The organism is Streptomyces wedmorensis, from assembly GCF_000716445.1.
Taxonomy (GTDB): domain Bacteria; phylum Actinomycetota; class Actinomycetes; order Streptomycetales; family Streptomycetaceae; genus Streptomyces; species Streptomyces wedmorensis.
In genome coordinates this window covers 1-57,004 of sequence record NZ_JNWK01000076.1, presented here as the reverse complement: position 1 = coordinate 57,004, position 57,004 = coordinate 1, and the positions used below count along the sequence as shown (strand labels likewise).

Genomic DNA, 57,004 nt, shown 5'->3' with positions numbered 1-57,004 from the left:
AACTCGGCGTCAAGGCCGCCGTCGAGCGCGGCGACCTGGAGCGCGCCGCCCAGCTGGAGACGGCCTTCGACGCCAGGGTCGAGCAGCGCGCCACCGGCGGCGACGCGACCTCCACCGACACCGGTGCACGACCCCCCACGTCCGCAGGCGAGCCCACGCGGGGACCGGCCGCCATCCCCGACCTGCCCGAGCCCACCCCGGACCCGTCCGGCGCCCGGACACCGGACCCTGCCGGCGACGGCAGCGGGAGTACGGACCCGCTCCAGCCGGGCGGCGAAACGCTGACGCGGCAGGCCAAAACCCCCGACGCCGGCACCCAGGCCCCGCCGACCCCCGAGCAGCTCCTCGCCCGCCAGGCCGGACCGGATTCCGGCGACCCCCTGGACGCGGTGCTGGCCGGTGCCGCGGACGAGCGGGGGATGCTGCCCTCCCAGCTGGAGGAACGTCTCGACGCGAGCCCCACCGGGTGCGGGAGCTGTTCCAGGCGGTCGCCGACGCCCGCGACACGGGCCGCCTTGAGCAGGCGCGCGCCGCGCTGGAGGAGCTGGCGGCACTCACACGGGCCGCAGAGGAACACTCCCCGGCCGACCCCCGCCGAACTCAGACGGCAACTGGACGACGCGGTAACCGAGGCGTTCGAAGCACAGACGAACGCGATCGCTCACGACGCCGACGCCCGCCAGGTCACGGAGCTCTACAAGACCGTCACCGACGCACGCAACACCGGCCGCCTGGACGAGGCCACCACAGGTCTGGACACGCTCCGCGCCCTCGCACAGGCCGCCGAGCAGCAGTCGTTCGCCCGCTACACGGTACCCGAACCCACCGCGCAGACGCCGGACGCGTCGATCCAGGAGCAGACGCTGGAGACTCCAGCCTCGGAGCAGACGCAGAACACCGTGGCACCCCTTGTGCCCCCCGTGATGCCACTGACCCCAGGAGTCGTGCCGGGGACCGTGCAGAGCCCGGCCCCACAGAACGTCCAGTCTCCGCTGCCCACGACGACTGGGCCCGCCGCGACGACTGGGCCCGCCACGACGTCCACCCCCAGGACGGCGAGTCCACTGCCGTCCACCGTGCTGCCGACCGAGATTCTGCCCACCACCCTCCCCGCCCCCGATGCGCAGGACGCGCCGCAACAGGAGGCCACGGCGCAGCCCGTCTCCATCGCCCGGATCCTGGAGGGCGAGCCGGCCGCTACGGAGGAGGTCTTCGACGCGTCCGGGCCCCTGGCCACCGACCCGGCTGAAACCCAGTCGGCCGAGACCATCCATGACACCGCGCAGACCACGGTGACGGTGACGCCGCCCGCCCCGGTGGCCGCGGACATCGAGGGCTTCGCCAGGCGGTTGGAGAAGGCCCCCGCAGCGGTGGTCGATGCCCTGTGGAACGAGGCGGTCGCACGCGTCACCGCGGATCGGCCCGAGACCACCGCGGTCGTCGGACTGTCCCCCGCGGAGCTCCGTACCCAGGACCCCGCCCTCTTCGCACGCGTCCTGGACACGGCCCGTGACCTCAACCCCCTGGAGACGCCGGCCGACCGCGAGCGGGTCCTCGCGGAGTTCGGCACCGCGCCCGAGCTCCGCACCGCGGAGGAGGCCGACACCGCGTCCGATACCCGTACCGCGTCCGAGTTCTTCCCGCTCGTCGGCACACCCGAGAGTCTGCGCTCCCTCCAGGAGCTCTCCGACGTCGTGGACACCGAAGATCTGCGGATGTTCGAAGCGGGCCCCTTCCGTGACCTCGAACCGGCCCAGGTGCTCCACGCACGCCAGATCGTCACCGACGCCATCCACTTCCCGCCCGTGGTCGACGCGACGGGCGACGCCCGCCAGCAGGAACACCTCCAGGCATGGGCCACCGTCGCCGTGGCCCAGGTATTGGCGGGCGCGGGTCAGGGGATGACGACGGCCACGGCCACCCGCCGGGCCGCGGACGTGGCCGAGGAGATCCGCCGTGACCGCGGCCTCGAGCGGCCCAGAGGCCTGCGCGGCGGTACCCGCGAGGAGACGGAGCAGGCCTGGGAGACGGGCCAGAGCTCCAGCTCCACACAGGCGCAGGCCACCAGCCAGACGCAGAGGGACGATACGCTCACCCTCTCGCCGTTGGCACGCCAGGTGAACGCCATGGGCCTCATGGACCTGTTGCTGGCAGTGAACGGACTGTCACCGAATCTTCGCCAGGGGCTGAAAGCGCGGGCACGGCAGCTCATGCGGGAACACTTCCCGCCCGGCGTCGAACTGCCCTTCGACGCACCGCTGCCCCGGGCGGAGTTCCTGCAGGCCGAGGCGGCAATCGAGTACGCACTGTATGTGGGGGAGCGCGGACCCACTCCGGAGGCCACAGCCACCGAACTCGTCCAGCTCTATGCCGGCAGGCATCCCTCCGGCTACCGGACGGGGCGGCAGCCTCTGGAGACCCTTCCAAGCGGCGAGAGGGAGCTGAACCCCGCCCGGACGGAGCAGCAGCCTCTGGAGCCCCTTCCGAGCGGCGAGAGGAATCTGATTCCCGGCCCGCCGCCCATTCCGCTAGAGGACCTTCCCGAGCTTGCCCGGGAATCCGCCAAGGCCGAGAAGTCAGACGTCTGGGCGCTCATCGGACAGCTCTCGATGTGGGAGGCCAGACAACTGCGTTCCGAAGCTGAGGATTTGATGCTCAGGCACTTCCCCGAGTGGGTTCCGATGAACCTCCGGTCGCGGCCTCAATATCCTCGGGATATCGATCTCTTCGGCTACTGGGAACGCGTCCAGATCGCGCTGCTCCAAGGTCGGAGTACGCCGACGCCCGGTGTGGCCGCCGACGCGCTGGCTCAGCACTACGCCCGGGAAATCCACAAAGCATACGGCGAGGGCAAGTCGTGGACCCTTCGTCCGGAGCCCCGTGAACAACCGGCCGAACAGCAGACCGAGCCCCGGACGGAGCAGCAGGCCGAGCCCCGGACGGAACCGCGGATCGAACAGCGCACGGAGCAGCTGCCCCCGGCGGACGTGCAGGCAGCGGCGGCGGCGATCATCCAGCAGACGATCCTGCTGCCGAGGCCGGAGGCGCTGGCGGCCCTGGCGGCGCTGCCGCCCGCCCGGCTCGGCGAGATCCGATCTGCCGTGACCGAGCTGCTCGGCCGGTACTTCCCCGCGGGCTGGCAGGTGCAGCTGGACAGGGTGCCGGCGTTGACCGAATTCATGAGGGACGTCGAGGCGTGGCTCCAGTACGCGCTTGCCATGCAGGCGGAACGCGGGGCACCAGATATCGCGACCGAACTCCTGGCGGCCATCCTTGCCGAGGAGTTCGTCAACCGGTACGAGTCTCTCGCGCCCCTGGCCGAGAACCAGCAGCCGTCGACGCCGAGCGTGATCGCCGATCCGTCGGCGGCCGAGGAGATGGTCGTCGAGCCGACAGAGCCGGCGGTCTCGCGGGTTCCCGAGTCGGCCGCCGACCTGGAGGAGCAGCTGTACAGGGGTGCGTGGCTGTTCGGTGACGAGCGGGCGATGCAGGTGCACCAGACTCTGTTCGACGGATCGACGGATTACGTAAGGGACCTGGGGGCGTTCCGGGAACTCCGGCAAGAATTGACGGGACTGACCCAAGCGAACGCCGACGATGAGCTTCTGGGCTTCCTGGACGGCTTTGGGCTGAACCACCAGACGGCCCAGTTCTGGTCGAGCCTGCTGCAGGACCCGTATTGGGACGAGGCCGTAGCGCGGGCCGACGCCGCCCTCGACGAAGACCATCTCATGGACGACGAGTCGGTTGACGAGGGCGAGTCCGAGGAGGGATTCGAGCACTGGAGCATCGATGCCGCACGGAGCCTCTCGGTCCCCAATCCGCCCACACACCCGTACGTATCAGAATACGAACGACAGGTCTACTTCGGTGCCGAGGTGCCGGAGGATCTCCGGTACGCGGACGCCGGCCACGTGTACTTGCTCCAATACTCCGCGATGTACAACCGTGACATCCGGATCGGCTACGACCTCCTGAGTGCCTATAGGGGGAGCTCCTTCGAGCGCGGCGTTGCGGACCACGTCATCCAGGAAGAGCTGCTCGCCTTCGTCACAGCCCGGGGCATGCACCCGAGCATGGCCTCCTACTGGACCCAGCTGGCGAGGCAGCGGGACTTGATAGCAGACCTGCAACGGGAGTTCCCCGACGGTTGGGACCAGCGGCCGCCAGAGCCTCTTCCCCGGCTGGCAGACTACGGAGAGCTCCCGGCGTACGGTGACGTGCCGCAGGACCGGGAGCCGGAGCCGTACAGCGAGGGGACGCTCCACGCGGCGCAGTCCAGGCCGATCGCCTGGATCCAGGACCAGTTGCGCGCCCTGCCGCCCCAGGTGGAGTCCACCACGCGGGACATCGCCGACCAGATCATGCTGGCGTACAACCCCTACCCGCCGGAAGCGCTGAACGTTGACTCTCCGGCGGCCCAGCGGACGCTGGCCCGGCGGGAGGAGGAGCGCGCACGTGTGCAGTACGCCGTCATGGCGGCGGGTGCGGCCACAGCGTCCCGGAGCGCGGCGCAGTCGTCGGCCGGCGCGGCTGATCGACTGGACGCCTACCTCGACGACGCCAAGACCTTGGCGAGGCGATTCCACGAACTCCGTACCGATCTCGTGACGTCCGCCCCGGTGGACGGGGAACTGTCGCAGAGCGGCCTCCCGGAGGCGTGGATGCCGAGGACGGCGATCTCGGCACGGGACGAGCGCCTGGCTGTCGTCGAGGCGCTGTTCCAGCAGATGCCCGAGGGCGAGCGGCACGCCTGGGAGACCCAGGCGTCCGAGATCGTGAACACGTACAACTACGACCCGATGGAGATGACCGGCGACGGCACTCCGGTACAGCAGCGCCCGGGTCGGACGGAGGAACGACTGCGCGTCCAGTACGCGCTGTACCTCGACAGGGAGCTCGACTCCTTCCGTCAGCTGGCGGCGCAGGCGCTGGCACGCGCATACGGCCAGGAGCGCGGTCTGCAGCCGCGGGCGTACGCGTCGGGCGCCGGACGCGACGAGCAGCGGGTCGACGCGGAGCGGGCCGGCGAACAGTCCGTCTCCCTGCCGCGGACCTCCCCGCGGGACGTGGAGCCGGACGTGGCCCCGTCGTCACGTGAGGTCCGTGACCTGGAGAACATCCTCTACAGCCGGAGGCCGATGCCGGGCGACCCCGAGGGGATCCGCGCGAGGCACGAGCTTCTCACCGAACGGTCCGCGGTCTACCGGTCGGATCTCGCGGCCTTCGTGGACCTGCTCCCCGTCGTGGACGTGAACGGTCTCCGCGCCTACGTCACCGGCCGGGGGATGCACGCGAGCCTGGCGGACGTCTGGCTGGAGATCCTCCACGAAGAGGGCGAACTGCACCGCCAGGCCGGTCTGTTCGAGGCCGTATCCGGGAGCGTGCTGGACCGGTTCGTCCAGCGGTCCGCGCCGGTGACGGACGTGTCCGACGGCGAACTCGGCTCGCTGCTCGATTACTACGCCGATTCGGACGCCGAGGAAGCGATCAGGGACGGCGAGAGGGTCGGCGACCGCGAGACGACCGGCCACGACGAGTCGATCAAGGACGACCCGGTGCGGGCCGAGACACCCGCACCGATCGATCGTTCGTCACTCCAGCGCAGCGAAACCCATCTCTCCGTCAAGTCCACCATGAGCGCGTACGAGTTCTACGGCCGCAGCAGCCCCGACCCCTTGAGCCAGCGCATGGAGGAGCGCGACGCCGTGACGGATCCGGCGTCCGGGCCGGCGACGGTGTCGTCCCCCCTGGAGGTGTACCCGCGCAAGGGCCGCGCCTCGGTCGCCGTGCGCGCCGGTGCCTTCGCCGGCGGCATCTCCCTGCGCGCCGCCAGGGACCGTCGCATCATCGGTGTGGCGGTCCCCTCGGAGGCCCTGCGGCGGGGCATGGCGCGGCTGCTGCACGAGGACCCGATCCTCCTGGACGCGGAGGCCGAGGCGGACGGAGTCCGCATGAAGGTCTTCACCGACGGGGAGTACGCGCTCCGTACCATGTCCGAGATCGCCACGATCCTGGAGGAGGACTACGACCTGGAGCCGTCGCAGCCCCTCGTCCTGGTGGCGAGCGGCTCCGGCAGCGACACGGTCACCCACGGCCCGAAGGGAAGCCTGGTGCGCGCCAGGGAACCCCTCGGTCAGCTGCTGGCGGACGCCTCGAACCGTGAGGTGCTCGCGATCAACGGCGAGCTGGCGGCGAAGCCCTCTCACAAGCAGGTCCCAGGCGGTCCCCTCCCGGTCACCCCGGTCAGTGTCAGGCCGGGCGGCGCGGCCTTGGCCGACCTGAAGAACTGGGAAGCCACGACGCTGTACCGCCCGCGGGCGGGCCTCAACCCGGACCACCTCCAGGCGCGGTGGCCCGGCCGTCGCATCGTGACCGACTACGAACTGTTCTCGTCCCCGCCCGGTCATGTCGACCTGCGCCCGTTCACCCGGCGGGATCCCGTACCCCAAGGCTTCTACACCCAGGGTGACGGTCTCTCCGGCACGTTTCCGGCGATCACGCTGGCACGGGAGGTCGTCCACGACACGAAGCCCCCGCTCGCCGTCTCGGCGGACGGCACCCTGGCGGTCAACGCGTCCGCGGCCGAGCCTCACGAGTTCTACGCGACCGAGGAAGTGCTCGACCGCACCGAGCGGACACTCGACCGGCTCGGAGGCAAGGCGAAGCTGGTACGTGTCCCGCAGCACCGTGTCGAGCTCACCGTCGACGGCACACCGCGCACGCTCACGATGGCGACTCTGGACTTCAAGGACACCAAGGGGCGCTCGCAGATCGAGTCCGACGGCGCCCGCGACTTCACCTCCCTGGTGCTGGGAGGACAGCCGCTGGAGTTCGTCCTGCGCAACGAGCAGGCCGCGACCCGCGCGGACGGCGTCGCCCCCACCCCCGTGAAGTTTCCGACCAACGTGGGTTCGGGCGTAGAGGCGAAGGGCTCCCACGAGGTGGCCGACCTCATCGTCGAGGTCGCCAAGGGCAGGCAGCCGATGGAGACGGTCAACCCTCTGTGGGCCCGGCGGAAGGCCTATGACCAGTTCGCGAAGGGCGTCGGCCTCGGAAACAGGCCGGGGCAGGGCGAGGAGTACGGCAAGGCACTGAACGAGACGACGGCCACGTCGTGGACGACCCGTAAGCGGCGGAGCGCCTCCCTGTCGCTCGGCCTCAACGAGTTCGCCTGGGCACGTGACGGCGAGTCCTATATCGCACAGAGCATCGGCGTCGGCGGAAAGGCCGGCGAACGCCAGTACCAGACGGACTACAGCAAGGAGACCGAGCCCGTCACCGTGCCCGAGGCGGCCGCCAACCACTTCGCCGCCGTGCTCGTCACGAGCGACGACGGCAGCCACCAGATCGCAGTGGAGAACTACCGCCGTGGCCCCGTCCTGAAGGAATACGTCGCCGAGGCGGTCGACGCGCTCTACGACGCCCACGGTGAGAACCTCGCCGAGGTGCTCGCCGACCTGGCACGGCAGGCCGAGCAGGCCCAGAACCGCACGACGGAGCTCAACGACGCCATCGGCCGGATGCGGACGGAACTCCGGGAGACCTCGATCTCCGCGGCCGACCGCACCGCGCTGGAAGAGGAGATCGAGCGCACCGTCACGGAACACAAGGAAGCCGTGCGTGTCGAGCGGGAGATCGCTTCCCGTCGCACCCTCGCCGAGCAGCTGCGGTCCTACGGCGAGGCCCTGGTGTCGCCGGACGCCGGCACCCCGGAGGGAATCGTCGCGCTGGAGAGGGCACGCACCCAGGCCGGTACGACGCTGCAGAAACTGAACGGGGACGCCCTGGGCCGCAACACGGAGATGTGGCACTTCAAGATGTACGGGCGCGGGCCCGGCGAGACCTTCTTCGAGGCCACCGCCCGGGGCAAGGAGGACCCCCGTCCGATCTCCGAGCTGCCCAACCCCCTGGTGATCGTCGGCCTGCACGGTCCCGAGACCCGCCCGGTCCAGCTGGAGTTCCCCAGCAGCGGCAAGACGCTGAGCCCGGTGGCGAAGGGCAGACTCAAGAGCTACGCCCAGAAGGCCGCCAGGGAAGCGACATGGCGGCAGATCAACGGCGCGCAGCCGCCCTCCATCCAGATCACGGGCTATGGAAACGCCCTGGTCGGGGCGCAGCGCACCGGCCAGGAGCGGGCGGACGCGGCTCGCGACGAGCTGAAGCCCGTCCTCGCGCAGGCGCTGGCCGACCAGGCGGCCAAGGGCCTGCCGGTACCCGAGACCGACGACCTCCCCATCGAGGCCCGGTCCAAGGGCCGCGCCAATAACCCCCTGCCCACCGGCGCCACCCTCGACGAGCGGCGCCGCAGCGTGTTCGTCGCACTCGTCGAGCCCACGGACTACCGCGCCATGGACGACATCAACGCCGTGCTCGACGGTCTTCCCACCTCCCTGCGCAAGGGCGTTCTGCGAGACGCCGAGATCATCAGTGACCTCTACAACCCCTTCCCGCTCTCCGACGGCACCTCCGTGGACCCCACCCTGCTCCAGGAGCTCGCGGCCCAGCGCGAGGAGTCCATACGCCGTGTGGCGTTCGAGCTGTACAGCGAGTTCGAGCGAGAGGCACAAGGCGCCCTGATCCTCACCGCGGAGGGCCAGGCAGCCCGGGGGTTCGCCATCGGAAAAGCCGCCGAGCTGGCCGGACGACTGGGCAGGGCAAGAGACGTCTCCCCGTCGACCCTGCCACGCAACTTCGTTCCGGACAGCATCGCCTCCTACCTCCCGACGTCTGTTCAGCAGCCGGTCGGGCGCCGCGCCACGCTCAGTGGCGTGCGGCGATCCCTCACCCCGACGGGGGCACCGAGTACGGAACATGGTCGGTCCCTGGGAACCATCACCGAACGGCCCATCGAGGAAGCCGATCCGACCGTCACACGGGACGCGGCGGGGCGCGGACCCGCGCAGAGCCCGAACGGTGACGCGGAACGGCTGTCCGGCACCCGGCGAACCGAGCGGGTGCTGCCGGTCCAGGACCCGGTACGACCGGAGCAATGGCGTCACCGTATCGACGGCGCACCGGAACCCGCCTACCTCATGACCGAGATCTACGACCCGGCGCGCGACCCGCTCGCCGGCCGACGGGACGTCCTGGACGACGGCCTGCTCGCCGGCCGGGAGGTCATGGTACGTAGCGGCATCCAGCAGATTCAGGCGGAGGACGGCCGCTGGATCCGGCAGGTGCTGTTCAACCTTCCGGTGAGGTTCGGCGAGGGATTCGCGGCCGACCGGCTGCCCGGCCTCGAACGCCGCATGCAGGATCTTCTCGACACCCATCTCAACCTCGGCTACCAGCTCTCCCCGTCCGGGGCGGAGACCGGCGACCAGCTGCACTTCGATGTGCGGCTGACCCTCGCCGAAGACCACCCGGAGGCCGTGGAACTCAGCATGTCGGACCAGCCCGAACGCTCCGACCAGCTCTCCTTCCGCCTGCACTCCGACAACGCCGACGCGGCCCTGCACGAGCTCGATGACGCGGATCTGCTCCATGAACTGCTTCACTACGCAGGCGTGAGCGACCGGGGCCACGACGTGAACTCGCTGTTCCGGAAAACGCCCGACCGGGCGGACAGCGACGGCCTGATGGCCGAGCCCGGGCTGCCGACGCTGCCCGGCCTGCCGGTGTCGTACCTCGAACAGATCCAGCTGGCCCACGCCTCCGGCCCGGTGCTCCGGGCCCATCCGCTCGGGGCCCCGCCGGTGACGTCACCGGTCGGAAACAGGTTCCGCCTCCCGCCCATCGACGACGGACGGAGCCAGAGCCTGCGAGGCCGGGCCGCCGAGGCACCCTGGATGCCGAGGGCTCTGCGGCGTCTCGGCGAGCGCATCGCCAACCGAGGTGAACAGCAGTCCGAGCCGCGCGTACCGATAGAGATCCCGGCGGAGATCCGGGCGGAGACCCGGTTCGAGGAGGTCGACGACGCCTCCGACGCGACGGATGCCGGCATCGACGAGCGTGCCGAGGACATCGCCGACCGTGCACTGGAGGCCGCGCGAGCGAACCCGTCGAGCTCGGGCGACGACATGTACGCCGCCCTGATGCAGCCCCCGACCTCCCCTGAGCCGCCGACCGTCGGCAGGCGGAACCGGCAGGCGGTGACCCTCCCATCGACGCTCTTCGAGCAGATCCGGCAGGTGCGGGAGAGAAGCAACACCGTCAACACCCTCGGCACGGACATGAGTCTGTCTCCGAGGTCGGTCTCGTCCTCCGAGCGGTCCCCGATCGGCGCGCTCGCCGGCTGGGTGATGAACCGGGTGACCTCACCCACCCGATCCGCGAGTGACCGCCATGTCACCGGTGCCAGGACCGAGACGGTCGAGGAGGTCCTCGACCGCATGGAAACGATCGACCCCCTGGCGCGGGTCCCCCGCACACGCCCCTTGGAGACGGTCAGGCATCAGCTCGCCGGCCTGCCGCGCGCCGACTTCGACGCCGCCGTGGAGAGGGCCTGGGACCTCGCGGAGGAGACGGGCGTGGCGCAGAGGCGGGACATCGTGTTGCCGCCGGCGGAACAGGCCGTGCGCAACGCCGTCGTGCTCCGCCTCGCTCACGCGCTCGCCTTGGAAACCGTCGAGAGGGCCCGTGCGCTCGCGGTGGCCTTGATGCCCGTACGCCGGGGCCTTCCCGAGATCGTGATCACGGACGAGGACGGCGCCATCGGCGAGGAGGCGGCACAGGACGGACCGGCCGTCATGGTCGCCGAGCCCGCCCCGGAGGAACAGCAGCGACAGGCGCGACAGCAGCGACAGGTGCGACAGGAGCGGCAGGAGGAGCGCGACACCCCGCGGTCCATGAACCCGCCGGAGGCGATGCCGGGCGAGACCCGGAGACTCCAGGATCAGCTCAGAGGCGCGCTCGACGGCGACGAGCACGCCCTCGGGCTCCTGATCCGGGAGGCGTCGGTCCTGATACACCGGAGGGCGCGGTTTCCCATGTTCGTCTCGGGAAGTGACCTCGCGCGGCGCTGGCACGACCTCCAGCAGGAGGTCGTGGCCCGTACGGCGATGGCTCTGTATGAGGGACGCGATCACGTGGACCCGCAGTTCAGGGCACGTGAAGTCGTCGACGCGTTCGCCCGCCTGCTGGACCTCGGCCCGTCCCCGTACGAGAGCGGCGGGACGCGGTCCACGCAGGAGCCGGGGGAGGAGTCGCGGTCCGCGGGGGAGAGCTCCGTCTCCCGCCCGGCGGACCTGGAGTCCTCCGACGCCGAGGCCCGGGCGCAGGCCGCACAGGACCGCGCCGACATGGCCGGTGCGCTCGCCCGGATGAGGGAGGCGGGCATGGACCTCTTCGAGGAGCAGCCCGATCCCACGCTGGTCGACGCATTGCTCCGCGAGCACTCGGAGGAGTACGCCGCGACCGTCGACGCCTTCGGACGCGCTCACGTCGAAGGGCTGCTGAGCGGCGACCCCGGGTACAGTCCGTCCGCGCTCGCGGACGAGCACGGGCTGACACCGGCGCACACCCGGTTCCTCGTGGAGCGCATGGCTCTGGAGGACGACGGGTACCTTGCCGACGCGGCGCGCCGGATGACCCTGCGTCTCGCCGAGGGCGAGCCCGACACGGAGGCCGCCCCGCGGCGCTACGGCCTGGCCGATCTGTACGAGCGGTTCGTGGAGCGGCCGACGTTCGACGACGTACCCGAGCCCCCCGAGTCGGCGCTCGTCCTGGACCGGATGTCCGGCACGGTGGACGTCGACCGTCTGCGCGCCTTCGAGAGCGAGGTTCAGGCCCACCTCGACGAACCGTACTTCGACGTCCTCCTGCGCGAGGCGGTCGACCTGGTCCGTTCCATCGCGCTGACGCCGCAGGTCGAACGTCCCGGTGCCGGCCTGAAGGCCGAACGTCCCGACGCCTACTGGACGTACCTCGCGGTCGCCCAGTCCCTCCGCGAGCGCGGCGGTTCCCCGACGCTGGAGCACGATGCCCGCATGCTGACGGAGCGCGTCAGGGAGGCCCTCGGACTGCCGAGGGGCCGCGGCGTCCAGGGGGGCTTGCGGTACGCCTCCCCCGCTTCGGCCCAGGCGATGAGCGAACGGCTCGCCGAGGAGCTTTGGCAGCGTGTCGTCGCAGGTCGGTACGGCCTTCCCGCGCCCACCGAACAGCTGCTCGCCGACCACAGGACCCTGCTTCTCCACCGCGCCGAATACCGCGAGTCGTTCGAGGGATTCGGCCGCGACTACCTTCCGCTGCTGATGAACACCGGTGATCAGCGGGCGACGAACCGCGAGATGACCCGGCGCACGGGGCAGCGGGAGCCCGTGGTGGAGTTCTGGGCCGAGGCGGTCCTGCGCGGGGCGGGAGGCTACCGGGACGACCTCCTGGCACGATGGGGGAGCTGGTACGACAACCGCACGATGGACTTCACTGACCCCGCGGCGTCGGCCGCCGTGCACCTCCTGCTCATGCACGGGCACCGTTCGTACAGCCGTGATTTCCTCGACTTCGGTACGTTCCTCCACCCCTTCCTCCGGTCCGAGGGCCTGCGGACGGAAGACACGGACCTCGTGAGCCGTAGTCACGGCGTGGGCATCGGCCAGGGTCGGTTCTGGGCGCGACTCGTGGCCAACGGCGAGTGGTCGGCGTACCGGCGCCTGGTCACCGCCCAGATGTGGCGGCGCCTCAGGGCGGGACAGAACGACCACGTGTTCGCGCCCGACAGGCCGTCGCGGGAACTCGCTCACCAGCCTCTGCTCGAGGATCACATCGACTACGAGTTGGCGTACGCCCGGTTCGGTCAGCGCTACGGGCAGACTGTGCGGCCGGGCTATTTCCGCCTGAGGACGGCGACCGACCTCGGCGCCGAACAGGGGCTGCCCCCCAACCTGTCCGTCTACTGGGCCCAGATGTACCTGTCGGGCGCATGGCGTACCCACTTCGAGGCCCGTCTTCCCCAGCTCGACGCGGGTCTCACCCGGGGTGCGGACCACTTCGCGGACCCCCGCCTCGACCGCGGCATCCTGCACACGCTGCTGTTGGCCCATCCTCCCTACCTGCGTCGTTACGAACGATTCGGCGAGGAGTACACGGCCCTCCTGCGGCGGGGCGGGGATTCCGATCGCCGAGCGGCGCTCGCCCTCGGCCGCGGGATGGGGCTGAGCGACGGGCAGATCGGTTACTGGGCCGGCCTCGTCGAGGCGGGCCGATGGAGCAGGGACCACGAGCCGTCAGCGAAGGCCCGGGCCGGGGTCGAAGACCGCGTCGAGTCCGGGACCGCCGAGCCGGGACCCAGCCGGAGCGCGACCTTCACCGAGATCCCGCAAAACAACCAGGCCCGGGACGGCATGGCGCGGGACGGTCTGCCGTCCTACCCTTCCGTGGGGGACGACTACGTCCCGACGTTCACCCGGGTCGAGCCCTCCGCGGCCGAGCCCTCGCCCGCGTTCGACTCCGTTCGCCTTCTCGAGCGGATCGAACCGGATCTGGAGAGGCTCTCACCGGTGGTACCCGACGTGGGAGAGCTGTACGACTTCGCGGTCGAGGTTCTGCTCACGCCCGGCAGCTACACGGCCGTACTCGACGCCGCTGTGAACCTCACCGCCTCCGTGACGCGGCTGCCGGACGTCACGGCGTGGTCGGACCTCCCGCTGGCCGAGATGCCGCCGAGGGCCGTGTGGGCCGTGCTGGCGCTGGCGCTTGCGCTGACGAGGGATCCCGACCTCCTCTTCTTCCGGGACAGCGGCGTCAGCCGAGCCGTCTCCCTCGCCGAGCGGATCCGTTCCGAGCTGGGTCTGCGAGCCGCGGAAGGCCCCGGCTCCATGGTCCTGGAATCGTTGCCGGAAGAGTCCGAGACGTCTCCGAACGAGGGGAGCATCGAGACCATCGTCCAGCAGTTCTTCGACGGTGAGCCGCTGTTCGGTCCACTTGCCTGGCCCCAGGTCCTCGAACTGCACCAGAGGTTGTACGAGGGCTCCGTGGCGTACGCGGCCCGGTTCCACGACTTCGCCACCCGCGACGAGCGGGACGCGGGGGAGCGGACCGGAGGGGCGGCGAGCGCCGTCCGCGAACACGGCCCGCACCGAGACGCGGCCCAGGCCTGGGCGCAGGTGCTCGCCGATCCCGACTGGGCCCGGCGTGTGCGGGAACTCTCCGGGCCGATGAGCCATCCGGCCGTGGCCGAACTGCGGCGGAACGCGATCCCGCTGACCGACGGTTCGCTCACCCCGGACGAGAGGGTCTTCTACGGGGCCGGGCACCTGTCGTCGCGCGACACGGTGTCCGAGGTCCACGAGTCGCTGCTCGAGGAGTCGCCCCGTTACCGGCACGACTACGGGCTCGCGGCGGAGGTACAGCGCACGCTCGTCGACGAGGACACCGTGACGGAGGAGCTGACCGCCTTCGCCACGGCACGAGGGATGAACTCCGGGACGGTCCGATTCTGGCTGTTCGGGGAGCCGGCCACCACGCTGGCGAACCACCGGCGACTTCTCGCCACGTCCCCGCGGTACGCGGTGGATCTCATGGACTTCGAGTCCATGGCGCGCGACGGGCTGGCCTCGCGACGGCTCGACGCGTTCGCCGCCGAAAGGAGGCTGGACCCGAACCTCGTACGCCTCTGGAAGACCCTGCGGACACAGGACGGCTGGCAGGAACAGCTCGCGGCAGCCCGTCTGCTGGGCAGCCGGCCGTCCCGCACGGGCACCACCGGGGCAGGCACCACCGACGCGCCCAGGCACGGGCTCGCGACGGCGGACGACGGGTCTTCCGACAACGAGGTGCGGTACGTGGAGGACGGGGACGGCGACGATGAATGGGTGACCGACGAGGAGGACACCGAGGGCGTCGAGGGGCGGGAAATCATCGAGGCGGTCCGGCAGGAGGGCGGACCGCTGCCCCGGAACCACCCCTTCGGCTCCACCCTCGAACGGGACGTCTACACCGGTGTTCCCCTCCCGGCCATGCCCGCGGGGGAAGTACGCGCCTTCCACGAAGACCTGCTGCGTCAGCCGCAGTACCGCTCCGACTTCGAACTCCTCAGCCGCCTCTACACCTCCGACAGCGTGCCCAGGGACACGGCCTGGCGGGAAGTGGAATCGTTCGTGCGGGACCGGGGGATGGACACGAGCTACGACCGGCTGTGGAACTCCCAGCTCTTGTTGGGCACACTCCGAGAGCGTTCCGCGACGGCCGGTCCACGGACACCCACCCATCCCGTCGATGGCCTGTCGAATCTCACCGAGGCGGTGCGGGCCATGCGTCTCACGCGGACCGACGAGACGGAGGACGCGGAGGACGTGGAGTCCGGCACCTGGGGAAACCAGGTGGCGGAGGAGAACCGCCCGGACATGGACACGGAGTGGACAGGGGAGGGGGAGCAGGACGCCCAGCCGGTCGAGGCCATTCCGCGTGAATGGGCGACCCTCGATGCGTCCGCGCGGTACCAGGCGATCAGGGTCCGCCTGCACGCCCACCTGCCCGTCTTCGGCGACGCCGACCTGGACGCGGACACACAGAGTCTGCTGCTGGCCAACAACAGCGCGTTCCGCGAGGCGTGGTCGCAGTTCCTGGAGGCGTTCCGCGAGCTGGTTATGCAGGGCGAGGACAGCCCGGAGGCGGCATATGAAGCGGCCGTGGTCGACGTGGGCGTCGCCCATGACATAGGTGAGTACTGGGCAGACCGGAGCAGCCATCTGAGGCATCTCGTGGCGAGGGAGCAATTGGCCGCCGTCTACTCCACCGGCGGGCTCTTCCGCGAGAGCGGAGAGCTCGAGCGAAACGTGCTGCACAGCCTGCTGCTGGACGAGACGGCACGATACGCGCGCGACTTCACCGAGTTCGTCGAGAACATCCGCACTATGGAGGAGGAAGGCTGGCTGGTGCGTGAGACCCTCTCCGCGCCCGAGCTGGCGGAACGCGTCGCCGAGGCGGCGAGCGACATCGACGTACCCGACGATGTCATCGCCTACTGGACGGAGCTCTACCGTCGCGACTCCTGGGACGAGGAGAGCGAGTCGGCCCTCCGGAGCGAAGACCGCCAGGAACCGGTCGAACAGGTGCTGGACAGAATCCGGGCACTGGGTGGGCCGCTGCCCGAGGACCACGTGCCCACGTCGGATCGGGAGGAATTCGTCTACTCGGGCCGGTGGGATTTCGGGATCGTTCACGACAGTGAGGCGATGCACCAGGATCTGCTCGACGAATCGGAGCAGTACGCGTACGACTTCGACATCATCAGCGACCTCGCCAGCGTGCGGGCACCCGCCGACCAGATCCGTGCGAGCCTGATCGACTTCGTGGTGAGCAGGGGAATGCACCCCAGTGCGGCCACGTACTTCGACACACTCCTGAGCCGGCCGGCGACGAGCCCCGACTCGGAACCCTCCGGCATTCCCGTGCCCCCGTACGAGGAGCCCGGAGTGCTTCCGCGGTACGGGGAGGCCGTCACCTCGATGGCCGAGGTGCGGGTCACCGACCTCAACGCGGCATTCCAGCGCGAGCTGGACGAACAGCCTTCCAGTCCTGAACTCGACGCGCTGATGCGGGAGGCCGTCGACATGGTGGGCGAGATGATCCAGGTTCCCACGGCCTGGGGAACGCGGCCGGGTGAATCGCTCCGCGAGGCGCGCCCCGAGGTGTACTGGACGTACGTCGAGGTGGCCCGGTTCCTGCGCGACAACGAGCATTCGCCGACGCGCGAGCGGGAGGCGCGCGCCCTGGTGGAGCGGCTCCGCGAGGCGAACGGCCTGCGGCCTCGCGGCTTGCTGGGCGGCGCGGGCGACGGCACGGACACGCGGAACACCGAGGCCGTCGAGACGATCGAGCGGGACCTGCGCCGTGCCGGCAGGCAGGTCTGGAACAACGACGGCACCCTGCACCACACCGCGGCCCTCACGCTGCGGCCGATGGCCGTCGGCCGGGCCCGTCTCGACGCGGAGAGGATGGGCGGCGCCGACCTGTACGGGCTCGCCGCGCACCTCTTCGACCCGTCGGCCCACGACCGGGCCCTGCCGCTGCTGGCGGAATGGCTGGGGGAGGAGGGCATCCCGGTGCTCGCGCCCGAGGAGGTCCGAGCGGCGCGACAGGTGTCCGCCGAGCGGACGCTCGACGCCGTGGACGACATGACGGACCTCACTGTCGACGACGTGGCGCGGCAGTTGTTCCCGGAGGCCCTCGCGACGGACGGGAGCGTCCAGGGCCAGGTGGCCGGATACCTCGAAGCCGGCGCGAGGTTCGGCCGGGACCGGCTCAGCGACGGGCGTCCGATGCGGAGCATGATGATCGGCATCGCGGCCCTGCGCGCCGCCGAGGACAGCCCTTCCCCGCGGCCGCTGTCCGACGTCGCGACAGAGGTACTCGGCGACGCGTCGCCCGACTCCCTCCGACGGGTGGAGGGGTGGCGCGACGGCACCCGGCACCTCGACGAGGTGGAGGGCGAAAGCCCGTACCAGACGTTCGTCGACCGGATCGTCGACGCGGCGCGGGAGCTGCGGGCACAGGACGCCACGGTCGACGCGGGCCGGCTGGCACGCACGGTCTTCGGGGTCTCGACGCCCTCGGCGGACGAGGTCGGCGCCGTCCGGTACTGGCTGGGGAAGGCGGGTCTTCCCACCGTCGTCGAGCCGGAGCTGACCGCGATGCTGGGACCCTCGCGGCTCTTCGGGCTCCCGTACGACGAGGCATCGCCGCGGGCCATGGACGGAGAGCGGGAACCGCTGCCGGTCCAGGTGCCCGCGCCGGTGCCGGTCGAGGCGCCCGGGACCGACTCCGCCCCATACACCCTCGGCGACGCGATGCCCGAGCCCCTCGCTTCGCTCTCGCTGCCGGAAACCGCCGATCCGCTCACGGTGCTGAGCGCCGTGGCCGACCACGTCGTGGCCCACGCCATGCATCTGCACATGAGCGGCTCCCCGACCGACATCACGGCCATCAGCAAGGGGGCCCGAGGAGGAGAACGCCACGAGCCGTGGCGGCACCACCACGAGGTCCTCGGCATCCTGGAAGCGTCCGGGGTGCGGGGGCAACCGATCACGAGCGGACTTCGGCCCGGAGAGCGCGGACCACGGCCCACCTCACAGGTCATGCGGCGTGTGCTCGACACCGCGCGGGCGGATGAGCCTCACCTGCGCGACCCCTATGCCTACGCCCGGTCGATGCTCAGCGAGGACGACGCGGACTCCTCCGTGCCGCTGGTCCGAGGCTGGTTGGTGGGCGCGGGGCTCATGGGCGACATGCCGACCGACGGGGCCCGGGCGCGGATGGTCGCCAGAGCCCGTGAGCTGGCGGACGCGTATGTGGACCGTGGCGCGGTGATCGATGTGCGGGAGATCGCCAGGCAGGTGTTCCGCACCGACCAGGAGACCCCGCAGCAGGTGTACCTGACCACGATGTGGCTCGGCGACAGTCTCGGCGACGGCCGTGACCCCATGGCGCTCGATGACGTCCCCGAGCCGAGCCCGCGGGAAGAGGCCGCGAGGTCGGAAGCGGAGACTCCCACGACGTCGTCGAGGGTGGAGGAACTGCGCCGGCAGTACCTGGAGGTCCTGCGGCGTTACCCCAGCCCGCCGATCTCCCTGGAACGCGTGCGGCAGCTCGACCCCCGTGACCCGAATCTGCCGAACCTGGAGCACCTGCGAGGCGGCCTGGCGGCCGCACTGGCGACCCGCGCGGCCGAGCTGGTCTACCAGGGAGCCTCGCTGTCGGACATCGCCGGGCACCTGAGCCTGCCGGGCGGCACGCGGTACCCGGTGCTGCAGGTGCACCGGATGATGCTCGAGCACAGCCCGCGGTACGGAGCCGATTTCCAGGCGCTGTTCGACCATCCGGACATGGGCACGCCGATGGCTGCTTCCAGAGCGGCCGATTTCGCACAGCGGAACGGTCTGCACCCGCAGACGATCGAGACCTGGCGTCAGTACGCCGAGGCCTTCCTGACGCAGAGTCGTTTCCTGGAGGGCATGTCCCGGTCCGAGCGCGCCACCCTGCGCGGCATCGCGTCCGGGTACCTCAACGAAGCCATCGGTGGAATCACCCTGGCCCCCGTACCGCTCTCCGTGAGGCTGGTGCGCGAGGAGCGCCTGGTGCGCGTGATGAAGGCATTGAAGGAGGGCGGCGAGCGAGGGGCCAACCGGGAAATCCTCTCTCTCACAGGTGAGTTGGGCCTCGTGCCCCGGGGCCTCGGCGTGGGCGGCACGCAGGTCACCGGCGATCCGGACGCGATGGACGTCGACGACTATTTCGATCAGGGATGGCAGGAGTTCCTCGGGGCGATGCAGCGGTCCGGGCAGGGCCTCGCGGACTCCTTCCTCCTTGACAACCCGGATCGCGTCAGCGAGACGGACGACATGGACGTTGAGGCAGCACCTCGCTGCCCCGGTGGTGGAAGAGTCCACTCCGTCCCCCGTTGTCATCGACCCCGCCGTCTCCATCCCGGCTGTCGTCGACCCGAGCGCGTCCGTCCAGGTCGTCTTCGACACGGCCGCCTCCGGCGCGGACGCTCTCGTGCCGGAGACAGTGGTTCCGGTTCCTGAGGCAGCACCTCGCTGCCCCGGTGGTGGAAGAGTCCACTCCGTCCCCCGTTGTCATCGACCCCGCCGTCTCCATCCCGGCTGTCGTCGACCCGAGCGTCTCCGTCCAGGTCGTCTTCGACACGGCCACCTCCGGCGCGGATGCCGTCGTCTCGGACACGGAGTCGCTGATGGACACGAGCGAGCTGCCCCGGGACGAGTACCGCGACCTCGGTGAGCCGGATGGTCCGGAAGAGCTGACGAGTGCGCCGGCAGGTGAGGCGAGTACCACACGTGTCGGGGAGGGCTTCCCGCCCACGAGCCTGCCTACGGAGACGGGCGCTGTTTCGCTTTCCTCGCCTCGGGCCGAGGACGTCGTCGTGCCGGAGCTGGAGATTCCGGTGCCACCGAGCCTCAACGGACAGCGCATCGCCTTCTCCATTGTGCTGGGCGAGGACTCTCCGGTGGGGCAGTGGGCGGACTACTTGGTGGCCAGGGCGATGGACGACCGGAGGAACAACCTGCCCCTCATGGTCACCAGGTACGAGCAGGGCCTCGGCATGAGGCCCCATACCGAGGTGACAGGCTTCGTTCCCGGTGTTCTGGAGGGCGCCGGGATGTTGGCGCCCTATCCGATGCGTAGCGGCGCTACCTATGAGCAGATGAGGAATGCGGTCGATCTGATCGGCGCCCGCCTGGCAGCGGGTGGGCCTCTTGACTTCCGGCAGATGACGCGCGACATCCAGCAGGTAGCGCGCGATGTCGGGATGGCCGAATGGCCGAAGGGAGTGTGGCGGGTTCTGGGCTGGGCCATCGCTGCCATGGGTCTCTTCCCTGTGGCGGGCGGTGCCCGTCAGCGGATGGAGGACCACGCGGTGGCGCTGGGCCGGCAGGCTCAGACCAAGGGCCAGGTGCCCGATGTGCGCTCCATCGCGCGAGCGGTGTTCGGGGTGCCGGTGACGACCCTCCAGCAGGAGTATCTGGTCAGCTCCTGGCTGGGCGTTTCGGGAGGGGTGGAGGAGGCCACACCGGGCCCGGACGTCACACCGGAGCTGGACGTCACCGACCCGAACGCGCAGTCGCTGATGGATACGAGCGAGCTGCCCCGGGACGAGCCCCGCGACCTGGGTGTGTTGGATGGTTCGGAGACGCTGACTGTGAAGGAAGCGGAGTTGGCCCGGGCGATGGAGGGTGCGCCGGCGGGTGAGGCGAGTACCAGTACCACGCGTGTCGGGGAGGGCTTCCCGCCCACGAGCCTGCCTATGGAGACGGACGCTGTTTCGCTTTCCTCGCCTCGGGCCGAGGACGTCGTCGTGCCGGAGCTGGAGATTCCGGTGCCACCGGGCCTCGACGGACAGCGCATCACCTTCTCCTTGGTGATGGGCGAGGACTCTCCGGTGGGGCAGTGGGCGGACTACGTCGTGGCCAGGGCGATGAACGACCGGAGGAACAACCTGCGCCTCATGGCCAACAGCTACGAGCAGGGCCTCGGCATGAGGACCGAAACCGAGCCGACAGGCTTCGTTCCCGGTGTTCTGGAGGGCGCCGGGATGTTGGCGCCCAATCCGATGCGTAGCGGCGCTACCTATGAGCAGATGAGGAAGGCGGTCGATCTGATCGGCGCCCGCCTGGCAGCCGGTAAGCCTCTTGACTTCTATAAGGCGGCAGAGGACAGCGGGCTCCCACGGCGCCCCGGAGTGTGGCGGGTTCTAGGGTGGGTCACCGGTGCCGGTCTTCTTCGTCTTGTGCCGGGCGGCGCCCGTCAGCGGATGAAGGAGTACGCGGTGGGGCTGGGCCGGCAGGCTCAGGCCGACGGTCAGGTGCCCGATGTGCCCTCCATCGCGCGAGCGGTGTTCGGGGTGCGGGAAACGACCCTCCAGCAGGAGTATCTGGTCACCTCCTGGCTCGGCGGCTCGGGAGGGGTGGATGAGGCCACGCCGGCCCCGGCTTCGGTCTCCACGTCTCGGGACGAGGGTGTCGTCGCGCCGGAGCTGGTGGTTCCGGATCCACCGAGCGCCATGAATCTCAGCCTCGATGCTGCAGCACTCGCGAACTCTCTGGCGGGGCGGTCGGCGGACTACCTCGTGGCCAGGGCGATGAACGACCGGATGGGCACCCTCCCCATGCTGATCGGCGCGTACGAGACGGAGCTCGGCATCCCCACAACCGCGGTCAAGTCCGCGTTCGTCGTCGGTGTCCTGGAGGGTGCCGGGGTGTTGGCGGGCCATCCGGTGCGTTCGGGTGCCACCTATGAGCAGATGAGGAAGGCGCTCGATCTGATCAGCGCCCGCCTGGCAGCTGACGAGCCTTTTCATCCGCCCGTCAGCGGATGAAGGAGTACGCGGTGGGGCTGGGCCGGCAGGCTCAGGCCAACGGTCAGGTGCCCGATGTGCCCTCCATCGCGCGAGCGGTGTTCCGTGTGGCTCTATCGACCGTGCATCAGGTCCATCTCGTCAGCTCCTGGCTGGGCGTTTCGGGAGGGGGGGAAGTGGCCACACCGGACCCGGACGGCACGCCGGACCCAGACGTCACCGACCCGAACGCGGAGTCGCTGATGGACGCGAGCGAGCTGCCCCGGGTCGAGTCCCGCGACCTCGGTGTGTTGGATGGTTCGGAGGCGCTGACTGCGGAGGAAGCGGAGTTGGCCCGGGCGATGGAGGGTGCGCTGGCCGGTGAGGCGAGTACCAGTACCACGCGTGCCGGGGAGGGCTTCCCGCCCACGAGCCTGCCTATGGAGACGGGCGCTGTTTCGCTCTCCTCGCCTCGGGCCGAGGACGTCGTCGTGCCGGAACTGGAGATTCCGGTGCCACCGAACCTCACGGAACGGATCGGTTTCACGCAGGCGGTGGGCGAGGGCTCTCCGGCGGGGCAGTGGGCGGACTACATCGTGGCCAGGGCGATGAACGACCGGAGGAACAACCTGCCCCTTAAAACCGGCAGGTACGAGCGGGACCTCGGCGTGGGCCTCTCAGAAGACGGGGGGGCAAGCTTCGTTCTCGGTGTTCTGGAGGGTGCCGGGGTGTTGGCGCACTCTCCGATGCGTAACCACACTCCCTATGAGGCGATGAGGAAGGCGGTCGATCTGATCGGCGCCCGCCTGGCAGCCAATGAGCGTCCTGGCTTCCGGCAGGTAGGGGTGGACGTCGGCCTCCACAAGTCCCGCGGAGCGTGGCGGGTTCTGGGGTGGGTCACCGCGGTGTTCGGGGTGCCGGTGACGACCCTCCAGCAGGAGTATCTGGTCACTTCCTGGCTCGGCGGCTCGGGAGGGGTGGAGGAGGCCACGCCGGACCCGTACGCGCAGTCGCTGACGGGTACGGGCGACCTGCCCCGGGACGAGTCCCGCGACCTCGGTGTGTTGGATGGTCCGGAGAACCCGGCTGAGGAGGAAGCGGGGTTCGCTCGAGCGACGGAGGGTACGCCGACGGGTGAGGCGAGTACCAGTACCACGCGTACCGGGGAGGGCTTCCTGCTCACGAGCCTGCCTACGGAGACGGGCGCTGTTTCGCTCTCCTCGCTTCGGACCGAGCGCGTCGTCATGCCGGAACTGGAGATTCCGGCTCGACCGAACCTCACGGAACGAATCGGTTTCAAGCAGGCGGTGGGCGAGGGCTCTCCGGCGGGGCAGTGGGCGGACTACGTCGTGGCCAGGGCGATGAACGACCAGCGGGACGGCATCCGTCCGCAAGCCGCCAGGTACGGGAAGGAGGTCGGCCTGGACGTCGGCCTCTGGGGCGAGATCGACTTCATTCGCGGTGTCCTGAAGGGGGCGGGGATGTCGATCATCGGCACCGCTTCCTTTGAGGAGATGAGGGCCTTCCTCGGCGAGGTGGAGGCTCGCCTGACAGCGGGCGAGCCGCTTGGCCTGACTCAGCTGGCGCATTCCGTCCTGCCCAATAACAACCGCTCGCCATGGCGGGTTCTGGGGTGGATCACCGGTGCCGGTCTTCTTCACCCTGTGCCGGGCGGCGCCCGTCAGCGGATGAAGGAGTACGCGGTGGGGCTGGGCCGGCAGGCTCAGGCCGATGGTCAGGTGCCCGATGTGCCCTCCATCGCGCGAGCGGTGTTCGGGGTGCCGGTGGCGACCCTCCAGCAGGAGTATCTGGTCAGCTCCTGGCTGGGCGTTTCGGGAAGGGGGGAGGAGGCCACGCCGGACCCGGACGCGGAGTCGCTGATGGATACGAGCGAGTCGCCCCGGGGCGACTCTCCCGACCTCGGTCGGCTGGTTCGTCCGGGGGCGCTGACCGCTGAGGAGGAAGCGGCGTTCGTTCGGCAGATGGAGAGTGCGTTCGAGGGGGAGGCGGCTTCGGTCTCCACGTCTCGGGACGAGGGTGTCGTCGCGCCGGAGCTGGTGGTTCCGGATCCACCGAGCGCCACGGAAACGCATCTCAGCATCGATGATGCGGCACGCGAGGATTCTCCGGTGGGGCGGTGGGCGGACTACGTCGTGGCCAGGGCGATGAACGACCGGAGGAACAGCCTCCCCATGGTGCTCAGCACGTACAGGACGGAGCTCGGCCTGTTCGAAAACGAGAACAGGACCACCTTCGTCGTCGGTGTCCTGGAGGCCGCCGGGGTGTTGGCGTCCCAGCCGATGCGTCCGGGTGCCACCTATGAGCAGATGCGGAGTGCGCTCGATCTGATCGGCGCCCGCCTGGCAGAGGGCATGCCTTTTCATCCCCGGCTGGTGGCGCGCGAAGTCGGGTTGATCGATCTACGTCGCGGACAGTGCGGTGTTCGGGGTGCCGGTGACGACCCTCCAGCAGGAGTATCTGGTCACTTCCTGGCTCGGCGGCTCGGGAGGGGTGGAGGAGGCCACGCCGGACCCGGACGTCACGCCGGACCCGGACGTCACCGACCCGGATGTCACCGACCCGGACGTCACGCCGGACGCGGATGTCACCGACTCGGACGTCACGCCGGACGCGGATGTCACCGACTCGGACGTCACGCCGGACGCGGAGTCGCTGATGGATACGAGCGAGCCGCAGGGTGGGGCGACTACCGCCCATCTTGGAGGGATCTCCCCGCTCACGGGCCTGGTTACGGAAGCTGCGGTTGCGGTCTCCACGTCTGAGGACGAGGGTGTCGTCGCGCCGGAGCTGGTGGTTCCGCCTCGACCGAACCCCGCGGCATCGCAGATCCGTTTCAACGAGGCGCTGGGCGAGGGCTCTCCGGTGGGGCAGTGGGCGGACTACGTCGTGGCCAGGGCGATGAACGACCGGAGGAACAACCTCCCCCTGATATCCCGCACGTATGAGGAAGGCCTCGGTCTGAACCTGGCCGAGGCCAGGATCGCCTTCGTCGTCGGTGTCCTGGAGGCCGCCGGCCCGTCAGCGGATGAAGGAGTACGCGGTGGGGCTGGGCCGGCAGGCTCAGGCCAACGGTCAGGTGCCCGATGTGCCCTCCATCGCGCGAGCGGTGTTCGGGGTGCCGGTAACGACCCTCCAGCAGGAGCATCTGGTCACCTCCTGGCTCGGCGGCTCGCGAGGGGTGAAGGACGCCACGGACGACGCCATGTCGGTGGACGAGGCGATCTCCGACACCGATGAGTCGACGTCCACCGTTCCGACCGAGGATCCGGCGCGTGTCGCTCGGGTGTTGGCCGCGTACGAGCAGCGGCCGGACACTCCGCTCGCCGAACTGGTGCGGCTCGCCTATCCCGGTGTCGCGGAGCCGTCTGTCGACCAGGTGATGTACACGGCCGGTTTCCTGGAGGCTGCGGGTGCACCGACCACGGGTGGCGTGGCGCCCGTCGAGATGATCGTGGCAGTGGCGGAGATGAGGAGCAAGACCGACAGCGGCGAGGACGGCTGGCTGCTCGACGACATCGTCGACGAGGTACTGGGCGCGGAACGAAACGTGGACGGTGAGTCCTCGCGTCTGCTGGGCTGGTTCGAGGCGACCGAATATCTCGATGCCCTTGACGGAACGGAGAGTGTGTACAGCACGTTCGTCCAGCGCGTGGTGCAGGACGCCCGTTCGATGCGCAAGGCGGACGGGAGCGTCGATACGCTCCAGGTGGCCCGCCTCCAATTCGCTGTCCGGCAGCCCTCGCCGACGCAGCGGGCCGCGGTCCGCTACTGGCTCGAACTGCACGGCATACGTAAACACATGGAGAAGGACGTCGGCGGACCGGCCGTCGACGTCATGGCGCAGCTGCTCGACGGGCTGCGCGTGGAAGCCCCGCAGCCGGACGCCCAAGTGTCCGTACAGCAGCGTGCCGAGTACGTCGTCCACCGGGCGGTCACGTCCGCTGCCAATGGCCGGTATCCCACCCTGGGAGAGCTGTTCACCGAGGCCTACCCCACGGGACAGTCCCTTGAAGCCAAGGCGATGGTCCGCGGATTCCTGGAAGGTGTCGGGCTGGGCTCGCTGGTGAGGAGCGGGGCACCCACCAGCGACGACCACCACATGGCCGGCGTCTTCGCGGCAGCGCGAAAGAGCCTTGAGGAGGGAGAGCGCGTCGATCCCCGGGCGCTCACGCAGGTCCTACTGGGACGAGCGGTCGACGAATCCGACGGCTATCGCCTCGGCAAGGTCACCGGCTGGCTCGTCGTCGCCGGGCTGATGGGCGGGCCGCTGACGAAGGGCGGAGTCATCGAGCGCATCAAGGGCGCGCTGACCGGTGCGGCATCCGGGACGACGACGCGGGACCACGGCACATCGCGGGAACAACGGGAGCAAGCGGCGGCGGAGCTCTACTCCCGCGTGTTCCAGGAGCCCGAGCCGTCGGTGCCGCAGAGGGCCGCGGCCGTGGAGTGGCTGGCCGAGAACCCACAGAGGGTGTACACGCGTGGGCTGGCCCGCCGCGCCGCGCGGGAGGGAAGGAGCATAGATCCGAGATCCATCGCGCAGCGCGTCTACGAGACGCTGAAGCCTGCCGACGAGGACGTGCGGCAGGTCACCGACTGGCTCGTCGAGGAGGGACTGGTCCCGGCCGGAACGCTGCCGCACATGAACGACCCGTACGCGGTGTTCGACACCGACGACTACGTCGGTGACACGATGCCCCCGGAGCCGGACGGGACCGAAGCCCTTGGGGAGATCGTCGACTACATCGTCGCCCGCGCCGTTCACGAGCGCCTGACCGGCCGCGACTCCAAGCCCTCCCACATCGCCCGTTTCTTCAGCAGGGATCCCCATCGGAGCGGGAGAGCGTTCGTCATCGGTGTTCTGGAGTGGTTCGGAGGGCTCGGATCCACCGAGACGTTCGCCGACGTCCCCACCTTCGAGCGGATGAGCGGCGCGGTGACGCAGGCCCGCGAAACGCTGGCCGCCGGCACGACCGTCAAACGGCCCGTCCTCGCGCGCGTGGCGTTCTCGACCGGTATCCGCCCGCCCACGCGCGACGAGATCGACCGCGTCAAGGGCTGGATCGCCGCGGCGGGACTGCATCCCGGAGGGGTCCCGCGCACGGTGCGGGAGATGAAGGACCGTGCTCTCGCGCTGGCTCGGCACGTCAAGGACAACGGAGGCGAGCCGCACGCTCCGTCCATCGCGCGCAAGGTGTTCCGGATGGACACCGCGACCCCGCATCAGGTCAGTCTGATCACCACCTGGCTCGACGACGGTGCGGACCCGACCGGTCCGACGCCCGAGGCCGGAGCCTCGTCCCGCCCGGCCCGTGAGGAGAACACGGGTCCCGGCGTCCAGGAACTGCGCGCCCACTTCCAGGCGCAGGTGAACAGGAACCCGACGCCTCCCGCCCCTGTGCCCGTGACGCAGGAGTCCGCGCCGGGGCGAACCGTTGAGGACCCGCTTCCGTCGAGCCCCGAGGCGACGGGGCCGGCCCGACACCAGGATCCCGTGTCACGTGCGGAGACGCTGGTCTACGCGGGCAGGGGCCTGGCGTACACCGGCAACGAACTGCACCTGCCATGGCAGCCGACCGACCCCAGGTTGACCACGCACCGAATGCTGCTGGAACACAGCGAGCGGTATCGGGCGGACTATGAGCGCGCGCTGCGGGACATCATCGGCAACGTCCGGGTCGCGAACGCCGACGTGCCCAGGCGCCTGCAGGAGTTCGCGGCATCGGTGGGACTGAATCCCGCCACGACCAGACTGTGGGCGGAGCACCACGGCAGCGTCACCCTCTGGTCGGCCCTCTCCGGGCTGTCCCGCTCCGAGATCCAGGACCTTTACTCCCGTGCCTCGGCCTATCTGAACGAGCGAACCGACAGCCTCCGCCTGACCCCGCTGTCACCGGCCGAGCGACTGCTCCGCGACGATCGCCTGGTGCGCGTCGCACGTGCCTTGCACGAAGGGGGCCCCGACGCGGCGAACACCGTGGCCAACGAGATCATGAGGGAGCGGAATCAGCGGCCACGCGCTCGTGGCGCCGGTGGTGCGTCCTCGACGGGCAGCCGGCTCGACGACCTGGAGAGCGCACCGGTCCAGCGGGGCGAGACCTCCTCCGCGTCGGCCCGTCGCCTCACCGAGGCCCCCGGCATCACCACGGGCGCCGACCCCGACGCCGTGGTACGCCACGTACTCGACGGGCTGCGCGGAGACCCGAGCAACCCCACCCGCGACGGGGACGCGGCCCGTGCGCGGCTGCTGCGGCAGCTCACCGAGCAGCTGCCGGACGCGACGACACGCCAGGTACGGGCCACGGAGCTGCGACGGGAGGCGGAGAGGATCGCGGAAAGCGCCGATCCGCGACTGAGGTCGATGACCGCGTCCGAGCGCGACGCCGTGATCTGGCAGATCGCCGAGACCCTGCACGCCCGGGGCGAGGCCGCCGCGCTGCGGACCGTCGCCCAACTGCGCGCCGCCGAGGCGCTGCTGGCCGACGGCGTCCGCGTCCAGGGTGAAGTCCTCACGCGGGCGTACGGGATCGTGGCGGAGCTCTACCCGACCTGGTTCGCCCACAGCGCGCGCCGGCAGCACCTCGAACTCGCCCAGCTCGCGCACGTACTCGGGACACGGGGGCCCGAGGCCGCCCAGCGCCTTGCGGCACGTCTGCGGATCGATGCCGCCGGCCCGACCGCGCGGGACCTTCAGCTCGACAGCGCCCGGAGCACCGAGCTCGCCCTGCGCTCCCGACTGGACGAGAGGGCCTTCGACGCGCTGCTCACCGACGCGATCGCGGTGTTGGAGGACTTCGCGCGAACCGATGTGACGATCGACGACCCCCGGCCGTTGCACGAGCGCAGCCCGCTGTACTACCAGGCGCTCGTCACCGTCGCCGATGTGCTCGACCGGAGCCGCGACGAACCCGATCCGATGGCCGCCGCGCGGGAGGCGGCCCGCGAGGCGGCCCGTACGCTCGGGCTGGAACCGTCCGCCGCCGGCCGCGGCGGCGTGGACCAGGAGGAGAGCGACCGGACCGGCGAGTCCTCCACGCGGGTGCAGGAGCAGGCGCGGCCGGACATGACCCGAGCGCCAGTGATCAACCGCGACAGGGCCGTCGCGCAAGCCATGCAGATGATGGCGTACCACTGGGACTGGAACAGGCTGCTGGCGGACGGTGCCGAGGCCATGGAAGAGATCGACGGGGCTCTCGTCGACGACGAGACCGCCGCGCTGCCCCTTCCGGCATCGGCCGGCGCCCTCACCCTTGCCCACAAGGCAGCCCTGTTCGACACGGCCGAGCGGGAGCTCTCCCCCCGCCTTCCCGGCTGGGCCCAGCTGCCGGAGGAGAGGAAGACGGCCCTCAAGGCCGTTCTGGTGCGGGAAGGATGGCTCCGCGGCTCCGGCGCGGCCATCGCCATGGGTGCGCGGATGGTGATGGAGGTCCGCCTCCTCTCCCTCAGGCCTCCGAACGAGGACAGCGCCACCTTCCTCACCCGGGCCCTCCAGGGCGGAATGGAGCTGATCGAGACCCACCACCCCGGCTGGATCCGCCAGAGGGACGTCGCTTACCGGCACAGGACGCTCCTGAGCCTGAGCGTCGGGCGACTGACCGATCCGCTGCCCCATGTACAGGCGGCGGCCCGTGCGATGGAGTCGACGAAGTACGGCTCCGCCCCGCTCGGGGCGTTCCATCTGGAGACCGTCCGGCCCACCCGCGCACCGGACGTGACCATCCTGTTCTCACGTCGTGGGAAGGCCAGGGAGGACGACCTGGCCGCGTGGGCGAAGCACAAGGCCGACGCGTCGGCGGTGTTCCACTACGTCAGGCCGCAAGGGAAATGGCTCGTCCCGATCGGTAGGGCGCCGCTTCCGTGGCGGGAACGCACGGCGCTCTATCTCGCGCTGCACGCCGGACCCGACGCCTTCAAGCCCTTTGTCACCGATCTCGACGTCGTCCCCTGGTCGGACAACGAGCACGAGGAGGGGTCGATGGGGGTGGTCACGTCTCCGGAGCACATAGCCGAAGCCCTCCTGGCCCACCCCACCTTCCCCGAGATGGTCACCAAGGCGCGGCAGCACCCGAACAAGGAGCTGCACCTGGTGTTGTTCGGCTGCAACGTCGGAGCCGTCCTCGGCGAGACACGGAACTCGCTGGGCGCGGTGGCCGCCTGGATCGGTGCCAGGGCACAGGTGCCCGGCCTCAAGATGTTCCTGTGGGGCAGTCCGCACAAAGTCAGCGTCGCCCTTTCAGGCGAGGTGTGTGCCGAGGCTCCCCTCGGCAGCACCATGTGGGTGCCGGTCGAGATCGTGCCGCCCGGCTACCCGCACGTGCGGTACGAGGCGCCGTTCACCGGCGCGACGTCCTTCCAGCTGATGACGGACTCACCGCCGCTCAGGCCGGTCCGGGCCTCTCAGGAGCTCCTGGCCAAGGTCGAGGAGATGCGGCTGCGGCTGACCGAAATGTTCGGACCCGAGGTGGCGAAGTCCGCCGGACTCCACTATGTGGACGTCCCCCGCCACGGCAGCAAGGTCAGAGGCTTCTGGCCGGGCGAGGGCTACGGCGTCTGGGACATGGCGACGCTCCAGCGGAAGATGACCGAGGGAGTGAACGAGCGGCACCGGGTCGACCCGGGCGCGGCGATCGTCCTGGGGACGGACTTCGCGGCGATGGGCGGAATCCTGGACGAGGAGGACCCCACCGTCCGCCCGCCCCTGATGGATCCAGTCACGGGACGACTGCTGGCCCCACCGGTCGAGAACATTCCCGGACGGACGATGGAGGTGGACACCGACGAGGAGCTTCCGCTGTACGGCATCGCGCCCGGTCAGCTGCTCGCCGACCTGCGCGGCTGGCCCGTCATCGCTCCCGCCGGGTTCGTCGTCCCGGGTGGGGAGAAGGGCACCGGTGGCGTGCTGCGCGTCGAGGGCCTGCCCTTGGACACGGAGGACATCGAGTGGAGCGAGTGGGTCGTGTTCTGGCCCACTCAGTGGTCCGACGAAACCCCGCGGCCGCCGGCGGTCCTGACGGAGGAGACCGCACGGCCGCCGGTCCCTTCGGAGGAGGGCGACGGTCATCGGTCCTCCGGCCCGCCGGTCGAGGAGCCGTCCGAGCCGAGCGGCTCGGTGACGCCTCAGGGACGGGCAACGGCGGCCGGGGATGCGAAGCTCGCCGAGCTGTTCGTGCACGGGACTGTGGAGAATCCCGGCGAACGGCTCGAACAGATCGCCGAACTGGCCGGCATGCCCGAGGCCGGAGCGGAGGAGGTGCACACCCTGCTCGTCCGTCACTCGGAGGAGTACCGCGGCCATCTCGACGCGGGCCTTGCCATCCTGGGCATGGCCGACGGGGATCGCGGGGAAGCCCGCGAACGGCTCCGGCGACTCGTCGCGGAGCGCGGTCTGGACCCTTCCCTGGCGGACGTCTGGGCAGCCTGGTTCGCGCGTCACGAGCGGCTTGTCGCCGCCTACCCCTCCGCCGTTCCCGAGCAGGACGGTACCTCCTTGTCGCTGACCGTCCTTCAGGAGATCGAAGCCCTGAGCGCGGCGGAAGAGGAGGCCACCGGCAACGGGAAGGCGGTCGACCGAGCCCATGAGATGATCGCCGAATTCTGGGCGACGCTCGTCCGGAAGGGCGAACTGGCCCGCGAGGAACTGGAATGGTCCGCCTCACCCCATGCCCACCGGCAGATGGCCGACCATCTCTCCGCCCATGCCGAGCAGCTCGCCGCCGACTACTTGAGCACCTATGACCCCGAAGACTGGCCACTGCTGGGCGCCCGGCAGCGTGGCGATCTGCTGGCACTGATACGACACACCCTTGACGAGGTGCTGCGCGCGCCGCGCGAGCGGGCCCAAAAACACATCATGGCGGGCCGCACCTTGGCGCTGGAGACCGACTGGGTCACCGGTGACGCCGAAGCGAGGCCGCTGACCGGCGAGAAGGCCGCCGCCTTGATGTCCCAGGCCGTCAACTACCTCCTCCTCGCCCGGCCCGAACCGTTCACCCCGGAGGACCTGGGGACCTGGGAGGTGTCGGTGTTGGACATCCTGCACAAGCAGCTCCCGAGGTGGTCGAGCCTGTCCGTTCGCGAGGGGCGGGCGCTGCTGGCGCTGATCATCGCGGAAGGCCGGCAACGAGGCATGGACGCGGCGGAACGCCTGGTGACCCGCCTCATCCACGAGGACGCGCTGTGGGCGGCCGGGACGGGCGGCCTCGCGTTCGCCAACACGGTACGAGGGGCGAACGCGCTGCTCCGGGGGCGCCTCGAACAGCGCAAGGGGCGGCACGACCCGGTGGAATGGCACCAACAATTGATGGCCGTCGCTCACACCTTGGCGGTGAAGGGGCCGGTGGAGGCTTCCCAGCTCGTCGCCACGAGTTTCCGGGCTCGGGGCTCGGCCACGCGCGGGATGTTCCATATCGCCTATGTGGAGCCGAGGGGCGGGAAGTCCCTGGTCATCTCGCTCCACGACAGCGACCAACTGAGCGCCAACACGCCTCCCTGGCAGCGTCATGATGCGGACGAGGGCGCGGTCTACTCCTTTGTTACCGTGGACAGCCAGGCGAGGATCCTCTCCTATCACCTCCGACCGGACGCGACGCTCGTCACAGAGCCGCTTCCCTGGGCAGGCCGGCACACCGTCTACTTCGACCTGCACGGAGGCCCTGGCTTTCTGGCGCCCTCCCTCGCCCCGGGTGCGGGTCCGTGGGCGCCCATGCCTCCGGCTCACCTCGCGGAGCTGATGTCCCATGACCAGAGGCTCCTGGGGATGGCCCGCAAGGCGCTCGCGGCCGATGGTGTCCTCCACCTCGTACTCGCGTCGTGTCACGCGGCATCGGACGAGGAGACGCGGTACACGGCGCTGGACGCGTTCGCCCAGGCGATGAGCGGTGTGCTCCATCGACACCCCGGTCTCACGTTGCACGTGCACGGCGCGACCTCGCAGTTCCACCTGGTGTTTCCCTTCGGGCACATAGCCGTTTCCAGCCCGCCCGGACAGGTGTGGAAGACCGTGACGGTCACACCGCCACAGCGCCAGAGACTCATGGTGTCCGGGAAGCACCTTCATGGGGCGATGAGCCTCTACCTGACCACCGACGGGCCGTTCGAGTCTCCTCTCCTTGAGGGCGATGCGCTGATCCGGGCCCTGGAGCGGCTGCCGGAGACACTGCGACGGCAGGTCCTCTTCGTGAACACCCTCCGTGACGGGCAGCGCTTCGTCGGGTACGGAACCGAGGGCTATCGCCTCTGGGACGCCGCCGAGCTCGGTCAGGAGATCGCCGAGGCCGGCGCCCGGTCGGGGATCGAGGACGGCGCCGTCATCGTCCTCGGCACCGACTACTCCGGCGTCGGTACAGCTGTGTCCGGGCCCGACCGCAGCGTGATGGACCTGTCGCAGGCACCGGCCAGAAAGCTGGCCAACGTGCGAGGCGCGCCGGTGCTGGCCCCGTGGGGGAAGCCCGTCCAGATGCCCGAACGTACGGGCGGCGCGCCGGTGTTGACCGTTCCCAGGCCCCCCGAGGAGACCAACAACCCCCTCTGGCAGCCCTGGGTGCTGCACCTTCCCGATGGCTTCGACACGTCGGTTCTCGTCGATCACGGCCGGCTGGTCAAGGACGAGTCGCTCGCCGTGCACGACGAAAGCGACGAGGAAGAGGACGGGCAGCGGGTTTCCGGCACGACAGCGACCCCGCCGTCCTCTGGGCCTCCCGGATTCATGACCAACTCCTACGACCCCGCTGCCCCCATGGACGTCACTCCTTCGGAGCCCGCCCCCTCGCCCCTGCGGCTCCCCACCGACCGCGATACGGCCCTGGACTGGATGATGAACCGGCTCGCCGACTTCCCGGCGCACGTCGCGGTCAGGGGCGAAGAGGCCCGCAGAGCGCTGGAAGCCGACGTCGGCACCCCGGGACGGGACGCCACACCCCTGCGGATGACCCGCGAGCAGCGCGACGATCTGCGCCTGGAGGTGGCGCGGCTCGCCACGCGCTACTTCCCTGACTGGCACGAGCAGAGCGCGGCCACCCAACGCGAACTCGTCTCCATGGTGTCCTACGAAGTATGGGCCCACGGCCACATCAGGGGTCTGCAGCTGGGCGCGCGGCTCGCCACGGCCTACGCGCTGGCACGGCCCGGCAACGTCACGCGGGCCCGCGACACCCTGAAGCGGGTCCTGGGGATCATCGAACACTCCTATCCGTCCTGGTTCCTCCTCCACGAGGCGGGCGAGCAGTGGGACCGGGTGCTGGAGCTCGTCGACTCCCTCAACGACGGCGAGGAGGCGGCCGTGAGACTGGCCGTCTCCCGGGAAGTACCGAGGCAGTCGCAAGGGATCGGCTTCTTCCGCGCCACCCGTTCCTCGACGCGATCGCACCTCGCGAACGTCCTCATACTGCACACTCAGGAGTTCCTGGCCACTGATCACGCGGACTGGGCGGATCACGATCCCGGGCCACAGGCCACGTTCAATGTCAGGCACATCGGCCAGGACGGTTCCGTCCGTCTGACGTCCGGAGGAAAGCTGCCCTGGGGCGGTCAACTGACCTACTACGTCGATGCGCACGGCGACGCCGAGACCCTCACCCCGGCGTTGACGAACGCCGCGTACGGCGACGCGCACGGGCTTGTCGATGTCTCGCCCCAGCATCTGGCCCAACTCCTCGCGTCCACACAGGAGATGGAGGCGCTGCTCCGCTATGCGGAAAGCACCGGTGTCATGGTGAACCTGGTGATGATCGCCTGCGAGTTCGCCGGTGTGACCAACCATGCGACTCAGGCCGCACGGGAACTGGCCGAGGCCATCCACCATCCCCACCTGACCGTGTGGGCCAATCCGTCGATGGTCAACATGGATGGTGGAACGATCCAGGTCGAGATCGAAGGGGAGGGGGGAGACTGGACGTGGCGGCCCTTCATGGCGCACAAGGAACAGCGGGCAGAGCCGTGGTTCGACGAGACCGCCTTCACCGCGGCGGTGTCGATGCGCTCCCTGAAGGACCAGCCCATCTACCCGCTCACCCCTTCGCGAACGCTGCGCCGCCTGCTGCGACAGTTCGGAGAGCGGCCGGTCGTCGCCATCGACGCCGCCCCGTCGGGATCCTCCCGGATCGAGGTGTACGAGGAGATGCCCCGCGGCACCTGGAAGTACACCGCCCGCGACGCGGCGTGGCTGGGGCTCCAGATGTCCACGAACCCCGCGGTGACGCAGACGATCGTCGTCCTGTTCTCCGGCAGCACAGGCGCCGGGCCCGTCATCGGCTGGCGGGGAGGAGAGGTCCCCTCGGTGGGGCAGCCACTCGGCAAGGGCGTCGGACACATCGCGCCGCCCACGTCCGCGCCCGCCGCACACCAAGAAGGGACGGAGGCGCCGGCAGCCGGGCCGAAGACGGTCAACCCCGTCCCTGGGCACGTTCCGGTCCGGTCCGAGGACTCGTTCGCCCAGATCCTCTCCGACATCACGGGCGCCACCGTCGTCGCTCCGGCCGGTCCCCTCACATGGGATGTCGGCCGCGGCCCCGTCCCCACACCGTTCCTCACGGTGGACCGCCCGCCGGAGGAACTGGACAACCCGGCATGGCAGGAGTGGACCGTGCACACCCCGCGGACGCTGCCGCTCCTGGGCACGGGCACCCTCGCCGCACTGCACGCCGCGCGCCCCGGCACGCTGCCTCCCCGGCTCACGGCGCACCCGTCGCTGATCCTTCCGCTGGAGTACATCAGCCGTGTCCTGTCGGGCATCCAGGAGGAGGAGCGGCGCCAGGCGCTCTTGTCCCACATGGGCGCCCTGCTGCCCTGGGAGACGGGACATCGCACGTCCGTGGCGGTGCCCGACCCGGACGTACCGGACGAGGCACGCTTCGAGGCGGAGCAGCGACTGATGTACGCCCTCGTCCTCGATGAGGGCGTGGTCCGCCCGATCGTCGATGACCTCGCCGCCTCGCTGGCCGTGCTGCTGAACGGCGACGGGGGCGACGGGGACGGGGGCGATGGTGGCCCTCCACAGGGAGGAGGTCCGGACGGCGGCGGCCCCGGGCCGACCGGCCCCGAGGCCGACCCCCTGCCGCCGGAAGGCCGTACCGACCGGCCGGAGGACACCGCGGTCCTCGGCCGCGCCGACGAGGCCCGGCGCGCCGAGGCACTGCTGCGCGGCGGCGGCCCCGGCGGGCCCCGGTCGCTGGAGAGCGTCGCCGGTAAGCTGTGGCCCGGCGACCCGTATGCCGGAGCGGACCGGGTGCACGCCCGGCTGATCGAGCATTCCGAGCGCTACCGGGGCGACTACGAGGAGGCGCGCCGACACCTCTTCGGTGACGACGGAGCCGGACGGCCCGAGCCGGGGGAGTCCCGGCTGCGCGCCCACGTACGGGCCATCGGACTCGACGACAGCACCGCCGACCACTGGCGGGACCGGCTACGGGCCGGGCGCGCCGCCGAGACCAGCCGCGACAAGCAGCGGCAGGACGCGGCCGACCCCCTGTGGATCGAGGCGTCGGGGCTCGTCAACCAGTACGCTCCGCTGCCGATGGACACCGGCCGGTGGACGGCGCTGAAGCGAAGCGAGATGCGGCTGCTCGCCGAGGAGCACCGGCACCTCGTCGTCCTGCAGTTGCGCGCCGGACTCCATGAGGCCGCTGTCGCCTCGGCGCGGGACCTGGGGCGCTCGCTCGGGCTCGCCCCCCGCCCCTACGCCCAGGGAGGCCGGCGGGCAGAGGTACCGCCCACCGGGGAGCCGTACGCCTCCGGATCGGGCACCTCCACCACGGCGCGCTCCTCTCTGGGGACCGACCCCTCCCATGAGTCGGAAGGGGCGGCCGATCTGCGCCGCGCCCACGAGCTGGTGGAACGGCTGGAACGGGAGGCGTCTGCCCGGCGTGGCGGCCTCGACCGGGGAGGCGAGGAGCGTGACGCCACGCTCGACCGTGACGACCCCACACCGTTGCGTCCGCTCACTGACGGGGAGGCCACGAGGTGGGTCCAGGACCAGGTCGAACAGGCGCTGGCCCAGGCGTCACCCGGCTCTACGAGGGGCGACCTTCCCGGGGACACCACCGCGACCGCCCTGTCCGAGCTACGGGTCCGGGCCCGTGCCGCGGCATGGGAGTGGCTCTCCCGCATCGAGCGGGCCGCTCTGAGCGTCACCCCGTACGACGAATCCCGGGACGACACGAACACCGTCACGAGCACCGGCGAATCGGTGCGTGCGGCAGCGGATCTGGCCGCACAGCGCCCCTGGCTCGATCCCACGGCCGAGGCGCCGCCACCGCGTGGCGAGGAGGATTTCATCGCCTTCAGGGACGGCAGCCGGCTGCCCGCCCACCTGCGCAACCTCGGACACAGCACGCTCAGCATCCGTGGCGTGGAGCTCGCGGCGGCGGAGATCGGTGAACGACTCGGTCTTCCCACCGAGGCGATGGTCCGCCTGCGGCAGGCACTACGGGACTTCCCCCACCGCTTCCTCGGCGACGGGTTCCCCCTGACCTACCGTGGCGCGGACGGCCTCAGCCACGAGGTCGTGATCTCGGTCCGCAACTACGGGGCCTGGAGCCGCTACCGGGACGCCGCCCACACCCCGACGAGGCTCGACCTGGAGATCCAGCGCCGCACCGGCGTGGGGGAGGGAAAGGCGCTCGGCCACGCGGCCAGCCTCACCGTCAACGTACCGCTCGGGCCGAGCACAGCCCTGATCAGCCCGTACGGCAGCGTGCGGGCCGCCTTCCGCGTCAACGAGCCCACCTATGGCTTCACCACGAGCGGAGTCTCCCAGACCACCTCGTCCCTACGGGGCAAGGACGGCGTCCACTCCCACATCGACGACCTCTGGTTCGAGTTCAGGGACGTCACCGAGAGGCGCCGGCCGAAGCAGGGGTTCGGTCTCGGACTGCGCACCGGCTCGCGTCCGCCGGACCGTCTCGACTGGCTCGTCGGAGGCACGGGCCGCTTCCGCACAGCGCCCGTCACGGACGGGTTCGCGGTCCGCTCGGCGCTGCTGTGGGTGGTCCCCGACTCGACGACCGATCCACCCGCGCCCGACCTGATCCCCCGCCGGATCCCCCTGGCCGCGAGCAGTGTGCCGGAGATCTTCGTCGCCGAGGACTTCGGGTCCGTGGAGGAGATCTTCACCTGGGCTGCCGCCCTGGTGCCCGGGGCCGCCCTCGCCTCGCCCGCGCACGCCGAACTCCGCCGTTTCTTCTCCTCCGAGAACTTCCGCGGCATCCTCGATCAGGCCTTCCGCTCGCCCGTGTCGAGCCAGGCCCTCTACAAGGAGGACGGCGGTACGCTGCTCGGCGCCTTCGAGGTGCTGATCGCTCCCGACACCCGTGAAGGCGCGACCGCCGAACTCGTCCGCGCCGCTCACAAGACCGAGATCCGCAGTCAGAAGACCGCGAAGACGATGTCCGAGCGCAGCCGGGGTCTGGTCAAGGGAATCGGTCTCGGCATCACGCTGGGACCGGCGATCGGCCCCCGGTCCGCGCGCTTCCAGGTCTCGCTGACCGGGACGGCCAATTTCGCGCGGGAGCACAGGACCACCCACGGCAGCACGGCGGCCAGCAACGCGACCGCGACCGTCGTGGACCACGGCGGTACGTACACGATGCCGCTGAAAATCTCCGCGCGACTGGCGGGCGGGCCGTGGCAGACCTTCCACAACTCCGCGCGCATGCGCCTCACGCGCAACGAGGCCCGCCGACTGGCCGGCTGGGACGACAACGCGGGCCTCCCACCCGGCGCGAAGGAGCCCTCGGCGCCACCGTTCCTCACCGTGGACCGTCCGGTGACGTTCGGAGGCCTCACCAAGGTCAAGTCGCTGGACTGGCCGACAGGTGCGACCGGCGGCGTCACCGCCTCCACCACCGTCGTCGAGGAGCTCTTCGACCGGGTGCACCGCGAACTGGCCGACCGCCACCCGGGCCTGGTCCTCCCGCCCGGCCTCCACACCCGGACGGAGTGGGGAGCGGCGAAGCTTTTCGACCCGACCGCCTGGGCCCGTCTCCGCCGCGAGGGCTGGCGGGGCACCCGGCAGGACTACGCCACGGCGCTGAGCAACACCCACAAACTCCGCGACGTCATCAGCCAGGCCCACACGGAGACCGGTCTGGAGCGGATGATGACGGTCGGACTGCCGGTCAGGATCCACAGGCTGGGCGTGCGAGAGGAGCACGTGACCGTCCTGATCCGGGCCGAGCTGACCGGCCGCCGCTTCGTGGGCACCCGGCACGACGTGGGACTTCGCACCGGAACCGGCGTCACCCAGACTGCCAGGCAGGCGTCCACGGTGTCCCAGGGCGGCGGCATGGCGCTCAACGCCGGCCTGATCACGAGGCTTCGGACAGGAGGGACGGCGGCCAACGCGGACACGTCCCTGGGGGCCTCCGGCACCGTCCGTCATCAGGTGTCGTACGGGCCCGCCATCGCGGCCGAAGGGGTCTCCGCGTTCACCGGCCGCTCACACGTCTTCGCCTACGACATCAGCCTGACCGCCACCGAACTGGTCTTCTCCCGGCCGCGCATGGCCACCCGCGTCGCCACCGGGAACGTGCTCGCCGCCGAGTGGTTCGTACGACGGAAGCCCGCCTCGGCCCTGCTGGGACCGACGCTGCGGGCCGAGGCCGTGAAGGCCACCGTGGAGCTGTACGTACCGGCAGCGCTGACAGTCGACGAGGGCCGACACCGTGTCAAGGCCGCCGAGCCCTTTCCCGAAGGCCTCCCGCGTGAACTGACCGCGAAACTGCCGCTGTTGCCCTGGGAGACGGCACGCCGTCTCGCCTCCGGGCGGCCCATGCCCGCGTTCTCGCCGCAGGCATGGCAGTCACGGCCCCACATGGTGGCCGCGGCTCCCTTTCCCGGCCGGCTGCTCGGCGCCGTCAAGCAGGTCCTGGGTGAGGCGTCCGGCAATCGCTGGTTCTACGCCACAGCCGGCACACCGGCTCACGACTCGCTGATGGAGGGCATGGCACCGAGCCAGATCGATGCCAACTTCTCCCTTGCCGCCAGTCCGTTCGGCTGGCAGCTGGGCGGCCTGTTCGGCATGGGCGCGGCCACCGACCAGCACAGTTCCGTCGTCATCCGCTCCCGGGTGACCTCGCTCCGGCCGCTGCTGTACGTCGACGACAACCACGGACTCGAGATCTCGTACGACGCCCAGTTCCATGCCGGATGGCAGAAGGGCGGTTCGACCGGCGTCTCCTGGTCGTTCGCGGCCGGCGGCGGAAGGACCGTGAACGCGTCCGAGGACGAGGTCGTGAACGCGGAGGCCGGCGACGGCCACGTGCGGTTCATCGTCAAGAGCGGTCTGAGCGGGCAGGTCTTCGACCGGCACGACTCCTCCGCCGTCACGGTGCAGCGCAGCGCGACCAGATCCACCGTCCTGGGACACTCCGGCCGTACGGTACTGCTCATCGGCTCGGTGGACTGGACGGTCGCCGCGGCCTCGCGCGGCACCGGCTTCCTCGCCTCCTCGGCCAAGTCCTCCGAGAGGTGGGCGGCGACCGTGGTCACGAACGACTCGGGTGTGCTCATCTGGATGGCGGAGCAGGACGCGCTGGCCCTCGGCCTGATCGACGACCACCTCGGGCAACTGCCGGGCTGGAACGAGCAGGTGTGGCGGGAACCCGGCTGGAGCGAGGGGGTTCCGCCGTTCTCGTTCGACGCGGGGACGTTCGACATGTCGGCCCTCCTCGACGCGTTCACCACCCGGGCCGACGCGTCCCGCCGTGACCGGATGCTGGTCCTTCCGGAAAGCCTGCTCGACGACCCCATGGGCCAACTCGTCCGGCTGAGCGTGCTGCTCTCCCCGGACGGCCTGCGGGCGATGGCCCACGAGATGCTCCGGGACGGGTACACCCTGCGCACCTTTCAACCCCGGACCGGGGTGTCGAGGGAAGGAACCCTCTCCTTCGAGCTCCGGCGCGGGACACCCGTGCTGCGGGAGACGCGCGCCGGACACACGATCACCACCTACTGGTCGGCGACGGTCTCCCGGACCGGGACGCGGCGCTCCCGCCAGGGATGGAGCATCGGGCCGGCACTGTCCGGAAGCGCCACCAGATCCGGGATCACCGTCAACGCGGGCGGTGCCGACCGGGTGGGCACCACCACCGCGCGGTCCGTCACCGAGAACCACAGCTCCACCCGTACGTCGGGCAACGAATACGACGGCCCGGTCGCGGTGTACACGACGCCTTACCACATGACGATCAGGGTGGGATCACAGGGAAAGGAGCGGTTCCGCGTCGAGGCCCCCATCGGCGAACTGCGCGAATACCAGCCGCTGAGTCTGCTGGAGCCCGTGCCGGGGCCGGTCCCGCCCGGCGGTGAGCAGCGGTCCGACCCTCCGGCGCACCTCACCGCGGCCCCCGGACCGGGACTGCTGCCGCCGGAGCGCGGCTCCACGGACGTGCTGCACGCATGGCTCCAGGACCGTGGCAACCGGCTCTTCCGACAAGGGCCGCGCACGGTCACCGTGCAGGGTGTCGGCGGGAGCAAGGCCCTGCTCGACGCCGCACTGCTCGCCGTCGGAGCCGCCATGGGAACGGCCGAGCCCACGAAGACGAGTGCGCCCGCGTCGGCGGAGACCGCCGAGCAGTCGGGGACACCCAACGGTACGACCGTCTCCATCGGCGGCGTGCCCCGCCCGGTACGCCCCGGGACCCCGGCGCACGCCGTCCTGAGCAACGCCCTCGGGGCGGGCTCGCTTCAGGCGTTCTTCCACGAGGCGGTGGAGCACGGTCTCGCGGTGACCCTGCACGACACCGCCCTGTTCGGAAACATGGACCTGGAGTTGCGTCTCGCCCCCCGGGTGGAGTTCGACGGTGCCGCGCTGCTTGCCGTCGATCACGGCAACGACCTCAGCCACTCGGTGAAGATCGCGGAGTCGACCGCCCGGTCGGACTCCTCCGTCGACTCCCGGCATCCGACCGTCACCGGCGGCCCCGCCTTCATCACCGGCGATCCCCTGTTCAGCCGAGTGGGGAGCTCCGCGGCGGCGCCGACCGGCACGACCGCCGATGCCATCACCCAGGATCCGACGTCCGTGGTGGTGGACAGCTCCAAGCTGAAACTACCCGTCGGCCGCAGCCTGCTGTTCCGACTGCCGGTGACCTGGCTGGTGGTGGCGGACGCGAAGCGGCGCGGCGCCGACGCCGTCGCCAAGGCGGCGTCCGTGCTGGGTGTCGAGGCCACATCGAAGCCGTCGGGTGTCGCCCGGCTTCCCCTCGACAACGGCGTGCTGGTCTGGGTGCGGGAGGACTTCGCCCTCGAACGCGGCCTCGTGACCGAGGAGAACTTCCCCGACGAGGTCAGCGCCGCCTGGGACCGGGTCCGCGACGCGACCCAGCAGTGGCAGGCGGCGACCAGTGCATACCAGGCAGCCCGGGCCGCCGCTTCGGGCGCGTCCAGGGAGTGGGACGAGGCGCTGGAGGAGGCGGCGGAGGACGAGCGAGCATGGCAACGGGCCGTCGCCGCCGCCCGGCAGGCGGAGCGCGTACGGGAACGTGCGGAACAGGCAGGTGCCGGGCACGAACCGGCGCGGCCGCGAGTCACCGGCGCTGACCCGGATGCCGGCCTGGGCGCGGCGGAAGCTCCGACGGACCAGGCGCACGAGGACGAGCTCGCTGCCCTGGAGGCGTACCGGCGCAGCTCGGAGCGGCTGCGCGGGCGCGGCGAGCGCCTCGTCCGCCTGCACCAGGAACTCAGCGACCAGGACCGCGCGGTGCGCGAGGCCGGAGCACGGATGCACGGGGCGCGGACGGCGGCCGACGCCGTCACCGCCTGGTACCAGCGGCCGGCCGACGAACGGACGGATTCCCGGCCCGGACCGTGGGACCCCGAGGCCGCCGTCGCGCTGCCCGACGAGCCGGAGGTCTCGCCCGTACCCTCGGTCGAGGAACTGCTCTACAGCGAGGCCGGGGCTGCGGAGGACAAGGACGAGGACACGGAAATCCCCCTCGCGCAGGACGTCTTCGACACCTGGCTCGCGGACGAGGCGGGGGGGCTGGGCGGCCTACGCACGGGCGCGAAACTGCTTCCGGCGGCGGGGCGGGCGCCCGGCCTGGCCGAAGCACAGGAGGAAACGATCCTTCACGCCTGGCGTCGTGTCCACGCCTACGGGCTCGCCTGGGTCACCGCCGACGCCGCCTATCACGCGGCCCGCGCGGAGCTCGCTCGCCACCCCGCCGACCCCGAGGCGGTGCGTCGCCTCGGCGTGGCACGCGCGGCGGCCGTCCACGCACTGCGTACGTCCGAGGCCGTCCGTGACCGGGCCCTCGCGATCACCCGGTGGCACACCACCGCCCCCGAGCGCCGCCCCCTCACCGCCCCCGCGCCGTGGCTGCCGCCCGCTCGCCCGAACCCTCCGGCCCCGGATGCCCTCCCGGTCTCCCGGTTCGACCGCGAGACGCACGAGGGCACCGGGGCGCCGCTCAGCCTGACCGCGCCCGACGGCCGGCGGCTGCGGATCGTCGACCCCGTCTCCCACCCGTCGGCCACGGGCGACGCCGGGCCGGACTCCCTCACGGAACAGGGGACGTCCACCGCACCGCACGCCGGCGGCGGCGAGTCCTTCCACCGCGCCCTCTCCCTCGAACTCGACCGGGTGCGCCCCGACTGGCGCGACACCCACGGCATCGGCGGCGCCAGGCCCGGGGAGACCGCCGCTGCCCTACGTGAACTGCTCGCCCGTACACTCGAAGCGGCCGATCTGCTGGACCCGGCGAACCCGGACAGTCCCTCGGTCGACGACGTGACCGCCATCGAGCCGCAGGAGAAGGTGACCGGCGAAGAACTCGACCGGGCCGGGATCGTCCTCGCCGGGCCGCACCGCGAGGAGTTCGAAGCACTGGCTCTCCTGCCCACCGGGGCCACGCATGCCCTGGCGTCCCGCCCGGAACTGCGCCGGGCCTTGCTGGCCGCGTTGCTCCGGCGACGCGGGGACGCGGCGGACGATACGGGATGGCGGCACACGGCGGCCGATCTGATGGCCCCGCTCGCCGCCCAGGCACTGGGGATCCGGATCACCGTGGTCCGGGACGATCTCGGGCACCAGACCTACGGTGACCCGACACGGCCGGAGATCGTCCTTCACCTCGCGGCTGGTCACTGGTACGCGGCCCAGCCCGACCCGTCGAGCTGAACTTCCCCTCGCCACAGGCCATTCCGGTCAGTTCGTATACAGATCTCCGGCCGAAGGGGATCACTACTGGTCAGTCTCTGTGTAACTTCTGTGGTCATCGCCAGTTGGCGTTTGCATGTCAAATTTCATTTCGGGGGGGCGTTCTGTGAAGCAGATGCGATGCGAGAGTCCCTTGGTGGGCAGAGAGGGGCAGGTGGACCTGCTCGGGCAACTCCTCGATGCTCTCGCGTCCGGACGAGGCGGCAGGCTGTTCGTCGAGGGCGAGCCGGGTGCGGGGAAGACCGCACTGCTGTCCCTCCTGGTGGCCGACGCCCGCCGCCGGTGCTGCCTCGTCCTACGGGGTGCCGCCGACGAACTGGGTCAGCGGTTCCCGCTGGCCGGGGTCGTCGACTGCCTGGAGACCGCCGACCCGGTGATCGCCGCCCACCGGTCCGCCATCACCGAACTCTTGACCGCCCCGGGAACCGCCGGGCTCGCGGTCGGCGCCGCAGCCGACAGCCTGGTCGAACGGGTCACCGGCCTGTGTGCCACCAGGCCCGTCGTCCTCGTCCTCGACAACCTCCAATGGGCCGACGAGGCCAGTCTGCTGGTATGGCAGCGGCTCGGCGAGGCGGCTGCCCGGCTGCCCCTCCTTCTCGTCGCAGCCCTGCGCACCGGTGGCCCGGACCCCGCTCGTCTGGCCGGGCTCCGTCAGACCCTGGCCGACCAGGACGGGGGCGTGGTCATGATGGACCTGCCGTCCCTCACCGAGCAGGAGACGGCGCTGTTCGCGCAGAGGTCACTGGGGGCGATCGCCGGCCAACGACTTCTCCGGCACCTGGCGGCTGCCGGCGGAAATCCCTTCTACGTCGGAGAGTTGCTCAACGCGCTGACCCGCGCCGGTTCGATCACGGTGACCGAGGGACAGGCCGAACTGGGGGCTCGCCTCGGAGACGAGCTCCCGCCCGCACGGCTCACCGACTCCGTTGTCAACCGGCTGGTCAGCCTGCCGCGGGCTGTCGTCGACATCCTGCGCGTCGCGACGCTGCTCGGCGCACCGTTCACCACGGACGACCTCGCGACCGTGACCGGCCGCAGCCGCGAGGAGCTGGACGGCATCGTCGGCGAGGCGATCCTGGCAGAGGTCCTGGAAGAGAACGGCAGCGCGCTGAGATTCCGGCACGAGGTGGCCCGTGAGGCATTCCGCGCGGGCCTGCCGGGCTCCCTGCGCGACAGCCTGCACCTGCACGCCGCCAAGGCGTTCGCACAGGCCGGTGCTCCGGACCGGCAGATCGCCGGACAGCTGATCCCCGTGAGAGGGGCGTGGGACGACTGGGCGGTCGACTGGCTGGTACAGGCCGGTGACCCCCTTCTCGCGGAGGCGCCCTGGGCCGCCACCGAACTCGTCGAACGCGCCCTGGAACAACTGGACCCGGCTCACCGGCACCGGGACCGTCTGCAGGAGTACTTCCTGCGGGGCACCTTTCTGCTGCGCCGGTCCGGCGCGGCCGACCAGATCCGGCTGTTGCGCGACCAGGCGACCGAACCGGAGCGCCGGGCCAGACTCACTCTCATCCTGGTCCTCCACCTCGTGCAGAAGCACCGCGTCGAGGAGGGCCTGCGCGAGGTCACCCAGGCTCTGGAAACCCACGCCCATGCGCCGGAGTGGACGGCTCAGTTCCGCGGCCCCTGGGCGTGGCTGCTGTGGGCCGGCCGCCGCCTCGACGAAGCCGAAGCGGCGGCCACGCACGTCCTGGCGGACGCCGAGCTCTTCCCGTCCCCGCTGTCGATCGGATACGCCCGGTACACCAGGGCCCTGCTGCTGATGCGCGCCCGAAGACAGCAGGACGCGCTCCTGGAGCTCGAGCAGGGCATCGAGGCCACACTGGGCTGCGAGGAGGCCACCGACGTCAGGGTCGGGCTGACCCTCCTGAGTGCCCATCTGCTCGCCGCCCTGGAACGCCTGGACGAAGCGAAGCAAGCGCTGCGGACCTGCCGGTCCCTGGTGGAACCGACGGACCCGGAAGGACGGACCTCCTGGGTCGTCCTCCTCTCCGCGACGCTCAACTACCGCACCGGTGCGTGGGACGAGGCCCTGGACGACCTGGCGTCGCTGAGCGAGCTCCCCACCGACTCGTGGATGCCCGCAGTCCGTCACGGCCTCGCCGCGCTCATCCTCGGCAGCCGAGACCGCCCCAGGGAGGCTCGGGAACACCTGGCGGCCGTCGCCAACGTGGACGTCCTCACCGGAGTACCGGGCAACCAGACGTCCTTCCTCCTCGCCGCCAGAGCGCTCCTCGCCGAACGGGAGGGAAAGCCCGAGAAGGCACTGAGCCTGCTTCTCCACACACTCGACCCCGAGCTGGCCGCTGCCCACAACCAGCGCTTCCACCTGCTGCCCGACGTGGTGCGGCTCACCCTGGCGGCCGGTGACACCTCCGCCGCCGCAACCGCCGCCCGCGCAGCTCAGGAGGAGGCGGCGCAGGCTCCGGACGAGCCCGTTCGGGGAGCCGTAGCACAGCACTGTCTGGGTCTGGTCACCAGCGACCCCGACGCGCTGCGGGAGGCCCTCGCCTACTACGAGCGGTCCGTGTTCCGGCCCGGCCTCGGCCGGCTCCTCGAAGACCTGGCCGTGGTCCAGGCCGGCCACGGCGACATGACGGGGGCTCGCGCCTCCTTCGGCCGTGCGGTGGAGGTGTACCGCTCCCTCGGGGCCGACTGGCACATCGCCCGTGCCGACGTCCGGCTGCGCGCACTGGGGATCCGCCGCGCCCACAGAGGCGTACGGGACCGGAACAAGAGCGGTTGGGAAGCGCTGACCCCGACGGAGCTGAAAGTGGCGCTGCTGGTGGCCGAAGGCCGTACGAATCCACAAGTGGCCGCCGAACTGCTGCTCTCGCCCAGAACGGTGCAGACCCACGTGTCGCACATCCTGACGAAGCTCGGCGCGCGTTCCCGGACGGACATCGCAGGGGAGGCCGTACGCCTCGGCGCCCTGCACGAGCGACGGCTCGGCCGCCAGGACATCTGAACCAGCGGAAGGAAGGGACGCATGACACGGGAGACGACCGCGGCGGAAGACGGCTCGTGGATCGGACGGGAACGGGAGGCGGGAGAACTCGCGGACCTGATCGCGGGCCTCCGAGGCGGCCGTGGGGGCTCGGTGTTCATCGAAGGCGAACCGGGCATAGGCAAGACCACCCTGCTGGAGCTGACGTCGCTGGAGGCCGCGCGGTTCGGCTGCCGGGTGCTGCACGCCACCGCCTCCGAACTGGGCCATGGCTTCCCGCTGCGTCCCCTCCTCGGCTGTCTCGATCAGGACCGTGCCACCGAGACGGACCGGCCCGAGGACTCGACCCACACCATGGCGGTCATGGAGCGGCTGATCAGGCTGCTCACGGCCATGCTCGACGAAGGACCGCTCGTCCTGATGCTCGACGACCTGCATTGGGCGGACGACGCCACACTGCTGCTGTGGCAGCGGCTGAGCCGGATGGTGGGCCGCGTTCCGCTGCTGCTCGTCGCCACGCTGCGGGCGGTGCCGGACCGGCCCGAGGTGAGCCGGCTGCGCCGCGGGCTGCTCAGCGCGGGCACCCGCCTCATCGAACTCGCGCCGATGACACGGGCGGAAGTGGCGACGCTGGCGCAGTCCCTGCTCGGCGCGGCGCCGGGACCCGGGCTGTGCGGATGGCTCACGTCCGCGGGCGGCAACCCTCTGTTCGTACGGGAGCTGCTCGACGCCCTGCGGCGCGACCAGGGCGTCGAGTGGAACGGCCCGGTCGCCGAACTGGCCGGACAGGCCGCGTCGGAGCCCCCGCCTCCACCGGATCGGGCCGTCGGCACGCGCCTGTCGCTCCTCTCGGCGGCCTGTCAGGAAGCCCTCCGGGGAGCCGCCCTGCTCGGAACGGAGTTCACCGCCCGCGAGCTGGCCGTCGTGCTGGACCGTTCCCCGTGGGAACTGCTCGCCGTGGCGGACGAGGCCGTACCGGCGGGGGTCCTCGTCGACACCGGGGACGGGATGCGCTTTCGCCATCCGGTGATCCGCCAGGCCCTCTACGCCGCACTGGAGCCGGAGCAGCGGGCCGAGGCACACGGAAGCGCGGCCCAGGCCCTGGCGGCGGGCGGTGCCTCCATGGACCGCGTCGCCGAACAGCTGCTGCACGCCGGACCCGTCGCCGCGGGGCCGATGCTGAGGTGGATCACCGAGCACGCCGAACCCCTCGCGACCCGCTGTCCCGCGGTCGCCATGGACCTCATCCAACGCGCCATGGCCCGGCTGCCGCCGGAGGACCCGGGCCACTCGATGCTCGAACGTCACCTCGGTACGGCCGCCTTCCTGCTCCGGCGCCCCGAGAGCTCCGTCATCCTGCGCAGACTGCTCGACCGGACACGCGACCCCGAGAACGCGGGGCAGCTGACGATGTCGCTGGTGCACAGCCTGTTCTGGCAAGGGGGCTGGGACGAGGCGATCGAGGCCATCGCCGCTGTGGACTCCACGTACGCGTCGGACGTGGCGGACGCGACGAACTCGGCGGACTCGGCGGTCGAGCCGTCCCATGGCCCGGTGACCGCTCAGTTGCGCAACCGGCTGCGAGCTCTGGGCGCGATCGCCCTGTGGAGCGCGGGCCGTGAGGCGGAGGCGGCGCCCATCGCCGCGCAAGCCGTCGCCGAGGCGGTGCGCGACGGCGATGACCAGGCCGAGGCGTACGGGCGTCAAGCGGTCGCTCTGGGGCTGATGCGGGCGCGGCGGACCGAATCGGCGCTGGCGGAGAGCGAGCGGGCGCTGGCGGCTTCCCACCGAGCGGGAACCCTCGGCAAGGGGGGCCAGGAGAACACGGATCTGCGGATCTCGATGCTGGTCACCCGGGCGGTGATGCTCGGCACCGTCGACCGTATGGAGGACGCTCTGGAGGCGCTGCGCGAAGCCGGGGGACTCTCCGAAGCGCAGGGCATCTACGGCCAGTTCAGCGGGATCGCGATGAGCTCCGCGGTGCTCAACTACTGGACCGGCCTCTGGGACGACGCGCTGACCGGTCTCTCGGGCATCGAAGACCTGCCGGGCATCGCCTGGATGCCCGTGCTCCGCCACGGTGTCGAAGTGCTCATACACGGCCACCGGGACGACGAACCGGCGGCCGACGCCGCCTTCCGGCAGCTCCGCGACCTCCCCGACCCCGAGGGGCTCCAGAGATCGCACTCCAGCTATCGCCTCATGGCCGGCGCGCTGATGGCCGAACGGGCCGGAAGACAGCGCGAGGCGCTGGCCGTGCTGCTGCCGACCCTGGACGCCGGGTACGCCAAGGATCTTGATCAGCGCTACCAGTGGCTCCCCGACATCGTGCGGCTGGCCCTCTCGGTGGGCGACATCGCGATAGCGCGGGCCGCGGCGTTCATCAGCACGCGGGAAAGCTCCAGGGAGCCGCACGCCGGCCGCGCGGCGGCCGCCTCCCGCTGCAACGGAATGACCGACGGTGACCCGGCGCTCCTGCTGTCCGCGGTGGAGTACTACACGGAGGCGAACCGCCCGCTGCAGGCAGGGCAGGCGCGAGAGGATCTCGCGGTGGTGCTGGCCACCCTGGGACGACAGGCGGAAGCCAGGGAACAGCTGCTCCGCGCCACGGAGTGCTACGGAAGGATCGGCGCGGCGTGGGACATCCGGCGGGCCCGTACCCGGCTGCGGGCCCTGGGCGTCAGGACCGCGGCGGCCACCAACCGGACCAGACCGGAGAGCGGCTGGGAGGCGCTGACCCCGGCCGAGCTGAAGGTGGCCGGCCTCGTGTCTCAGGGACATTCGAACCCGGAGATCGCCGCCGAGCTGTTCCTGTCGCCCCGCACCGTACAGACCCACGTGTCGCACATACTCGCCAAACTGGGGCTGCGCTCGCGTACGGAGGTGGCACGTAAGGTGTACGAGAACCTGGGGAGTGTCCCGCAGTCGCCGCTCATGCCTCGGCGCCGCATGCCTGGACAGCGTCCTTGAGCGCGCGCATGGCGTAGTAGGTACGGGAGACCACCGCGGCGGCCGGAATGCCCAGCACTTCGGCCGCCCGGTTCACGGACATGCCCCGGAAGTACACGTGGACCAGCACGACTCGGTGTTCGGCGCTGAGGGACCGCAGTGCCCGGTGCATGTCGGTGAACGTGGCGGACCGCAGGGAGACATCCTCGGACGTCGCCTGTTCGTCTCGTCTCATATCCGCTCATCTCCTCGGGGCACGGAGTGCCTGGATCCGCCTCTGTCCGTGCTGAGTGCCGTCGTACCGGACCCGGTCCGGGGAGTGCCCCTCTGACGACGGCATTGCGTGACCACACTCAACGGGGCCCCCTCTGGGTGAGATGGCGGAGCCGCTCATACCGGGAGCGGGTGCCTCTCACACTGGTCCCACCTCGCGGACGCAGATATCCGCCAGTCGGCGGAGTTACGTATCCGTCGACGAACGGGCGAACGGCCGTCGTCACCCACGACCGGTCGGCCGGGGGTGCGGGCGGCCGGGGGGCCCGGCGCCGGCTGAACCGACGCAGGAAGCGCCACGTGTCAGGTGGGAAGCGTTGTCCCCGGGAACCGGTGAGGAATCTGCATGTCACGGCACGTTCTCCACGTCTCGCCCAGTCATCCGCGGCACCATCGCACCATCAACGAGGCACTGGCCGCGGCCCTTCCGGACTCGATCATCAATGTGTGGCCCGGCCAGTACGCGGAGAACGTCGTGCTGACCACCGCGGTGACCATCACGGCGGAGGAGGGCCGAGGCAGCGTCGTCCTGGAACCCGTCGAGGGCAGCGCCGTGGTGATGGCGGCGGAACGGGCCACACTCTCCGGTGTCCTCCTCCGCGCCACGGGCGCCGACCGGGCCACCGTGGACGTCGCCTCCGGCCATCTGCGCCTGGACGACTGCGAGGTCCGCGCCGACGCCTGGGCAGCGGTCCTGGCACGCGGCTCCGCCGGACTGTCGCTGAACGGATGCCGGGTGGAGAACGCGGGCGGCTCCGGCATCGTCACCACGGGAACGGCACGGACGGTGGTCCAGCACACGTCGATCGAGGGCATCGCCGGGTCGGCGGTCTATGTGGGGGACGACGCGGAGCTGCGGCTCCTCGACTCGACCCTGACCCGAGCCAAGGGAAACGGCGTGGTCGCCACCGACCGCGCGCGGGGCACGGTCGAACGCTGCGACATCTCCGCGATCGGTCAGCCGGCGGTGGTCGTGCAGAAGGACAGCGCCATGCGGCTGATCGAATCGGTCGTCCATGACACGGCCGACGTCGGCGTGTATGTCACCAGCACCGGACAGGTCGTCGTCGACGACTGCAGAACGGCCGACACCGGCAGCCACGGGATCCAGATCGCCGGCGGCGCGGACCCGCACATCCGGCACACCCGGATCACCCGGCCGCGCGCCAGCGGCATCCACGTGAACGAACGCTCGAGGGGCACGTTCGAGGCCTGCGAGGTCGAGGACGCGGGCGCCTCCGGCGTCTGGGTGGGCGGCGGCAGCGACCCGGTGTTCGACTCCCTGCTGGTCCGGGACTGCTCCGGAACCGGCGTCACGCTCGCCGACGACGCCGTGGGGACGCTCACCGATCTGACGGTCCGGCACGTCCAGGAGCACGGGATCGTCATTCGTACCGGGGCGAACCCGCTGCTGCGCAAGGCCACGGTCACCGACTGCGCGGGGCACGGCATCGTCGTCGTCGAACGCGGTCGCGGACGGATCGAGGACTGCGACATCTCCGAGACCCGCTACGCCGCGGTGCACACCGCTGACGGAGGACATCCGTACATCAGCGGTACCACCGTCCACGGCGGTACCGACGCCGGCATCCTCATCGGCGAAGGCGGGCAGAGCGCCCTGCGCGACTGCGACATCCGAGGCGCCGGAGTGGACGGACTCACCGTGGAAGCCGACGGCGACGTCTCGGTCTCCCGTACCCGCATCCGCGACTGCCGGGGCAACGGAGTCCGTCTCGCCGAGGGCGCCCGGGGCTCCTTCACCGGCTGTGAGCTCACCGGCAACGGGGGCGACGGAATCGTCGTGGCGAGTACGGAACCGATCGTCATCCGCGACTGCACCGTCGCCGCCAACCGCCGCTCGGGCCTGCGCCAGACCCTGCCCAGCGACCGGCTGACCGTGGAGGACCTCACCAGCCGGGACAACGCCCTGCCCGACGCGTACGGCACCGCCCAGGCGACCGGCGACACCCCGGCGGAGCAGCCCCGCACCGGCGGCGCGTCCGGCGGTGCGCCCAGCACGCCGCCCGAGCAGGTGCCGAAACCGGGATCCGAGGCGAAGGCGCAACCGGACGAGGCCGAGCGGAACTCCGCCGAGGAGCTTCTCCAGAAGCTGGAACAGCTCGTCGGCCTCGCCGGCGTCAAACGGGAGGTGGCCACCCTCGTCAACCTCAACCGCCTGGCCAAACGCCGTACCGAGGCCGGACTGCCCAGCCTTCCCATGGGACGCCATCTCGTCTTCTCAGGACCGCCCGGCACCGGAAAGACCACCGTGGCCCGCCTCTACGCCGGAATCCTCGCCGCCCTCGGAGCCCTGCGACGGGGCCACGTCGTCGAAGTCGCCCGCGCGGACCTCGTCGCCCAGATCGTGGGCGGCACCGCCATCAAGACCACCGAGAAGTTCACCGAGGCGATGGGCGGAGTGCTGTTCGTCGACGAGGCGTACTCCCTCGTCAATGGAGCGAACGCGGGCGGCGGACCCGACTTCGGCAAGGAAGCCATCGACACCTTGGTCAAGCTGATGGAGGACCACCGCGACGAGGTCGTGGTGATCGCCGCCGGCTACACCCATGACATGCGCAAGTTCATGGACGCCAACCCCGGACTGGCCTCCCGCTTCACCCGCACCGTCGAGTTCGAGAACTACTCCACGCCCGAGATGGTGACCATCGCCGAACAGTTCTGCACCACCCACAGCTACGAGCTGGCCGACGACACACGAGCCGCCCTGCACAAGTACTTCGAGGCGGTCCCGCGCGACGCCAACTTCGGCAACGGCCGCACGGCGCGCAAGGTGTTCGAGGAGATGGTGGACCGTCAGGCCCACCGGCTCGCCGCGCAGCCCAACGCCGACGCGTACGACCTCACCCGGCTGCTTCCCGAAGACGTCGGCGAGATCCCGGGCGGCGGCATCGGAGCCGGCGCCGGCACACGCGACGAGGCGGGAGTGACCGCGATCCTCGCCGAACTCGACGCCATGGTCGGACTCGCCGAGGTGAAGCGCGAGGTCACCGATCTCGTCAGCCTCCTCGCCCAGGTGCAGCACCGCAAGGCGGCGGGGCTGCCGGCCCCGCCGGTCAGCCGCCATCTCATCTTCTCCGGCAACCCAGGCACCGGGAAGACCACCGTCGCCCGGCTCTACGCCAAGCTGCTCACCGCCCTCGGCATCCTCCAGCGGGGCCAGCTCATCGAGGTCGCCCGCGGCGATCTGGTCGGCGAGTACATCGGACACACGGCCCAGCGCACCAAGGAGGCCTTCGATCGGGCCCGCGGCGGACTGCTGTTCATCGACGAGGCGTACGCGCTGCTCCCCCCGGGCGGCAGCGGCGGCCAGGACTTCGGCAAGGAGGCCATCGACACCCTGGTCAAGCTGATGGAGGACCACCGCGACGAGGTGGTGGTGATCGCCGCCGGCTACACGGACGAGATGCGGGCCTTCACCGCGGCCAACCCCGGACTCTCCTCGCGCTTCACCCAGTGGGTCGAGTTCGAGGACTACAGCGCCGACGAGCTGGTCACCATTCTGGGCAGCCAGGCCGACGCGAACGGCTACGAACTCGGTGAGGAGGCGATCGAGCTGCTGCGCGGCCACTTCGAGGCCACCCACGAGGGTCGGGTCTCCGGCAACGGGCGCTACGCACGCAAGGTCCTCGACGCCATGGTCACGGCGCAGGCCCGGCGGATCAGCGGTCTGGCCACGCCGACGGTCCAGGACCTGCGGCTGCTGTCCCCCGCCGACGTGAAGAGCGTCCGCCAGTGACCAGGGGGCGGGGCCGCGGGCCCCGCCCCCTTCGTCTCACCGGACGGCGGCGCCCAGTTCGGGGCTGTCGCCCTCGTCCAGGTCCTCGTCCAGGTCCTCGCCCGGGTTCTCGTCCGGGTTCTCGTCCGGGTCTTCGTCCTGTGCCAGGCCCAGTTTTCCGCCCAGCCACTCGTCGAACTCGATACACGCGCCGATCCAGCTGCCCGTCGACACGGCGAACTGTGTTTCGTCACAGCCGGGGCCGATCAGCATGTGCACCTCACCCACGAGCTGCGACGAGCCGTCGTCCTTCGTGTAGGTGAAGACCTTCGGCCAGAGGGCGTCCCGGTTCCACTCGTCCACGGTCCGCAGGAGCTGCGCGTGGTCCTCGACACCATGCGGACGGTCGTAGAAGGCGCGCACGGAGAAGACCTGTTGTCCTCCCACGTCGGAGAACACGAAGTACATCCGGAAGTGCCGCCACGGGGCGCACAGGTCACCCTCTTCGTCCACGACATACGTGATCCCGTTCTCGTCGAGGAGCCGCTTGACGGCGTCCACATCAGGCACGGTCGCGTTCTTCTCCATGATTCTCCTCAGCCTCGCGGCCGGCCGCGAGCGTGTGGCGGCCGTCGGTCACCTCTGCGCACGGACGCGGGCCCCCAGGGGTTCGGTGGAGACGTGCGGAGCGTCGGGCACTGAACCTCACGCGACCGCATTCGCTCAGGACTGCCGCGGCCGGCGAGGCCGGGTGTCGGGGTCTTCCCGTTTGCGGCGTTTGGTGGGGTGGTGTGGGTCGGGGGTGGTGGGTGGTGTGTCGTCGTCGGTGTGGGTGTGTTTGCGGGGTGGTTGGTGTTGTGGGTTGTGGTGGGCGGTTGTTGTGGGGGGTGTGGTGAGCCATTGGTGGATGGCGGTGGTCTGGGTGGGGGTGGTGCGGGGTGTGGCGAGGAGGTGGGCGGCGATGGCGTCGACGGCGGTGTCGGGGTCGTTGTGGAGGGTGTGGATGTGGCGGGCGGCGGTGATGAGTGCGGTGGGGAGTCCGGGGGTGTGGGGCAGTTCCATGGCGTGGAGCCAGCCCTGGGCCTGGGCGAGCATGTGGGGGGTGGGTGGTGTGCCGAGCAGGGTGTGCAGGAGCTGGGTCTTGTTGACCTGCTGGGTGGGGATGGCGGCGTGGTGGGCGGATCCGCCATGACTCCAGGACGGTGTCGTCCTGGGCGAGGGTCAGGGTGTAGTGGATGAGGCGGGTGAGGACGTCGGCGATGGTGGAACGGGAGGTCAGTGGCGGTGGGACGGGGGCTTGCAGCATGCGCCGGAAGGCCTGCACGGGGCTGGTGGCGGGCTGTCCGGTGGCCGGTGCGTTGAGCCAGTGTTCGATGGCCTGCCTTTGGAAGGCGGTGGCCTGGTTGGTGTGCAGGAGGGTGGTGGTGATGGCGTTGACGGCTTGGAAGTGGCCGGGTTGGGCGGAGGCGAGGTGGCGTGCGGCGGTGATCAGGGCTTGGGGCAGGCCGGGGGTGTGCGGGAGGGCGGTGGCGTCGAGCCAGCCTTGTGCCTGGGCGAGCATCTGGGGTGTGGGGGTGTTCGGGGCGAGGAGCGTGGACAGCAGCGCCATGGTGTCCGGTTGCCGGCCGGCGGTCAGCTCGGTGTGGACGGCTTCGGTGAACTGGCCCATCAGCCGCGCGCTCAGCAGGCCCGTCCGCCCGGTGTGGGGCAGCGCCGTGGCCTGGAGCAGGCCGCGTATGTAGTGCTCCTCGTGTGGGCCGGGCTCGTGGCCGGGGCCGTGGATGAGGGCGGTCACCTCCTGGGGGGAGAGGACGGTGCCGTCGGCGGCCCGGGACAGTACGTGGTGGACCAGACGGGTCAGCAGGTCGGCCAGTGTCGCGACGGGAACGTGGTGTGTGGCCGGGAGGGCGAGCATCGCCTCGAACACTGCCACCGGATCCATGACCTCGGCCGAGACCGGCTCACCCACGGCCACCTGCGGATCAGGGGGCGTGGCGGTGGGCTCCTGTAGCCGGGAGCTGCGAGTGACACGTCTGCCGGGTGGCGGGTTGATGACCGAGTCGATGGTCGTCTTCTTCTTCCGCCGCTGCCGGAGTCGGGGGGGCTGCTCGGGTGTGGCCGGGGTCGGGGTGGGGGGAGCGTTCAGCATGCCGGGTGTGGTGGTGGAGGCTCCGGGGGTTTCTGTGTCGGTGTGGGGGGTGGGCAGGGCCTGGGGTGTGGGGGAGTTCGTGGTGGTGGTGAGGTGTTCGGCGAGGAGTTCGGTGAAGCGGTCGTCGTCGGTGAGGGTGCCGGCGTTGCCTTGGAGGTTGTCGAGGAGGTTTTCGGCGAGGGCGGTTTTGTCGGTGAGGATGTCGGAGATTTTGTCCTCGATGGTGCCCTGGCTGATCAGGCGGTGGATGTGGACGGGTTTGGTCTGGCCGATGCGGTGGGCGCGGGCGTCGGCCTGGTCGAGGACGGCGGGGTTCCACCACAGGTCGTACTGGATGACGTGGTTGGCGCGGGTCAGGGTCAGCCCGGTGCCGCCTGCTTTGGTGGAGATGATGAACACGCTGGGGGCGTCCTCGGCGCCGCTCTGGAAGGTTTTCACCCAGGAGGCGCGGGTGTCTTTGTTGACCTGGCCCATTTCCACGAACTGGGTGAACACCAGGACGGCTTCGCCGGCTTGGGTGATCTCGGTGACCAGCTCGTCGAGTTTGGCGAGTTTGCCCGACTGCTCGGCGAGGTTGCCTTGGGGGACATCGCCCCGGTAGTGGGCCGGATGGTTGGCGATCTTGCGTAGTTTCGTGCCCAGCGCCATCGCGCTCGCTTTTTTGTCGCGCTGCCCGCTGTTGCGGGCGGTGGCCACCAGTGCCGCGTACAGGGCTGCCTGGTCCGCTGTGCTCGCTCTTGGTCCGGCGCAGTACGAACGGGCGGATGAGGTCTTCCAGCGCGATGGCGGGCTGCGTCGTGGTGCGGGTCTTGCCGCTGCGCGGGCCGGCGGCGTGGGGGGCGCTTTGGTAGGTGGCGCGGAAGGAGTTCAGGTCGCCCAGCAGGCCGGGTGTGGTCCAGTCGAGCAGCGCCCACAGGTCTTCCAGGGTGTTGCTGACGGGCGTGCCGGTCAGGGCGAACCGGGCGTGGGAGTTGAGGGAGCGCAGGCGCTGTGCCCATACGGCGTGGGCGGTCTTGATGTTCTGTGCCTCGTCGGCCACC

Annotated in this window: 10 protein-coding genes and 1 pseudogene; 7 read left to right on the top strand and 4 right to left on the bottom strand. The window is 70.6% G+C overall.

What is annotated here, in order from left to right:
* Positions 1-515 precede the first annotated feature (515 nt).
* From OO54_RS36710 to OO54_RS36685, 6 genes are all read left to right on the top strand, one after another.
* A complete protein-coding gene (locus OO54_RS36710) occupies positions 516-19,466 on the top strand; it encodes a hypothetical protein (protein ID WP_209440911.1) in 18,951 nt (6,316 codons plus the stop codon).
* A gap of 20 nt (positions 19,467-19,486) precedes the next feature.
* Positions 19,487-21,775 carry a hypothetical protein gene (locus OO54_RS36705; RefSeq protein ID WP_033211316.1) on the top strand — a complete coding sequence of 763 codons (2,289 nt, stop codon included), beginning with the start codon at positions 19,487-19,489 and terminating at the stop codon, positions 21,773-21,775.
* Positions 21,772-24,516, top strand: coding sequence for a hypothetical protein (locus OO54_RS36700; protein WP_033211315.1), 2,745 nt, complete (start codon positions 21,772-21,774; stop codon positions 24,514-24,516). Before OO54_RS36705 ends, OO54_RS36700 begins: the two co-directional genes overlap by 4 nt.
* 233 nt (positions 24,517-24,749) lie before the next feature.
* Positions 24,750-43,868, top strand: coding sequence for a hypothetical protein (locus tag OO54_RS45450; protein WP_157856583.1), 19,119 nt, complete (start codon positions 24,750-24,752; stop codon positions 43,866-43,868).
* A 175-nt stretch (positions 43,869-44,043) separates the two neighbouring features.
* On the top strand, positions 44,044-46,878 hold the full coding sequence (locus tag OO54_RS36690) for an ATP-binding protein (protein ID WP_159391652.1): 2,835 nt from the start codon (positions 44,044-44,046) through the stop codon (positions 46,876-46,878).
* Between the two features lie 21 nt (positions 46,879-46,899).
* The gene (locus OO54_RS36685; protein WP_051787685.1) at positions 46,900-49,827 is read left to right on the top strand and encodes a helix-turn-helix transcriptional regulator; all 2,928 of its coding nucleotides are present in this window, start codon (positions 46,900-46,902) and stop codon (positions 49,825-49,827) included.
* Here the strand turns inward: OO54_RS36685 and OO54_RS36680 are convergent.
* Positions 49,790-50,041: a sigma factor-like helix-turn-helix DNA-binding protein gene (locus OO54_RS36680; RefSeq protein WP_051787683.1), complete on the bottom strand. Its 252-nt coding sequence runs from the start codon at positions 50,039-50,041 to the stop codon at positions 49,790-49,792. The two genes, OO54_RS36685 and OO54_RS36680, sit on opposite strands and share 38 nt — an antisense overlap.
* Positions 50,042-50,425: 384 nt before the next feature.
* Between OO54_RS36680 and OO54_RS36675 the strand changes: the two genes are divergently transcribed.
* The gene (locus OO54_RS36675; RefSeq protein ID WP_033211312.1) at positions 50,426-53,836 is read left to right on the top strand and encodes a right-handed parallel beta-helix repeat-containing protein; all 3,411 of its coding nucleotides are present in this window, start codon (positions 50,426-50,428) and stop codon (positions 53,834-53,836) included.
* A gap of 36 nt (positions 53,837-53,872) precedes the next feature.
* Here the strand turns inward: OO54_RS36675 and OO54_RS36670 are convergent, their stop codons facing one another.
* From OO54_RS36670 to OO54_RS48925, 3 genes and pseudogenes are all read right to left on the bottom strand, one after another.
* A complete protein-coding gene (locus OO54_RS36670; RefSeq protein WP_051787681.1) occupies positions 53,873-54,403 on the bottom strand; it encodes a type III secretion system chaperone family protein in 531 nt (176 codons plus the stop codon).
* On the bottom strand, positions 54,378-56,660 hold the full coding sequence (locus OO54_RS44430) for a DEAD/DEAH box helicase (protein WP_157856582.1): 2,283 nt from the start codon (positions 56,658-56,660) through the stop codon (positions 54,378-54,380). Before OO54_RS44430 ends, OO54_RS36670 begins: the two co-directional genes overlap by 26 nt.
* A gap of 46 nt (positions 56,661-56,706) precedes the next feature.
* Positions 56,707-57,003 (bottom strand): annotated as a pseudogene (locus tag OO54_RS48925) (SNF2-related protein); the annotation flags it as partial.
* Position 57,004 lies beyond the last annotated feature (1 nt).

Bases quoted from the DNA above. Each gene is read 5' to 3' on its own strand.
- OO54_RS36685 (WP_051787685.1), top strand. From the start codon at position 46,900: ATGACACGGGAGACGACCGCGGCGGAAGACGGCTCGTGGATCGGACGG.
- OO54_RS36700 (WP_033211315.1), top strand. From the start codon at position 21,772: ATGAAGGAGTACGCGGTGGGGCTGGGCCGGCAGGCTCAGGCCAACGGT.
- OO54_RS36680 (WP_051787683.1), bottom strand. From the start codon at position 50,041: ATGAGACGAGACGAACAGGCGACGTCCGAGGATGTCTCCCTGCGGTCC.
- OO54_RS36675 (WP_033211312.1), top strand. From the start codon at position 50,426: ATGTCACGGCACGTTCTCCACGTCTCGCCCAGTCATCCGCGGCACCAT.
- OO54_RS36670 (WP_051787681.1), bottom strand. From the start codon at position 54,403: ATGGAGAAGAACGCGACCGTGCCTGATGTGGACGCCGTCAAGCGGCTC.